The organism is Oceanisphaera pacifica (genome assembly GCF_017498065.1).
Lineage (GTDB): Bacteria > Pseudomonadota > Gammaproteobacteria > Enterobacterales > Aeromonadaceae > Oceanimonas > Oceanimonas pacifica.
This window is the reverse complement of the sequence record NZ_JAGDFX010000005.1, coordinates 1-57671: the sequence shown is the minus strand read 5'-3', so window position 1 is coordinate 57671 and position 57671 is coordinate 1. Positions and strand designations below refer to the sequence as shown.

The following is a 57671-nucleotide window of genomic DNA, read 5'->3' as shown; positions in this document are numbered from 1 at the left end:
TGTCTGGGCTTCGAGGGAATTGAAACTGCTACTTGTTTAGCTTAGCGGCAATTTGCGCCACATGAGCACCTTGGTGACGAGCAATAGTCAACTCTCGAGCATCGGGTTGGCGAGAGCCATCACCGCCGGCAATGGTTGATGCGCCATAAGGGGTGCCACCACTCACTTGAGAAATATCAAACAGCTCTGGTGTGGTATAACCAATTGGCACTATGACCATGCCGTGATGGGCCAGCGTGGTCCAAGTGGAAGTAATGGTCATTTCTTGGCCACCGCCAGTGCCGGTTGAAGTGAATACGCTAGCCACTTTTCCAGCCAGTGCACCTTTGGCCCATAGGCCACCGGTTTGGTCGAAAAAGTTACGCATCTGAGCCGACATATTACCAAAGCGTGTTGGCGTGCCCACGATAATGGCATCGTATTCCGCTAACTCTGCCGGGGTGGCCACAGGGGCGGCTTGTTCAGTTTTACCGCCGGCATTTTTGAATACGTCCGTATCCATGGTTTCAGGAACTCGCTTAACGGTCACTTCTACTCCAGCAACGCTACCTGCCCCCTCGGCAACGGCATTGGCCATGGTTTCGATATGCCCGTACATTGAGTGATATAGCACTAATACGTTTGCCATGTTTGTATCCTTCTTAGATAGGTTTTGCTGGTTGGATTCATTTATCCTACTGTAAGTCGCGTGGTTTATGCCACCTCTACCAGTACAATTTCGCTGTCTTGTTGTGCAATAACGTGCAATAACGGCTCGTCATGAATGGCAACGCCATCGCCGGCAGTGACGAGTACGCCGTTAATTTCAATCTGACCACTGGCCGGAACAAGATATGCTTTGCGCCCTTTAGCAAGCGAGTAGCGAGTACTTTGTCCCGTTTTTAGGGTTGCTGCTACCAAGCGGGCGTCGGCACGAATGGGTAGCGCCTCGGTATCAATAGCGAAACCACTGGCAAGGGTAACAAAGTCACCACTTAGCTCCCCTTTGGGAAAAGGCTTGGTGCCCCATTTGGGTGGCAAGCCTTTTTCGTTGGGCATAATCCATATTTGAAAGATCTGCGAGGTCTCATTTTCGGTATTCATCTCACTATGAGCAATGCCGGTGCCAGCACTCATCACCTGCACATTACCAGCGGCAGTGCGGCCGCTATTGCCCAAGTTGTCTTGATGCGTGATAGCCCCCTTGCGCACGTAAGTGATAATTTCCATATCGCGATGAGGGTGCGGCGGAAAACCTGAATGTGCAGCAATAGTGTCATCGTTCCACACTCTTAGCTGCCCCCAACCCATACGCTGGGGGTGGTAATAATCGGCAAATGAAAAATGGTGGCGAGTATCTAGCCAGCCATGCTGCGCGCCGCCCAATTCGCGATAGGGTCTTAATTCAATCATGCAAAACCTCCTGCTATATGTTGGTGGTGGCGGTCAGTGAGTTATGGGATCAGTACTATCTTCTGTGAACTGCCTTGGCTGATTTGCTGATAGGCATCCACCGCCTCAGACAGTGGACGTTCGATAAAATCGTTAATCAGAGGGACGCCATCGGGAAAAGCAGCGCCTATTTTTGTAAGCATGGCCGCGCAATCTTCTAGGCTATAAAGCAGAGAGTTAATGCCAATAATAGAGCCTCCACGGCGGTATAAATTTAAAGGGGATAACATGATCTGGTCATCTGTTGGGGCGGCAATAACTGCAATGCGGCCAAATACGTCTAGGCTAGTTACGGCTGCTGTTAGCCAGTAGCCTGTGGTGTCAACGATCACTTGTGGTGCTTGCTGGTGAAAGTGCTCCCTTGCTTGGTCGGCTAGCTGTGCTGCTTCCGTTAACTTAAACGCCTTGATATTTTGAGCTTGTAGGGTGTGCACCACATCACTACGACGTGCAGCCATTACTACCTCGGCGCCTCTGGCTCGGGCGAGGTGTTGTGCTGCGCGTGCCACCGCACCTGCTCCAATAATCAGCAAACGTGTTTTTTCCTGAACTTGGCTACGCTCAAGAGCATCCCAAGCAGTGATTAATGGCACGCCACAGCTGGCCGCTTGAGCAAAGCTTAGAGAGGCGGGTAAAGGGGCGACGGCATCGGCTGGCAACACAACATATTGCGCATGACAGCCATCCCGATAAAAGCCAAAGCCTTTGCCAGTTCCACCCCACACCGCCTTGCCTTTTAGCTCTGCAGGCCCACTGATCACCACACCGGCAAAATCTCGGCCGGGAATACGTGGCGTGCTAGTGTAAGGAAACAGTCCCAGTAGGTTTTTGATGTCGCTTGGGTTGATGCCCGTTGCCCGTATCTCGACCAATACTTCACCGTCTTTAGGTTGGGGAGTGGGCAACTCACGCAACTGTAATGCGTCTACCGTACCGGTTGTTGAAAACTGTAATGCTTGCATCATGTACCTCAATCACTGAATGGGAACTGAAGCTGAGCAATAAACTAAGACATCGCTCAGCTCGCTTAGCTGTTAATGGCGCAGTGTTTATCCGCGCCCGTGGGGTGCATCGAGATTTAGCTCAGGGCCAATAGGTACCACGCCTGTGGGGTTAATGGTGTTATGGCTGCGGTAATAATGTGCTTTGATATGTTTCATATTGACCGTGTCGGCCACACCAGGCCATTGATAGAGCTCGCGTAAATAACTGCTTAAATGCGGGTAGTCGGCAATTTGCTTGATATTGCACTTAAAGTGACAGTGGTACACAGCATCAAAACGCACCAGCGTGGTGAATAAGCGCCAATCTGCTTCGGTAATGGTGTCGCCTAGTAAATAGCGATGTGTTGATAGTCGCTGCTCTAACTCATCTAAAGTAGCGAACAAAGGGGCCACCGCCTCTTCATAGGCGTGTTGCGTGGTGGCAAATCCCGCTTTATAGACACCGTTGTTCACCCTGTTGTAGATTTGTTCATTCAGGCTATCAATATCTGCGCGCAGCGCTTCTGGATAGTAATCACTAGGCTTGGCCCCAACCTCGTCAAAAGCCGAGTTAAACATGCGAATAATCTCAGATGACTCGTTGCTCACCATGACATTTTGCTGTTTATCCCACAGGACAGGGATGGTCACCCGACCGCTGTATTTAGGATCTGCCTGGGTATAAATCTGGTGCATATACTTGGCTTGAAACAGCGGATCAGCGACGACGCCTGTATCTTCGATAAAGGTCCAGTCATGTTCACGCATATAGGGGTTGACCACTGACACTGAAATCATCGACTCCAGTCCTTTGAGTTTACGGAAGATCAGCGTGCGATGTGCCCACGGGCAGGCTAAAGACACGTATAAATGATAACGCCCCGCCTCAGCTTTAAAGCCTGCTTCGCCGCTCGGGCCAACACTACCGTCAGCCGTCACCCAGTTGCGAAACTGTGACTCACTGCGCTCGAATTTACCGCCAGTGGAGTCAGTGTCGTACCATTGGTCATGCCATTGACCGTCTACTAATAAGCCCATAATGGAGCCTCCATTTGTTTTCTTGATACATTGAGGAAACTAGATTTTCTCAATGACTTTTCTATGTGTGTTGTCGTTATCCACTTAATTTATAAAGAAACAGAGTATTCTTAACGTATAAGGTGACTCAGCTGACGATCCAGTGAAAATTTACCACCTCCACTAAAGAGTAAGGCGATAGAAATTGCGAGTAACGCAAGGCCAAACTCGTAGCCGTTATTGCTTATAAATAGTCCATTAGGTAAATGCACTGTGATAATGGCAACCAGCATGGCCACTGTTAACGCCAAGGCCGCAGGGCGGGTAAGCAAACCGAGTAGTAAGGCGATGCCGCCAAAAAACTCTGCACTGCCTGCAGCTAGTGCCATTAGATAGCCAGGCTCAAGTCCAATGGATGCCATCCACTGCCCTGTCCCTGCTAAGCCACCCCCTCCGAAGCTACCAAAGAGCTTTTGTGCTCCATGGGCGATAAAAATAATGCCACCCGCAATACGTAACACTAGGCTGCTTATACTATTGTTTGTGGCCAGCATGCGCTGAATAACTGCTTTGTTCATCATCACTCCCCTAGTAATATCAATTTTATTGTTCTATATAGATACAGTAACAATGGAGCTAACTTATAAAAAACGGAAAGATTTGATGTTAATGGTCAGTTTATTTGAACTATAGGCTTACTTATTACGTTAGCATCGCTCCAGACGTTGGACGCCATCGAGCGTCGTCAGAGTTTTGCCGCCTAAGAGTTGCACCGCGTTCCCTCAGCCATTTCTTACACTATTAACAAACTCGAAGAGGATTTAGGTGTAGAGCTGTTTGAGCGCAGCCGTCATAAAGCTGAACTCACCGCTATTGGTCATTTAGTTCTAGAGCAAGGTCGGAAAATCCTAACGGCGGCAGAAGAGCTGACCACCCAGGCTCGCCAAGCCGCAGATGGGTGGGAAGTACAGCTGCGTATTTGTATTGAGAGCATACTTAGCTGCGATGCAATTTATGACTTAATAGAAGAGTTTCAGAAAATTCAGCCCAAGACTGAAATACGCCTTAGTGAAAAATGATAGTGCAGCTTTCAACTTTATACACTTATCTTAACAAGCCTTTTATTATCAGTACTTTGTGCAAAGCTCGATGTTTTCGCCGGAAGTACCATCCTTTAGGTGACGCGAAAGTAAAGCCTCGGAGCCAGTGTTGGTACCTTTTGTCCGCCACTCTAAAGCCTCTCCAACATAACGCGAGCCACTGCCAGAAACCGCAATTTGCATTTTGTAGGCGTTATTCTGATATTGAATCATAGCAACGTCGCTAGCGGGGTAGTTTACAATGATTTGCTCGCCGCTTACGCACTGATAGTTATGTGTAAGTGAGGATGTATTTGTCTGCTCAGCTAGGTTATTTGACGAAACGCTTTCACAGGCAGAAAGAAAAAAGATAGAAGAAATAATCAAAGGTGCAACTGTTTTCATGTCAGACTCAAATTTAATAGTGTGTTATGTGAGGTTACTTGATTGCCCAAGCTTTCAGCCAAATTTAATTACTTCATCGGCATCGTTGTCAAGGTAAAGGCCTTCTTTTGGGAGCAGCTCTACAAAAAGACTCATCGACACGGCGTCTCGCTGCCGTAACCTATTAAAAACTGAGCCAAGCTGACACCTTTTTAAACTTTTCATCACAGTCGTGCTTACTTAGTAGCCACTACTTTTAATGTAGTGGCTTAAGTCAAGCTGAACATCATAAGTGGTCAAGTAAGCTTATCTTGCTGGCTTTATAAAAAACGAAAGGACTAACCCGCTAGCTGCCAGTCCAATCCCCAGAATAAAAGCCGTTTGTACGCCTGCAGTTAATGAAGTACTTGCGATAGAGGGGGCTGATGGATCTGTAATATTCTCCAAGTAGGTAGCTTGAGACGCAGACATTATTGTGATCGCCAAGGCTGTTCCTACAGAGCCTGATACTTGCATTAAAGTATTGATCAAGGCTGTTCCATCTGGGTAAAGACTTCTGGGTAACTGGTTTAACCCATTAGTCTGTGCCGGCATCATGACCAAAGACACACCAATCATGAGGCCTGAATGCAAAAAGATCACCATCAGGCTAGATGTTTCAGTTGTGACATTCGATAAGTTCCACAACATAACCAACATCATGATAAATCCAGGCGTAATAAGCCATTTGGGACCATATGCATCAAAGGCACGTCCTACGAAGAGAGATAAAGCGCCATTTAATGCGCCCCCAGGCATGAGTACCAAGCCCGCAGCAAGAGCAGATATTCCGATCCCAATTTGTAAGTATAAAGGCAAAAGAATCATGGTTGATAGAATAATCATAAACGTGGCGACCACACAAAGTATACCTAAGGTAAACATGGGGTATTTAAAGACACGTAAGTCTAACATTGGGCTATCAAGCTTTAGCTGTCTGAATGAAAATATAACGAGAGAGCTTAAAGAAATTAAAATGGCACTAATAACAAAGATATTTCCCCAGCCTTTATCACCTGCAATACTAAAACCGTACACTAGCCCACCAAAACCTAAAGTTGATAGAAAAATGGAAAGAAAGTCTATTTTAGGCTTAGTCAGTACCGAAACATTCTGCATAAAAACTAAGCCGTAGATTAATGAGAAAACGAGAAACGGAACGATCAGCCAAAGAATCCAGTTCCAGCTCAACATTTCAATGATAAGCCCTGATGTGGCTGGGCCAACAGCGGGTGCTGACATCATAACAAGGCCAATCAGTCCCATTACAGTACCTCGTCTATAGATAGGGAAAATGATTAGTGCAGTGTTAAACATCAATGGTATTAATAAACCGGTTCCCACGGCCTGAATGACACGACCTAAAAGCAGCACACCAAAGGAAGGTGCCACACCTGAAACTATCGCGCCAGCAATGGAAAAGAGTAACGAGGCGACAAATAATTGCCGAGTACTAAACCATTGTATTAACAGTGCGGAAACAGGGATGAGTATCCCCATCGTCAGTAAATAACCGGTGGTTATCCATTGTACTGTTGAAGATGTGACGTCTAATTCAATCATTAAACGACCAAGGGCCATGTTTAAGGCTGTTTCACTAAATAGTCCGATAAACCCTGCTATTAAAAAGGAGATTAATATTGGGTACGGTTTTATAGCACTTTGATCATGCTCACTTATAGCTGTAGACATTAAAAATCTCTTTGTTAGTAAACTGAATTGTTTTGTATCTAGATAACCTTCTACTTACTTTTTTATAAGTAAAAATGGGATCTGTTCGGCTATTACTTCAAGTGGCTTACCGCTTTTCGTCGTTAAAGCTAAAAGAATCCCGCCTTCGGTAAGCGCATGAAAAACGACGGCTAAGCTTGCAGATTGCTGCTCGCTGTAGCCTGCCTCAATGAACTTATCTACATAAATGGATTGCCAGTCCTTAAACGTCGCTTCACATGCCAGTCGTATTGGTTCGCTCGTAGAGTGCTTTTCTCCAGCAATGGTTCCAATAGGAGAGCCTATGGGATCGCCACCTTCCCCGAATACTCTAGATAATTCATATACATAAGCTTGAAAAGCATCCATTGGATTGGCGGTGCTAGCAAAAACGCCCTTAATGTCCTCCATGACAAGTTCTTTTGTATTATTAATCGCTGCAGTTGCGAGCTGCTCTTTACCTTTTGGAAAGTAATGATACAAGGAGCCTTTAGGGATCCCACTTGCCTCAATGATGTCATTCAAGCCCACCGCACAGTATCCTCGAGCTTTAAAAAGGCGTGATGCCGTGGCAATTAGCACGTCTTTTGGCTTTGTTTTTTCGCTCACTATTAATCCCTCGCATCAGAATTATATCAACTGGTCTATTATTATGGTGTGGGATAGTTTACTCTCTGTCAATGCTAACTTCCTTACAATCACTTTTTTGCAGCTCGAGAGTATTCACTTGTCAGTGATTAATAGGCCCTTATTTTGTAGAAAGGCAATTAATTTGGAGATGCACAATGAGTAATGTTGAAACCATAAAAGCTGAACATGCCTCGTCTACAACAATGAATCCTGAGTCTATTGTTACGACGAATTGGCTTGCGGTGACTATGGTGGTTGCCGCTTTTATACTGATTTTAAATAGATCAATTATTTAGTGTGTTTGGTATTAGTACTACCTAAAGTACTACCGTGCATAATGTGCAATAAAAAGCCCCAGCACATGGGCTGAGGCTTTGTATTTATGTCGCTACTAATACGCCTTATATTACTGAGGCTTTGTTAGCGGTGCTTGCTTGTCTTCTGCGGGGCGGCGTCGGCGTTGTAGCCAAACCACCAGTGCGAGTACTAAGAAGCCTGGGATCCACATTAGTTCTTTTAGCCAGCGCTCTGTAGGAGCCTTAACCAAGAGTATTTCTTGATCAAAGTCTAACCCTAAGTCGGCAGCAGGGCTATTAAAGGCCACGCTATCGACCAATACCTTGCCATCATCTTCATACAGCATTAAGCCCAGCTTTTGCATGCGCTCTTCACCGGTTTCACCTGCTGGCACGGGGAGTAGCATACTAAACTCTTGGTACTCGCCCACTGCATCTAAGCCGCCTACGCGCAGGCGAAGCTGACTTTCAGCATCTACGCTGCCCATCACCTGCTCAAGCTGAGTGGGCGCAATATCACGATAAGGGTCGTGTAGCATATCGGTCCAAAAGCCTGGGCGGAACAAGGTAAAGGCAACCAGTAGTAAGAGCACGCCTTCATACCAGCGGCTGCGTACTAAAAAGAAGCCTTGGGTACCGGCGGCAAATATCAGCATGGCGGCGGTTGAAATAATAAAGATCAATACCCCGTGCCAAAAGCTCACATCAATTAATAGTAGGTCAGTATTAAAGATGAATAAAAAGGGCAGGGCAGCGGTACGCAGGCTGTAATAGAATGCCGTTAGGCCAGTTTTGATGGGAGCCCCTTTAGACACGGCAGCAGCAGCAAAAGATGCCAAGCCCACTGGCGGTGTCACATCCGCCATAATGCCAAAGTAGAATACAAACAAATGCACGGCCACCAGTGGCACAATTAAGCCGTTTTGCTGGCCTAAAGTCACGACCACAGGCGCCAGCAGGCTAGAAACCACAATATAGTTGGCGGTGGTGGGTAAGCCCATGCCTAAGATCAGGCTAAATACCGCAATTAGCATCAGCATCAGCAGCAGGTTACCCATAGATAGCAGCTCAACTAAATCTGCTAATACTAAGCCCACCCCTGTTTGTGATACTGCACCAACAATAAGGCCCGCAGCCGCAGTGGCAATACCAATGCCAATCATATTACGGGCGCCGGCCAGTAAGCCTTCGCGCAAATCAATAAGGCCATCTACAAAGTTGCCATGATCGTGCAGGCCATCGGTGCGCATCCAGCTAAGCAGCGGGCGCTGGGTCAGCAGAATAAACACCAACATCATGCTGCCCCAAAAAGCCGATAAACCTGGCGATAACCGCTCCACCATCAAGCACCATACTAATACCACCACCGGCAGTAAGAAGTGTAAGCCCGATAGTAGTACAGCACGGGTTTGTGGGAGTGAGTCTAGGGGCGCATTGGGATCTTCTGGGGCCAGCGGAGCGACACTGGCAGCAATTTTTAATAAGCCCAAGTAGGCAATGGCCAGTAATACCCCCACGCCTTCGAGTAAATAGTTACCTAATACCGGCTTTAACCAGCCAAGGCCATAATAAACCGCCAGCGATAATCCGCTGATTAAAGCAGCACCAAAGGCAAAGCCCGTTAAACGGCGTAACCAAGGCTTAGGCTGATAGCCTTCAATGGGTTGCAGCCCCAGTTTTAACGACTCTAGATGCACAATATAGAGCAGTGCAATATAAGAAATCGCCGCGGGTAAAAAAGCATGCTTGATGATTTCAACATAAGGCATGCCAATGTATTCCACCATCAAAAACGCGGCAGCCCCCATTACGGGTGGCATTATTTGCCCATTCACCGAAGACGCCACCTCAACTGCCCCGGCTTTTTCAGCAGAAAAGCCAGTGCGCTTCATCATGGGAATGGTAAAGGTGCCCGTGGTTACCACGTTAGCAATGGATGAGCCTGAGATCATGCCGGTTAAGCCTGATGCTACCACGGCGGCTTTTGCTGGGCCGCCACGCAAATGGCCTAACAAACTAAAGGCTAATTGGATAAAGTAGTTACCTGCCCCTGCGCGCTCTAATAATGCACCAAAGAGCACAAACAAAAATACAAAACTGGTGGACACCCCAAGCGCAATGCCAAATACCCCCTCTGTGGTGATCCATTGGTGGTTGGCTAGGGCATGAAAGCTAACACCACGGTGGGCTAATAAGCTCGGCATATAAGGGCCGGCTAAGCTATAAGCTAAAAAGACCAGTGCAATAATCGCCAAAGGTGGCCCTAATGCGCGGCGCGTCGCTTCTAGCAATAATACGATGCCCACACAGGCGGTAACCAGATCTGGTGTGGTTAAATTGCCGGGGCGTTGTGATAAATCCTGATAAAAAATAAATAAATACGCGGCACTGGCAGCAGCTACCAAGCCAATGGCGAGATCAATAATAGGCACGCGATTTCGCGGGGAAGATTTAAACGCAGGAAACACTAAAAAGGTCAGTAACAACGCAAAAGCGAGGTGAATGGAGCGTGTTTCTGTGCTGTTAAAGACGCCAAAACCCACCATGAACGGCAGTGGCGAGGCGATCCAGAGCTGAAATAAAGACCAGAACAATGCCAAGCTGGCAATTACTTTAGCCATGATCCCACCGGGATTACGGGCGCCCACATCTTGGGCTATCAGCTCCTCTACGGAGAGTTTTTTATCTGACATAGGGTGGTTACCTATTAAGGTGTTGCAATAGAGAGTAACAAACCTCTTCTGATAGCACAGAAGAGGTTTGGTTTATGATAAGAATACATCAGTTAGGCATAAAGCCTGAAAAAATTATCTTATGGTCTCTATTGTTAATAAGAGACTTATAGCCAGCCTTTTTCTTGGTAGTAACGCTTGGCACCTTCATGCAGTGGTGCGGTAATACCGGCACTGATCATATCTTCTGCTTTTAAATCAGCAAAAGCGGGGTGTAAGCGCTTGAAACGGTCTAGGTTATCAAACACGGACTTAACCAATTCATACACGACATCAGCATCGGCTTCGGCTGTGGTGGCCAGTATGGCTTTACCACCAATAGAGGGAATAGGCTCGTCTACGCCTGGGTATAAACCGGCAGGAATATCCGCTTGAGTAAAGTAGCTGGCGGTATCCAATAGTTTATCAACTCCTTCCCCCGTTACTGGCAGTAACTTAGCATCCGCCGTGGTTAATGCTTCTTGAATAGCACCACTTGGGTGGCCAACAACATAGGTAATGGCGTCTAGGTTGTTATCCCCTAATGCGGCGGCCATTTCGGCAGGCTTAAGCTCTGCGGCTAATGAGAAGGTATCTTTATCCCAGCCATTAGACTGCATTAGCTCATCAAAGGTATCGCGGCTACCAGAGCCTGGTACACCAATGTTAACGCGCTTGCCTTCTAAGTCACTTAGATTATTGATATTACTATCGTTACGTACCACTACTGTTAAAATTTCACTTTGCAGTGAGAACACAGCGCGTAGGTTATCAACTGGCTTCTTGTCAAAAGGAGCTTGGCCTTCAATCGCTTTGTACTGGTGATCAGACTGAATAAAGCCAAAGTCATAATCGCTATTTTGCAACGCAACAATGTTGCTCACACTGCCCGCCGATGAAGGCGCATTACACTTAATATCGTGCTCATCTGCACCACGGTTAAGAAAGCGGCATACTGATTGCCCTGCGGTATAATACACGCCGGTTTGTCCGCCTGTGCCTATGGTGACATATTGAGGTGCAGCATAGACTTGCGTGCTAAGCAAAAGGGCAGTCATGGTACCTGTAGCTATCTTCATCATATTGTGACTCTCCGTTCTCGTTGTCTTAAACGATGTTCCCAATGACATCTGCATTTCCTGTACGATCAATACATTAGTCTATGTATTGTCGTGTAAGTTAGCTACGTTAATGTAATCTTTATCTATTTGCTAATAAAATGTTGTTAAGCGAGAAGATACGCATAAAAATAATCAGAAAATATTGATTTTTTAATGATAAGGGGCAGATAAATGCCCCAGCTTGGCTTTAAAGCGCTACCTTTGTAACCCTGTTAAGGCGATAGCGGTGGGCTCATTATCAATCAGCTGTGCTAAGCAATCGGCACTGCCACAGGCAAGGGTAAAGCCTAAGCTGCCGTGACCTAAGTTTAGCCACAGGTTGTTGACGCCACTACGACCGAGCAAAGGAGTGCCTTGTGGGGTAGCAGGGCGCAATCCGGCCCAAGCGGTAGCCTCTTGATAATCGCCGGCATGGGGGAAGCTCAGCTTGGCTTGCTGGCGCAGTGAGGCAATTCGCCCTGCATCTAGCGCTGTGGTGGTCTGGCCAATGTCCACCATGGCCGCCACCCGTAATTGATCTTTTAACCGTGCATAAACAATTTTGCGGTCATAATCGGTGACATTGGTGTGGGGCACTGTGCTGTTATCGGTGACGGGCAAAGTTAAGCTGTAGCCCTTAAGGGGATATAAAGGCACCTTTATTCCTACAGAATTGAGTATCTCTTTACTGCCCATACCAGCCGCAACTACAAGGTGCTCAACGTCAACCTGATGCGTCTGTGAGTCTTGTGTATGAGTGACCTTAAGCCCACGAACTTTTCCTTGCTCTAGCATTAGCTTATCCACTGTGTGTGAGCTATGGAGGGTGAAATTAGGGTGAGCATTCAGTTGTTGTAATAACTGCTGACAAAATAAGTAGCAATCACCCACTTCGTCTCCCGGAGAGAAAATCCCCCCTTGTAACTGTGGCGCTAAGTGAGCCAGCGAGGGTTCGGCAGCCACACATTCTTGTGCACTCAGCACTTGCTGAGGGGATGAGGCCGTTATCTTACTGGCGGCGTGTTTAAAAGCTTGCTGTTGGCGATAGATCACCATTTTGCCATTAGCACGCCAGCCAAAATCATTTAGCCCACCTTGGGCTTGCCAGTGGTGTAGTACCGATTGACTGTGTAGTGCAAGGCGCAATAAATGAGCGGTATTGGCTTGATTGACAGCAGTACGACAGGCTTGTAAAAACTGCCAACACCAGTGCCATTGTTCTAGGCTCATGCGTGGGCGAAAACGCAAGGGGGAGTCTTTTTTCATCATCCAGCCAAGTGCTTGCCACGGTACCCCAGCGTCTGCCAGCGGGGTAACATAGCGATAACTGAGCTGCCCGCCATTGGCAAAGCTGGTGGCCATGCCGACGTCGTCGTTTTGTTCATATACATCGACCTGATGGCCTTTATTAATTAAGGCATAGGCAGTGGTTAGGCCAATCACTCCCCCGCCAATAATGGCTACGCGCATGCCGGTTTCCTCTTTAATCAATTAGATTTTTGGTGAATGCTTAATCCCTAATCCCTAATCCCTAATCCCTAATCCCTAATCCCTAATCCCTAATCCCTAATCCTTAATCCCTAATCCCTAATCCCTAATCCCTAATCCCTAATCCCTAATTTATTTATCACGCTGCGTTAACCACAACAGCAATTCTTGTTCTGGCATAGGGCGAGCGCGTAAGAATCCCTGATAAGAGGGGCACTTGAGCTCGTTAAGGGTGGCCAGTTGTTGTTCTGTTTCAATGCCTTCGGCGACCACGTCCATATTGAGTGTGCGCGCTAAATCGAGCAAGCAGGCAATAATGGCTTTGTCTTGTGGTCGTTTATCGATATATTGCACAAAGGAGCGATCAAGCTTGAGCTCATCTGCAGGTAGTTCGCGCAAATACGCAAAAGAGGAATAGCCGGTGCCAAAGTCATCAATCGAGATCTTGACGCCTAAAGCTTTAATCTGTGCCATGCGGCTGCGACTATCGGTCAGGTTTTCAAGAAATACTCCCTCTGTGACCTCGAGCATTAAACGGTGACGGCAGCTTGGGTACTGGTGCAACAGTTGTGATAATTGAGTAAGAAACTGCGGGCTGTGAAACTGTCGTGCACTAATATTGACCGATAAGCAATCAACCGCGACCGATGCTTCTTGCCAACGCTGAAAATGAGCACATGCGGTGTGCAACACCCAAGCGCCAATATCACAAATTAATGAGGTTTCCTCCGCTATCGGGATAAATATGCCCGGCGAAATAGGGCTTTTCCCTTCGGGTTGCCAGCGCAGTAGGGCTTCCACTCCCACAGTTTGGTTATCACTGACCCTTTGTTGAGGCTGAAAATGCAGGGAGAACTCTTGATTGGTGAGCGCTTGTTGTAAGTCATTAGAAATGCGCAGTCTGTCTTGTATTTCATCCGCCATTTCTTGACTAAAAAATACATGACTACCCGGTGCCACTTGTTTGGCAATATGGTTAGCGGTATCGGCTTGGCGTAGGTATTCATCATGCTCAAGTTGAGCATTAGGAAATAAGCTAATGCCGATGCTGGCACTTAAATGCAGGCGTAATTTATCGTGCTCAAAGGGCAATGAAAATTGCTCTAACAAGCCATGGGCGATTTGTTCGGCGCGGGTTTTAGCATGGGTATAGCCATGGCCTAACTCTGATACTATGAGCACAAACTCGTCACTGGCAATGCGCGCTAAGCTTGCCCCCTCAATATGGGCAATAAAAAGACGTAACCGCTCGGCCACCTGAATGAGCAATTGATCGCCAATGGCATAACCAAGCGAGTCATTAATATTTTTAAAATCATCCAAATCCAGTAATAGCAGGGCACCTCGGGTGGCGTCACTTTCAGCTTGCGCCACCGTTAGGTTGATATGATCCACCATATACCGACGGTTATGTAATCCGGTTAATTCATCAAAATAGGCCATGGTTTCAATGCGCAAATGCGCCGCTTTATGCGCTGACAGATCTTCTAGGGCACAAATATGATGGATCACACCTAACTTATCTTTGACTTGCGAAATGCGTAAGTTTACTGGCAAAGACTCACCGTTATAACGTAATAAGGTTTGCTCTCCTTGCCAACGTTGGTGCTGCGCCAAGCTATGGGTAATGGCTTCTCTGCTGGCATGCTCGGGATTATCTATGCGTAAACTGAGGGCAGAGCGACCGAGCAGGGTATCAGAAAAGTAGCCACTCATTTGCATAAAGGCGTGATTAGCCTGCTGAATGCGCATTTGATGATCAGTGATAAATAAACTTTCTTGGGTTTCAAAGGCGACGGCGGCCACTTTTAACGCTTCTTGATCTTGGCGGCGTAATAACTCGGCACTCATTCTGTGCTCGAGTTGTTCAAGTAACAGCTGTATTTGACTGGCATCTTGTAAAGGTTGCTTAAACAGCAAGGCAAGAATACCAATCGGCTCTTTATTTTGATCGGTAATGGTTAAGCCAATATAGCCTTGCATGCCATGTTCTGTCAGCATCCGATCACAAGGAAATGACTCAGCAACGCTATGATGATAAATCAGAATGCTTTGTGCTTGGTGCAAACAGCGATAACAAGGAGTACCACTTAGGTGATAGCTAAAGGGGGGTTGTAACTCGCCCTCCATTGCACAAGCAACTACGTGTACCTCTTGCTGCTGGCGCGAAAGCAAGCCCACTAAGACGCCTTCTGCCTGACACAAGGTAGCCAGCTGCATGCATAGCTGATTAAAAAAGTCTTGGCCGGTGTGGCGCAGTAATAAAGGGGTGAACTGCGCAATATCTATCGCTAGGCTGTGTTGTGGATTATCTGGTTTAGTTTGTGTAATCAGCTCGGCTAAGCGTTCTGCAATGGCGGCCACAAATTGCATATCTGAGGGGGTAACGGGCGTTCGTGCTTGAACATACTCTAGGCTTATCACGCCCTCTAGTTGTTGCTCAATCAATAAGGGAATATCTAGGCGGTGCACAATGCCGTCTGTGGCCAGATAAGTAAAAGCACTCAGCAGTGGTTGATGAGCACAATGGCTATAACTTAAGCCGCCTCTTTGTTGCAGGGTGCGTAAATAGCGCCGCTGTGCTTTTACGGGCTCAAGATCAAAGGTCAGGCCTTGGCTATATAGCGGACGTAATATTTCCTCGGCGCCATAATGGCGCCACAATACGACCCGATTGGCCTTTTGCTCTGTCATTAGCAGATCCATCAAGGCAGGTAAGCAGGCGGCTAATGAAGGAGAGCTTGCTTGCGCCCATGCTTGTTGTAGCTGCCACTCGCTGATCCCCAATGTATCTTGTACTTGATGCTGCGCGATATCAGCGCTCACCAGCCAGTGATTATTTTCAACAGGCGCAAGGTGGCATTGCCAGCGACGCCCTTGAATAGAGAGTGCAATACTTGCGGGAGCCTGCTCGGCACAAAGTTGCGCTAGTTGCTGCCGATCTGTCTCATTTAATTGACTTAATAACGACAGTTGTGCATCTGGCAGTAAAATGTTGTCAGCGGGAAGCGTGGTTAACAGCGTAAGATGAAACTGGGAATCTAGCCTAAAAAAGCATAAATGATGTTGCGGACGGTGTAATGCAGGTAACTGCATATTAATGCTATTCCTTTATTGAGCAAACGCTTAAGTCTCTATAGTGAATGCTTAGCGCTAAATTGTAAATAATGGCCATACAATTGTGAGCTGTCAGTCGCATTTAAAATAAGAGCTTGCTAATGTAGTGCTGGCTTGTATCATTAGGTAATACTAATATAAGAGAGCATAATCATGACCATTATTAATTTTACTCCGTGGACGGCCTTAATCGGGGGCGCATGCATTGGCGCTGGGGCCTTATTATTAATGCTAGTCGCCGGCAAAACAGCCGGTATTAGCGGCATTGTATCGGGCATTGCCACTCAAGCCGATAAAAGCTGGCGCCTCGCCTTTGTTGTGGGGCTCGTCTTGGTGCCCGCTGTGCTGTTTGCCACAGATCAGGTGGCGGTACCGGAGTTGGCATCACAGTCTGTGGTTAAGTTAGTGCTAGCCGGCTTATTGGTGGGCATAGGCACACGTTTAGGGAATGGCTGTACCAGCGGGCATGGTATTTGTGGCATTGGGCGTTTTTCTTGGCGCTCTTTGGTGGCCACTGGGATCTTTATGGCAGCCGGCATTGCCACTGTGAGTGCATTAGGATGGGGGGCATAAAATGTTGGGTATTATTTCATTATTATCGGGGGCGTTATTTGGCTTAGGCATTGCGGTGTCGGGCATGATTAACCCAGTAAAAGTACAAGGTTTTTTGAATGTTTTTGGTGAGTGGGATCCCAGCTTAGCGCTAGTGATGGGGGCGGCATTATTGGTATTTACGCCCGGTTATTGGTTATGGCGTCGAGCAGGGCGCACGCAATCTGTGTTGGGGAGTGCTCTGCCTAAGGTGCCGGCGCCTGTGATTGATAAACGCTTAGTGTTCGGAGCGCTTATTTTTGGCATCGGCTGGGGGTTAGTGGGGATCTGCCCCGGCCCGGCATTAGGGTTGTTAGGTAGTTTACAGTGGCAAGCGGGTGCCTTTGTGCTGGCCATGCTTGGCGGTTTTTGGTTGGTAGGAAAAATACAACGCTAAGCTAATAAAGCGCTAACCCTATTTTTGCCACGGAACACACGGAAAAGTGCATCAAAAACGTTATTCGTCAGTGCTTTTCTGTGTATTCCGTGGCGAGTAGGTCTGTAATCTTACTTTTAGCTGAGTGCTAGGCGCTTGGTGTTTGTGCTTCAGTTAAATAATCGATGACGACTTGGTGATGATCTTTGGTTTTAAACTTGTCGAACACATGGGCGACTGTGCCTGTTTCATCAATTAAAAAGCTGATGCGGTGAATACCATCGTATTCTTTCCCCATAAACTTCTTCAATCCCCATACGCCAAATGCGTCGGCAATGGCGTGATCTTCATCAGATAGCAGTGTGAAGTTAAGTTCGTCTTTTTCTTCAAACTTCTTTAAGCGGGCAACGGGGTCTGGGCTAATGCCTAACACCACCACATTGTGGGCGGCCAACTCAGCTTGGCTGTCACGCAAACTACAGGCTTGTACTTTACAGCCTGGCGTCATGGCCTTGGGGTAAAAATATACCAAGACTTTTTTGCCACTAAAATCATGCAAACTAACGGAGTTACCGTTTTGGTCAAGCAGCGTAAAAGCCGGGGCAGGGCTACCAGCAGGTAAATATGTCATTGTGAGTCTGTCCAAATAAAAAGTGGAAGAAGACTGTGATGTTAGCACAAATTGTATTGGCCTCCAGTGGCTCTCTTGTATTCAGTATCCGCCCCCACTACCATAAGCCGTCGTTTTTCAGTAGTCGCCACCTTGTGTGTGAGCGGCTTTTTCGTAGATAATGTAAAACACTCGGTTGCGGATGGAACTTATATTTATGATGGACCTCCAACACACCATTCAATCTTCTGAGCTACTCAGACGTATATATATCTAAAGGCCGCGTTTACCTGTGTTTGTAATTATCAAGATAGACAAGGTAGGGGAAGCATTTATTAAAGCGGAGTTAAAGGCGTGGATAAATCGTTGAACACACAAAAAATGATCATGGGTGTGCTGGCATTAAGTGTGCTTGCAGGCTGTAGTAACCCTGAAACCCGTGCCCAAGCCAATCGTGGTTTTGAGTATCAGGATGCGACATTAAGAACAACGCCCTTGTTGATCCCGGCAGGTCTTGAAGCACCGCGTTTTAATAATGAATTTGTGATCCCTCCCGCTACCAGTACAAACGCTAACGCTGTGGTTGGAAAAGAGGTAGATGTACGCCCACCAACTCAGGTGTTGCCCTTGATCCGCGGTACTGAAGTGTTAGATAACGGCAGTGGCTTATGGTTTTACCAGCAACGCTTAGAGCAGCCATTAGAGCAGGAGCTAAACCAAGCGTTATCAGACTTCTTTAGTGAGCAAAAAGCGCAATATAGCCAAACCGAACAAGGTTGGCAGAGCGACGGCCAAGCGATTGGCAGCCCCGAGCAAGAGTTTAGCTGGAAGTTAGCCCCCAACAGCGTGCGTCGTGCTGTATCGGTAGAAGTGATGATGAATAATGACGATGCCACCCTAGCACAAAATGCTCAGCGGGCAGAAGCGGCGATGTTGAATGCTTTTTCCTTATCTTATCAGCGCACACTTACTCAACAGCAAAACTTACTAGACAGCAGCCCCATCAAGTTAACGCTAGACTCAGCCCAAGGACGTTTATTAGTGGCGCAAGGCTATGACAGAAGCTGGAAGCGTTTAATTACGGTATTACCTAAGCTTGGCTTTGATCTTACTAACCGTCAGCAAGCCTTGGGTTATGTGGATGTAGAGTTTGATGGCTTAAGCAATAGTCAGTGGCGTGATTTGGCGATAACCAAACTGGATATTCCTGAGCAAAAGTACCGTATTCAGTTAGGTGATTTAGGGGAGCAAAGTAGTATCACCTTAAGTGATAAAGATAAAACGCCAGTCTCTGCTGAGCTATTAAGCAAGGTCGCCACCACTTTTGCTGAAGCTTTTCAACGCCCCGACTTATTGCGCTAAGCTACAACAGTTTATAAGTTTAGACATGGTGATAAAAGCTCCGTTTATCGGAGCTTTTTTATGTGTGCTTTTCAACCACTGATAACAAAACCCTAGTTAGACCGTGGTGCTGATATAATGACATCATGAAACATATCGAGCAGGGGTTTATTTTAACCCGTCATAGTCGCGACCGGCAGGGTCGTTGTGAAATCGTCTACTGGCTGATAACCGAGCAAGGGCCGGTACGCTTGGTGCTAAATGGCGAGCGGCCTTTATTTATGGTGCCTCACGCTCAGTATCTTAAAGCACAAACATTACTGTCACAGGCCAATATAGCGGCGCAGTGGAGTATGCCAGGGCTACAAACCTTAGAGCACCAAAGCGTAGGGGTTTGGTACTTTACCAGCATAGCCGCGCATAAAATGGCGGCAGATATTTTGCGCCGTGAGGGCATTTCAGTCTTTGAAGATGATATTCGCCTGCATGAGCGGTTTTTATTTAGCCGCTTTATTCGCGCAGGTGTGACCTTTATGGTGGAAGGGGTAGGCTCATCGAGTATGCAAAGCCCCCGCTTTCGTCAATTTACGCAAGCGCGATTAAAAGCTGCGGATTACAGCCCTAAATTTAAGGTGCTATCGCTTGATATTGAATGCTCGGGCCAAGGTGAGCTGTACTCCATCGGGCTTTATGGTGATGGGCTGGCGCGAGTATTAATGATAGGTAAACCAGAGCCTGCAGATATCGATATTCAGTGGCAGGCCAATGAGTCGGCATTATTAAAAGCATTAATAGATGTTTTTAACGACTATGATCCCGATATTATTATTGGCTGGAATGTGGTGGGTTTTGACTTTCGCTTATTGTTAAAGCGAGCAGCCTTATATGGCATTAAACTGCGCTTAGGTCGAGCAGGAGAAACGGCTTATCTACGGGAGTCAGCCTATACCGGACAGGCATTTATCACCTTGCCCGGCAGAGTCGTCATAGACGGTATTGCCGCCCTTAAAACCGCTTGTTATCAGTTTGATAGCTTTAGCTTAGAGTCAGTAGCTCAGCAGTTATTAGGTCGGGGTAAGCAAACCGAAGATGTAGCCAACCGACTAGCGGCCATTACCCGCGATTTTTATCAAAACAAGCCCAAGCTTGCCACCTATAACTTAGCAGACTGCCGTTTGGTGTGGGATATTTTTACGCACACCCGTTTGCTGGACTTTTTACGACTACGCAGCCAACTAACGGGGCTAGAGTTAGAGCGCATTGGTGGCTCGGTGGCCGCCTTTACTCAAGTGTATTTACCCCACTTACATCGCGCAGGTTTTGTGGCCCCTAACTTGCCCGCAAACGGTGGCTTAGCAAGCCCAGGTGGTTATGTGATGGACTCACGCCCAGGTTTATATCGCCATGTTTTGGTATTAGATTTTAAAAGTTTGTATCCCGCCATTATTCGCACTTTTAACATAGATCCACTGGGGCTAGCGGTGGGGTTAAAAGAAGAAGATGCGATTGCGGGATTTCGCGGCGCACGCTTTTCTCGCCACCAGCACTTTTTACCCGCTATTATTGCCCATTTATGGCAGGCGCGAGATCAAGCCAAACACGAGCAAGACGCGCCTCGCTCTCAAGCCATTAAAATATTAATGAATTCTTTTTATGGCGTATTAGGCTCTGGTGGCTGTCGTTTTTATGATACGCGACTGGCCTCATCCATTACGCTGCGCGGTCACGATATCATGCAGCAAACGGCGCGCTGGATAGCAGATCAACACCATGAGGTGATTTACGGTGATACTGACTCTGTATTTGTATTGCTCAGTGGCGAGCATAATGAACACAGTGCCAGTACAGAAGGGCGGCGACTCGCGCAATTAGTCACGCAGCAATGGAAGTTTCATTTAAGGCAAACGCTGCAATTAGACAGTCAGCTAGAGCTGCAATTTGAGTGTTATTATGCCCGCTTTTTAATGCCCACCATTCGTGGTCAAGAACAAGGCTCTAAAAAACGTTATGCCGGTTTAAGCTTAACCAAAGGAGAGCAGCAATTAGTCTTTAAGGGGTTAGAAACCGTGCGCTCCGACTGGACGCCTCTGGCCAAGCAGTTTCAAACGCAGTTATATCGTTTAGTGTTTGATGATCTCGACCCCAGCGCCTTGATACGCGATACCTTAGCACAAACCTTAGCAGGCGAGCGCGATGCCGACTTAGTCTATCGCAAACGCTTACGCCGACCTTTAGCGCAATACACTAAATCGCAGCCGCCTCAGGTGCGAGCCGCTCGGCTAGCCGATGAGCATAATGCACGGCTTGGCTTAGCGTTGCGCTATCAGCAACAAGGTACGGTGGATTATGTGATCACCGTTAATGGCCCAGAGCCGGTGGAGTATATGCAATCGATTATTGACTATCAGCATTATGTGGATCGTCAAATTAAGCCGGTAGCCGATGCCATATTACCCTTTATCGGCCTCAGCTTTGACGCCATTTGTGGCCAACAACTGGGACTATTCTAAACCCTATAAGAAGAAATTAGGCTCTGCCATGATGTTCGTTTAAATCTGTATATATATACGGATCAGACAAACTCTCTGATTTATTAGCTGAATAAAGAATTAATAGTTACTATATGTTTAACGTGCCTCTATATCGTACTTTATGCGAGCTTAGTTCTCTGTATAAAAGAGTGGGTGGCACGCAACTTACCTTTTTTATCAAAAAGAAATGATTACAAGCTTTGTATACTGATATTTGAAGAGCAGAAATAGACTACTCTTATCTAGATCTAGAGCTACAATTAGACGCACTACATGATTAGAGTTAGCGCTACCATCGTTTTTGATGAGATTGCGTATACCGCTAACCAGTGTCATGCATAGAATGGTGAACCTATTGAGTCACGCTGTAAAAAATACCATTATGCTGCTACACAACATAATAGTAATTACTGATTGTACTTATGGCTCATAATGTGTAAAAACAAGACTAACGCATATAATGCGTAGTGCTAACAATAAGGATATTGGGAAATCAAGATGGATAAAAACGTAGAATTAGTAGAAAGATTAGTGACTAAGAGCTTGATGGATACATTAATTCGGTTTGCCTTTATAGGTACACTGGTGTGGCTATGTTTTCAAATCTTTAATCCATTCGCCAGCTTGATAATTTGGGCTCTGGTATTAGCGGTAACTTTATATCCGCTTCATCAAGCCATTGCAGCTCGTTTAGGTGGAAATCAGGGCCGAGCTTCAACAATAATAGTGGTGGTAGGTTTATTGTTACTGGGCGTACCTATCTTTTTTCTTTCGTTATCTTTTGTCGATCATATCACCAATATCTATGCTTCTTGGCAGGCAGGCTCTCTTATGTTGCCGTCACCTAATCCAGCGGTTGCAAACTGGCCCATTGTTGGTGAGCGGATCCATTCATTATGGGCTGATGCTGCTAATAATATGGACGCTTTTTTGGCGACTTATAAAGAGTCTATTGAACACTTCGCACGCAGTACGTTGGCTTATTTAGGTAAAACGGTAGTTGCAGTATTATTTTTTCTTGCGGCCTATGTTATTGCTGGCGTTATGATGGCTTATGGTGCCGATGGTCATGCAAGCATATCGCGAATTGTAGGCCGCATCGCAGGGCCAGAAGCAGGGCCAGAATTACATTCATTGAGTATACGTACAACCCGTTCGGTGGCCGTCGGTGTATTAGGTGTTGCTCTTATTCAAGCGGTAATACTTGGAGTCGGCTTTTTGTTTGCAGGCCTTCCTGCTGCAGGTGTACTGGCGTTGCTGGTTTTATTTTTAGGGATTTTACAGCTACCAACGTTATTGGTTTCTCTCCCTGCTATTGGTTACTTATGGTGGGTTGGAGATGCGTCAACAGTCAGCAATGTTATTTGGACCCTCTATCTATTAGCAGGTGGGCTTGCTGATAATGTTCTTAAGCCTATTTTGTTGGGGCGTGGCGCTGTTAATACGCCGATGCTGGTCATACTATTAGGTGCCATGGGCGGTATGATTTTTGCCGGTATTATAGGGCTATTTTTAGGTGCAGTATTGCTTGCAGTCGGCTACCAAGTCTTTATTAAGTGGGTAAATGAATATGCCGAGCCCAATGTCACCACCGTGAATGAAAATGTAACGGATTCTAACGTTTGAAAACAGTGACCTATCGGATAATGCTATTGTTTGCAGTCACCATGGTGACTGCATGCACTACTTTGGGGCCTGACTATAGTGAACCTAAGGTTGACTGGTTAGCGGACTGGGAGTCTAGTTTATATGGGCAAATACATCCCCCCGTTTCTGGCATGTCTGAACGTAATCAAGAGCTAGAGTTTTGGTGGTTATCCTTTGCCGATCCGGTATTAAATGAGTTGCTAAAAACCGCTCGCGCTGAAAATTCCAGTTTGCGCATCGCCGGCTTACGTATTTTGGAAAGTCGTGCAGTGCTCGGCATCGCTCAAGGTAATCGTTATCCGCAAGCACAACGAGCAACAGGCGCAGTGATGCACTCTGACAGCTGGAGTACTGGCAGCAATGCCAGTCACTCTAATCTAACAAGCTACGATGTAGGCGTTAATCTTGGTTGGGAGTTAGACTTTTGGGGGCGCTTTCAACGTGGTATTGAATCTGCTGATGCAGCATTTTTTTCATCCATCAGCAATGAAAAAAATGCCCAAGTCTTGTTAAATGCTTTAGTCGCGCAAACTTACTTTTCTTATCGAACTACCGCGCGGCAGATATATATAGCCAAACAGAATGCTGCCTTACAAAAACGCAGCCTTGAAATTACTGAAAAACTGTATACCAGTGGTCAATCTGGCGAGCTTGATGTGCAACAAGCCAAAAACCAGTATCTGGTCACCTTATCCACCATTCCTAAACTGGAAATAGGCCAACAACAATTAAGTAATGCTTTGGGCGTGTTATTAGGTCGGCCACCGGGCAATATGCCGGAGCTGTCAGCATTACCCAACACCTTACCTGCACTCAGTAAAACCATGATCCAAGACCTACCAGCACGGTTATTGATGCGCCGACCGGATGTTCGCACCTCTGCTTGGCAAGTAGCAGCACAGTCTGCGCAAATAGGGCTTGCTGAAGCACAGCTGTATCCCTCTATATCACTGCTTGGCAATATAGGCTGGTCGGGAAGCTCATTGGGAGGCAACACAAATACTTTAAGCACTGCGGTTGGCCCCAGCTTTACTTGGAATCTTTTTAATTATGGACGTATCAAAAATAACATCCGTGTACAGGATGTGCGACTACAGCAAGCAATTGAGAGTTACCAAAATACGGTATTACAAGCAGCCCGTGAGATTGATGATGCTGCCATTGTGGTCGTTAAAACATTAGAGCAAGACGCTATTTTGCAGCAATCATTGGCGGCAGCTGAGCGTTCTCTAACCTTGTCTACTTCGCGCTATCAAGAAGGCTACTCTGATTTTCAGCGGGTTTTAGATGCGCAGCGATCGTTGGCGACTCAGTCCAATAAGTTAGTGGTAAACCAAGGTGAACATATTAATGCAGTGATTGCGCTGTACAAAGCGCTGGGTGGAGGTTGGCAGCCAACGTCGGTTGAGCAAATCGTACCAAAGAAACTGCGCCAGCAGATGGAGCAACGGACTGACTGGGGTGATCAGCTAGAGCAACCATTACCCACGTTGCAAGAATAGATAAGAGGCTGAAAGTCATGAGTCATACCGAAAAAAAACATAACCATTCTGCTCCAACAGAGCAGGCTAATCACTCGGCACTAAAAGTGGTCAAAAAAAGCGGCCTACTGCTCATAGGGCTAATTGTGCTCAGTTTAGCCTTGTATATATTGGCAGATCGCTACACTCCTTATACTGACCAAGCTCGAGTTCAAGGTTATGTTATAGGGGTCGCTCCCCAAGTATCTGGGGTGGTGCTTGAAGTTTGGGTAGAGAACAACCAAACCGTAGAAAAAGGCGATCGATTGTTTCGTATCGACCCTAGCCAATACGAAATAGCACTTGCTAAGGCCCGTTCTGATCTCGATAACACCTTGCGCCAAGTACAAGCTGGAGATGCCGCCGTTATTTCCGCTCGAGCCAACCTGCGTGCCGCTCAAGCCAACTTATTAAAATCTGAACAAGACACCCATAGACTAGAACGTTTACGAGCCAATGATCCTGGCACAATCTCAATGCGGCGATTAGAAATTTCTCGCGCAACATTAGATCAAGCTAAGGCTGGAGTGGCGGCTGCAAAAGCCGATATTCAACGTGCAATTGAACAAAAAGGCGGCGATAACGGAGCGCAGAATACTTTAGTACAAATTGCTGAAAAAGCAGTAGAAAAGGCAGAACTCGATCTAGAACGCACCACAGTAACAGCCTCATCACGGGGGGTGATAACCGATTTGCATACCGATATTGGCTTGTTCGCTGGAGCAGGAACGCCCATGATGACGCTGGTGGCAGTGCGAGATGTATGGGTGCGGGCAGAATATACAGAGAACAATTTAAGTTTGATGCGTGCAGGCACGCCGGTAGAGCTGGCTTTCGACATATTGCCTGGACAGATATTTCAGGGCAAAGTGAGTAGTATTGGTTTAGGGGTTAGCGCAGGAAAAGCGTCCAGCCCAGGCACGTTACCCACTATTGATAATAGTCGTGATTGGTTACGTCAATCGCAACGTTTTCCTGTTAATGTGACTTTTGATGTAACTCAAGATCCTGAGCTACAGAAAAGTTTACGCATTGGCGGCCAAGCCGCCGTTATCGCCTACAATGAACAAGGTGGCTTGTTAGCTTGGTTAGGTAAAGCATATATTCGCTTTAAGAGCCTAATATCCTATGCGTATTAGGGCTGTTCACAGCAATATTATGCCATTAAAAGCGCGGCGAGTTTTTCGACTGGCTCTGACCATTGCTCTGTCTTTAATGCTGGCTTATGCACTAGGGGTAGATATGCCATTTTTGGCACCCTTATTTGTGTTTATACTGGGTGCAGCCCCCAAGCCGCCGATAGCGCTAAAAGGGTTGTTAGGCCTATTATTAGTGTTCAGCCTTATACTGAGTATTGGGCTGCTGCTCTTGCCATTTTTAATGCATTACCCCATAACGGGATTACTGTTAGTATTTGTTGGCCTTTTTGTTAGCAACTTTATTAGTATTAACTTGGGTAAGGCTGCTGCTGCAACACTATTGACGGTTGGTATTACTATGATTAGTGCAGCGGGAACGGTGAGCTTTGAAGCTGCAAGAGCCGTTATTGATGCTCTTCTTGTTGGTGTGGCCGTGGGAGTCGTGTGCCAGTGGTTAGTGTATCCGCTGTTTCCTGAGGATGAGCAACAAGCTTCGGGTATGCCAGAAAAAAAGGCGGACGTCGTGCAATCCAATTGGCTTGCTCTACGTGCAACGCTTATTGTCTTTCCCTGTTATTTGGTGCTGTTAATTAACCCCGCAGCTTTTATGCCCATAATAATGAAAGCTGTTATGTTAGGTCAGCAAACTTCTATTATGAATGCGCGCCATGCCGGTAGAGAGTTGTTAGGGTCTACATTAATGGCGGGATTATTTGCGCTATTAATTTGGTTTGGCTTGAGTATTGCTCCTAATCTATGGATGTATTTTTTGTGGATGCTTTTGGCTGCTTTATTTATTAGCGGCAAATTTTATACCGTTATCTTAAGCCAGTACTCGCCATCGTTTTGGCAAAATGTACTGATCACCATGCTGATACTGTTGGGGCCTGCGGTTGAAGATAGCGCCAACGGAAAAGACGTTTATCAAGCATTTGCCGTGCGTATGGGGTTATTCATTGTTATTACACTCTATGCTTGGCTGGCTTTGTGGGGGCTGGAGTGGTTGCGGTGTCGTACTAGCTCCAGTAGCGCAGAGTCGATTGCACTGAGAGCACCTTAATGCTCTAAGTTTGATAATGGGGTTATACGCTAGGTTTTTGTAGTAAAGCGCTGATAAGTGAATTTACCCAAGCGACATAATAAAAGAACATAAAATTGCTTGCCCAAAGATAACCTCTGTCACTTTAACCTTAACTGCTCAGCTTATACCAACCTAGAAAGCTCACTAAGCGATTTTTATTTGTATAACAGCTGAGTAAAAAGTCGCTCCATTTATCCGTTCCTAGACTGCAACATCGCCTGCCTAGAAACTGACTCTGTTGTCTCTCGTGTCCAATTTTAAGCTAGGCCACATTTTTATTTAGATGGGTATTATCCATCAAACAACATCAAGATGGCGCCAAGATCTGGCTGCCATTGATGCTTAGTCATAGCAACGCAGGCACCAGTAATGGCATTCCCTTTAAAGGTTACCCCTTCACTGATTAAGCGCTGTCGTTGTTCGTTTAAGGCGGGGCTGCCTTTAGGTAAGCTTAATCGACCATTAGCCGCCACAACTCTGTGCCAAGGCAGCTGTTCGGTATTATGCACGCGCAACGTGCGCCCCACTAATCGGGCGCGCCCCGGTAGGCCTGCTAAATCAGCCAGTTGACCATAACTGACCACGCAGCCGTAAGGCACCAAGGAAACGAGGTGCAAAATTTTGTGTGAGTGATCAGTTCGCAAGCGCTTCATAAATGACTAATATTTAAGAAAAAGTCCGAGTTAAGTCGTTTAGCCCCTGAGATTGCTCCAGTAGTTGTTTACTTGAGCTTTCTACCTGCTCAATTTTAGTTAAGTTAGCAGAGGAGGTTTCAGAAATATGATGCACATTATGACTAATTTCCTCGGCCACTAATTGCTGCTGTTCGGCAGCAGACGATATTTGTACCGTAATCCCTGCAATATGATCAATTTCACTCACAACCTGCTGTAAGCTATCGCTGCCTGCTTGAGTTGCCTGTACGCAGTCTTGGCTGTGCTCCATATTGGTATCCATCATGGTGCGCCATTGTGCCAAAGTTTGCTGAATATTATTAATACTGCCTTGAATATGCTCAGTTGCCCCGTGGGTGCGAGTCGATAATGCGCGAACTTCCTCGGCTACCACAGCAAAACCGCGACCATGCTCACCTGCCCGAGCCGCTTCAATAGCGGCGTTTAATGCCAGTAGGTTGGTTTGATCGGCAATTCCTTGGATCTCCCCCATAAGCGTGCCAATACGATCAGACTCTTCAGTAAGAGCCAGTGTAGCGGCAGCAGCTTGTTGAGCATCCTCCGCAAGACTGACAATTTTAATACGGGTTTGCTCAAGTTGTTGTTGGCTAATATGACATTGCTGCTGTGCTTGTTCGGCATTAGTAGCGGCTTGCTGAGTATTGCGCGTTATCTCATTGGCGGTGGCCGACATTTCATTAATGGCTGCGGCAATTTGATGGGTTTCACTGTCTTGTTGGCTTAGCTCGACCCGTGCCCCTGTCATGGCTTGCCCCATAGATTTAGACAGCTCTTTAAGCGAGTCGGTGGCGTCATCCACACGACCTAAAATAGTGCGGGTACGGGCTTGCCACATTTTAAGGTGATAGTCGGCAATAGCATGTGTGGCGTCCCCCGAGTAAACCAGTCGCGAAATACTGTCATATTCTTGACCAAGGCCGCGCAAGTAGCGCCGAGTGCCTAATAAAGGCTTTTGATAACACAGGGCTAACCAAACTAAAGGCAACAAGCTCCACAGTAGTTGGCTGGCGCCACCAGTGAAAAAGGCTGCAACCAATAACGCAAATAGCCCAGCTAGGGGGAGGGCGGTAATCATTGGCTTGAGCCAAGTGTTTGGGTGGCGCTTTTGTTGTTCTTGTTTTAGCAGTTGTTGATAAGCTTTGCTGGCAATATCGCGTGTTTTATCATCTAACTTAGTGCGTACCGACTGGTAGCCAATTATTTTACTGTCTTGATAAATAGGCGTGACATAGGCATCAACCCAGTAGTAACGGCCATCTTTACAGCGGTTTTTAACGGCACCACGCCAAGGGCGACCGGCTTTGGCGTGTGTCCAAAGATCTTTAAATGCCGCTTTGGGCATATCGGGATGGCGAATGATATTATGACTTTTTCCATCTAATTCCCCGGGCTCATAGCCTGCAACCCGACAAAAAATATCGTTAGTATAAGTAATAACGCCACGTAAATCTGTGGTTGAAACCAATTGTTCATGGCGCCCGTAGGTGACTTCCTCGTCAATAATATGCTGGTTTCTTCTATTCATTGATTGTGATGCCCGACATTAAAAGACAATTATTGTCGTAATTATATCTGTATTAACAACAAGAAACTTCTCAGCACCGCATTATTTTTTAAATATCTTAATCAGCCGCCAGTGCTACGCCTTCGCGTCTAGGGTCAGCCGCACCAGTAATGCCTTCATCGGTTAGCATAATGGCGTGTAGCCCAGAATTAAGCTCGGTAAATTTAACAGTAAATCCGAGTGCCGACATCGCGGATTGTAAGGCAATATTTCTCCCACTTGCTTCCATTTCTAATACCTTACCTCTGTGTATGATATGCGGTTGATGAAGAGCTTGTGCGGGCGTCATTCCCCAGTCAAGAATATTAATGATGCTATGTAATACATAGCCAATAATGCTACTGCCACCCGGTGAGCCTACAATTAATAATGGCTGATTGTCTTGCATAACAATAGTGGGCGCCATAGAGGAACGTGGGCGTTTGCCAGGCTCAAGCCGATTAGCCACAGGCTCACCTTCAATCACGGGGCTAAATGCAAAATCCGTTAGCTCATTATTGAGTAAAAAACCCTGTACCATGAGTCGTGAGCCAAAGCCGTTTTCTATGGTGCTGGTCATAGAGAGGGCATTACCCTTGTTATCAACAATGCTTAAGTGGGTGGTGGAGGGAAACTCTGGTGAACTATCAGAACCTTGACGGTTGAGATTAGCTAAAGGTTGACCAGGGCTCACACTGAGCAAGGCTTGATTCGATTGATTTAGTAAGGCTGCGCGCTTAGCAAGATAGGCGGGGGCTAATAATGCTTCAGTGGGAACCTGAACAAAGTCGTTGTCGGCCACATAGCGATTACGATCGGCAAAGGCGAGGCGAGAGGCATCCGCAATTAAACGCCAGCTTTGAGGCGAATTAGGGCCAAGCGCGGCCAAGTTAGAGTGAGCCAACATACCTAAAATTTGCCCTAATGCGAGCGTGCCCGAGCTGGGTGGCCCCATACCGCAAATCTGATATTGGCGATAGGGTGCGCACAAAGCTGGGCGCTCTTTTACTTGATACTCACTGAGATCTGATAAGCGTAAATATCCTGGATGCTCCGCCTGAGCGACCTTGTTCACTATCTTCTCTGCCAAGGCTCCTTGATAAAAAGCATCGGGCCCATGTTGGCTAATTTGGCGCAACACCTTGGCCAGTTGAGGGTTTGTTTTATGGCTGCCTGCGGCCAGAGGGTTACCTTGTGAGTCAAAAAAGTAATCTCTACTGTCGGGATCTTTTACTAAATGATGTTTATCTTTTGCAATAAGCCGAGCGAGGCGGGGTGAGACAGTAAAACCTTCCGTGGCGAGGCGAATAGCAGGGGTAAAAAGCACAGACCAGTCAAGCTCACCAAAGCGTTGGTGAGCGTGCCACATTAATCTAACTGTGCCGGGCGTTCCCACAGAGCGCCCACCTACCACGGCATCATAAAAGGCGAGCGGCGCTTGGTTATCATCTAAAAACAAGTCACTGGGTGCCGCCATAGGAGCGGTTTCTCGCCCATCTAAGGTGGTTAACATGGCGTTTTCTTGTTGCCAATACACCATAAAACCACCGCCACCTAAACCTGAGGATTGAGGCTCTACCAAGGTGAGAACGGCTTGTGCGGCTATCATGGCATCTACCGCGCTGCCGCCAAGTTGCAACATTTGTTGCGCGGCTTTGCTTGCATAAGGGTTGGCCGTGACCACCATAGCATGGTGTGCGTCCACCAGTGGTTTCTCATTCCAGCCAGTTGCGGCTTCAGGAGCAGGTAAACGAGAGTCTGCAAGCGTAGAAAAGCTGAATAGGGCCCAAGTTAATAGCAATAAATGAAAGCGCATGCCTTTGCTCCTAAATGAAAACGAATAATGAGTTTAGCCTCTTGTTGTTAAGGGCAACACTGTTATTTTTATCTATCATAAAACAATGAATACACTCGCTTAATGTAGTAAGTATGTATTAAAAAACAACAAGTTGATTAAAATAAAGCCACTTAGCAGTAATGTTTATTAAAGTACTTGTATTGCGCAACGCTATGTTTATAATGCGCAACCATTGAAAGGCGAGATAGCGCCGAGCTCAATAGTATTGAACAAGGTCGCCGCGACCTAAAAGCGGATATAATTTATTATGCGGGAATAGCTCAGCTGGTAGAGCACAACCTTGCCAAGGTTGGGGTCGCGAGTTCGAATCTCGTTTCCCGCTCCAAATTTAGTAATATATTGTTAGGCGCGTTAGCAAAGCGGCTATGCAGCGGATTGCAAATCCGTTTAGTCCGGTTCGACTCCGGAACGCGCCTCCAGTGTAAAAAGTTGTCTGCCCGGATGGTGAAATCGGTAGACACAAGGGATTTAAAATCCCTCGCTCGCAAGGGCGTGCCGGTTCAATTCCGGCTCCGGGCACCATAAGTAAAACAAAAAAGCCACTCTTATGAGTGGCTTTTTTGTATCTAAATTTCATTCCCCATTCCTTATCCTTTAGCCATGTTTAACCAGTCTTGATCGACTTGCACATACCAATTGCCGCATGCGTCTCTATAACTTTGTTTTTTCTCCCGGGTTTTACTATCGCGTCCGCCTGTTAGCCAGCCTAGTTTTTGTTGTGCTACAAACGCAGTCGAAGGGGACTCAACTCCCCAAGTACCTCTTTCTCCCTGTGCATCCAAAAAGCACTGGCAGCCATTGGGATAATATAAACGCCCTTTTAAAATCAAGCGTGTGTGTTGAGGGAGTAAGCCTTGCGCTAATAGTTTTAAATGCACCTTGGGTTGTTGACTCAGCATTAGCTGGTGATTGAGCATGTGCTCATGCTTGCGACGTAACTTGTCGCGCGTGTTAATGCCTAAGGCACTATCAAACGGCTGCTCTGGTCGGCTAATCAGATAAAACTTAGCGGCTAACTCCCAATGTTCTATGCGCTTTAGTCTTTGATCCCAAACAATAAAATCAAATGCGCCTAGCGTGGTACCATCAATTACTTGCTGCCAGTTATGCGCCAGCACTTGAAAACGAGCGTGATCGAGCAAAAAGAAGTGCCAAAGCGATTCAAAATAGAAACCAAGGTGGCGTTGTGACTGGCAGTGGTGATGTAATAATGTGGGATTATCGTCAAGTTCCAGCAAGCGATCTTGATATTCGCCGACAAGCCGTTCATACCATGTATTCTCTGGTGCTAAAGAAGACGCTCGCAACAGGTTTGGGCTCGCAATTGCCCATGCCAAATCGCGTACGATAGGATCGGTAAGTTGCGATAATAGCGCAGTAAGAGTTTGACTCATTCAAGTCACCTTTATCAATGACAGCATGCGATGTACAAAGATCGCCTTATGCCAAATACATATGGAGTTAGCATGAATAATTTAGAACTTGAGCAGCGATTGAATGCGCAGCTTAATGTGGCTGCCATTAAAGATTACTGCCCCAATGGCCTGCAAGTTGAAGGCAAGCCTGAGATTAACAAAATCATTACCGGTGTAACAGCCAGCCAAGCCCTGATTGACCAAGCGATTTTGGCAAATGCCGATGCTGTACTGGTGCACCATGGCTATTTCTGGAAAGGCGAAAACGAGCAAGTGCGCGGTATGAAACGCCAGCGTTTAAAGGCGCTATTGGCTCATGATATTAATCTATATGCCTATCATCTGCCGCTGGATATTGCTCCTGAACTTGGCAATAACGCGCAGTTAGCCGCCTTGCTTAATATTGTGAATACGGGACCATTAGAGCCAGGTAATGCTTTATCGGTAGCACGATATGGTGAGCTGAGTACGCCTGTGAGTGGTGAGCAGTTGAGTGAACGACTACAGTCAGTGCTTGGACGACCTATATTACATGTTGGCGATAATGCCCCCGTGCAGATCCGTCGAGTGGGTTTTTGTACCGGTGGTGGCCAAGGTTTTATTGATTTAGCTGCCGAACAAGGCATGGATGCCTTTATTACGGGGGAGGTTTCTGAAAAAACAGTCCATGTAGCACGAGAGTGTGGTGTCCACTTTTTTGCCGCCGGCCATCATGCAACCGAGCGCTATGGGGTAAAAGCATTGGGTGAGTGGTTAGCTACAGAGCATGACTTACAAGTGTGCTTTATTGATGTTGATAACCCAGCCTAGTGCATCTGAATATCAGCAATAAATAAAAAAGACCAAGGTATATCAATACCTTGGTTTCGCAGCAGCCACAGGGCTAAAATGGAAGTTGCAACAAGAGCGAAAAGACTCAATATAAAAAGGTAAATGCACATCGCAGTGAACAACAAATGGGTCATTTTGAGTGCTCAATGAATGTTTACATAAAGTTAATTTACTGTAAAGGCTTTTTACACTAGCGTGTTAAAGTGCTGTATGCGAAAACCAACCTAATGGTTAAGGGTGAGATAAATACATGAGTGATGAGAGACTAAATGTCTTATTGGTAGAAGATACTGCTTCTTTGGCAGCCCTCTACCAGGCTTATCTTCAAGATGAACCATTGTTATTAACAGTAGTGAGTAATGGCCAAGAAGCGCTTGAACATATTCGACAACAACCGCCAGATATTTTACTACTCGACTTAATGCTACCAGATATGCCAGGCATGGACATTCTGCAGTGGCTACATGATGAGCATCCTAATATCACCACCATAGTGATCACCGCCCATGGCTCTATAGATGTAGCCGTAGATGCAATGCGCTTGGGAGCACACGATTTTATTAACAAGCCGATAGAAGTTGAGCGCTTAAAAGTTACGTTACACAATACCATGAAATTTCGACGTCTAAATCAGCTGGTTGATCGTTATCGACATGATATTGAAAAGGAACCGTTTCAAGGCTTTATTGGCACCAGCTTGCCGATGCAAAAAGTATATCGACTGATTGAAAATGCGGCACCAAGTAGTGCAACAGTATTGATTACCGGCGAAAGTGGTACCGGTAAAGAAGTGTGCGCCGAAGCCATACATCAGCTCAGTGGGGTGAATGATGGCCCTTTTATTGCTCTTAATTGTGCAGCCATTCCAAAAGAGCTAATGGAAAGTGAGCTGTTCGGCCATATTAAAGGCGCTTTTACCGGTGCATTACAAGATCGAGAAGGCGCCGTGACACGCGCTAATGGCGGCACGCTCTTTATGGATGAGATCTGCGAAATGGATCTTGAGCTGCAAAGTAAGCTACTGCGCTTTTTACAAAGTGGGCAAATACAGCCTGTGGGCAGCTCTCAACAAGTAACAGTCAATGTGCGCATTGTGTGTGCGACTAACCGCGATCCCTTACTAGAAGTAGAGCAAGGGCGGTTTCGTGAAGACTTGTATTACCGCCTGCATGTGATCCCTATTAACCTCCCCCCATTACGCGAGCGTGGTGGAGATGTCATTAGCATTGCCACCGCCTTGGTTCGCCAAGCATCGCGCGAAGAAGGTAAATCTTTTGTTGGTTTATCTGAGGCCACTAAAGATCGTTTGCAAGCCTATCACTGGCCGGGCAATGTGCGACAACTGCAAAACGTGATCCGCAATGCCGTAGTATTGCATCAAGGTGAGTGGATTGAACTCGATATGTTACCTGCACCACTGGATCAACCATTAAGCGGAGCTGCATCTTATGAAGTGGTCGCTGATGCCTTGCCAACGCCCATAGTGCCACTTGCTGTATTAGAGCGCCAAGCGATAGAAAGGGCCATTGGGCATTGCCAAGGTAACGTCTCGCGAGCGGCAGCTTTACTGGAAGTGAGTCCTTCTACTATTTATAGAAAATTACAAAGCTGGGAACTCTCTCATGATTAACTGGCAGGTATTGCAAGCGCAGTTACCTGTGTTAGATGAGTATCAGTTACAGCGTATGGATCAAACATTAGGAACGGTAGTGATAGAGCGGTTGCTTCGTTTGTTTATTGAAGACAGTCAGCAGTTGGATGATCGTTTACAACAGGCTTATCAACAGAGTGACTTTATGGGTATGGCGGCACACTGCCATAGCTTAAAGTCAGCGTGTGGCAGTTATGGAGCCTTACGCTGTCAGTATGTGAGTGAAAAACTAGAAGAGTCTTGCCAGTTACAAGATGAGGAAGTGATAACTTTGCAGATTAGTGTATGGCAAACAGCCTTAGCTGCTACGTTAGAGGCAGTTAAAGAAAGACTTACTAAGTAGCCCAATATCTAATCGTGATTTTATAGCAACTTGGTTGCCTGTTGGTCAGCAAAGAGGGGCAAGCAGGCATTATTAGTACCAGTAAACTCAAAAAAGTAAAAAAATGGCCAACCCAAATGGGTTGGCCGAACTTCAGCAAAAAGCTGAAGAGAGCACGGGATAAAAACAACTGCTTTTTTGTATGAAATAATCGTGCCAACTTAGCAAAGCCAGTATAGACGGCAGGGCGTTCAAAAAGCAGTCATAAAAAGTGCAGTCATATTGCGAATTGCTCGCTTTTTGCTAAGGGTTATTGTTGCAATATGGATGAGGCATTGTGTTGTCTTCATTCGGTCTGTACAGTGCACATTAAGTAGGTTTCTCTACTTAAAACTATATCTATTTAGGCAAATTGCTATTAAGCTTAAATCTGAATAGAACAATATCATTGGTTAAAAACTCCGAGTCGGGTAAGCCTAAGTTGTTATGTTAGTAGAACAATAAGGTTGTCAGACCGTTCAGCCTAGCGCTGTAAGGGTTGCGAGAGAAATGTCGTAGCCTCCCGCATTGGAAAGGTGTTTTATGTTTGAATTACAAGACGCTTTCGCGCGTAAGTTCCAATATCTGCGACTGTCAGTCACAGATGTATGCAACTTTAAATGTCAATACTGCCTGCCTGATGGCTATATGCCCGATGGTCGAAAAACATTTCTTACTCTCGATGAAATTCGTCGTATCACTCATGCCTTTGCCGCTATGGGTACCAGCAAGGTGCGTATTACCGGTGGCGAGCCCTCTTTACGCAAAGACTTTACGCAAATTATTGAAACTGTGGCTGATACGCCCGGTATCGAAAAAGTCGCCATGACCACCAACGGCTATCGCATGGCAAAGTTTGCCCATGAATGGCGACAAGCCGGGTTAACCGCCATTAATGTGAGCGTGGACAGCCTAGACCCTCGCATGTTTCATCAAATTACTGGTCAAAACCGGTTTCACGAAGTGATGGCGGGAATTGATGCAGCGTTTGTGGCGGGTTTTGAGCAGGTAAAAGTGAATGCGGTATTAATGCGTGGCTTAAATGATGGCGATTTAGACCGTTTCTTGGCTTGGATCAAAGACAACCCCATTCAATTACGCTTTATTGAGCTAATGCAAACCGGCGAAATGGATACCTTATTTGAACGCCATCATGTGCGCGGCGCATTAATTAAAGATATTTTGCTGCAACAAGGTTGGTCACAAAAAGTAAAAGCCCATAATGATGGTCCTGCTGAAGTGTTTTTTCATCCTGATTATCAAGGTGAAATTGGCTTGATCATGCCTTATTCCAAAGACTTTTGTGCCAGTTGTAACCGCTTGCGCGTGTCGTCCTTAGGCAAACTACATTTGTGTTTATTTGGCGATTATGGCGTGGATTTACGAGACTTACTCAGCGACGATCAAGATCAAGCGGCACTACAGCGACGCCTAAGAGAAGCGCTGGCTGATAAAAAAGCCACCCACTTTTTACATCAAGGTCACGCAGGTATGACGCCAAATTTAGCATCCATTGGTGGCTAATATGATACCAGGCTAACTGCTTCATGTTGACTTTTGGGTAAAAGCCGGTTGCTTTGTAAGCCCTTATTGGCGCTGATGGCCACTCGTGTGTAGTCAGCGCCAAATAATAATCAAGATAACGAATAAGTGAGGATATGATGAGTCATGCCGCCGTTGCGTTTATTCCCCTTAATATTGCTGTATTAACCGTCTCAGATACCCGCAATGAAGAAACCGATAGCTCGGGTAAATACCTGGTTAATGCCATCAAGGACGCTGGTCATCAGTTGGCAGAAAAAGTCATTCTTAAAGATGATAAATATCAAATGCGTGCGCTCGTGTCCCGTTGGATAGCTAGCCCAGAGGTACAAGTAGTACTGATCACCGGCGGTACCGGCTTTACGGGTCGCGATACCACCCCTGAAGCCATTATGCCGTTATTAGATACGCAAATTGATGGCTTTGGTGAGCTGTTTCGCCATATCACCTATCAAGAATTAGGCACCTCTACCGTACAAAGTCGCGCCTTGGGTGGACTGGCCAATCACACCGCCATCTTTTGTCTGCCCGGTTCAACGGGCGCTTGCCGTACCGGATGGACGGGAATTTTGGCGGAGCAACTGGACGCAGGTCATAAACCTTGTAACTTTGTGCAACATTTGGTGAGTCAATGAGCGAATTAACCCATATTAATGCCTCGGGTGAAGCCAATATGGTGGATGTAAGCAGCAAGGCCATGACAGTGCGCGAAGCCCGTGCTGAGGCGTGGGTCTTGATGGCTGAGTCGACGTTAGCGCTAATTGTAAATGGCCAACATCACAAAGGCGATGTGTTTGCCACTGCGCGTATTGCCGGCATTATGGCTGCGAAAAAAACCGCCGACTTGATCCCACTATGCCACCCTTTAGCCCTTTCTAAAGTAGAAGTTCAGTTAACGCCCAACACAGAGCAAGGTGGTGTGCATATTCAAAGTTATTGCAAACTCTCGGGGCAAACTGGCGTAGAAATGGAAGCGCTAACGGCAGCTTCGGTGGCGGCATTAACTATTTATGATATGTGCAAGGCGGTGCAAAAAGACATGCGCATTGAAGGACTTCGCTTGTTAGAAAAGCGAGGTGGTAAATCGGGAGACTTTACAGTATGACAATTACAGTGATGTTTTTTGCCAATATTCGTGAGCAAGTCGGTCAAGACAGCCTAACCTTAACCGGAGAGTTTGCCAGCGTTAGTGCTTTGCGCCAGCATTTAGTAGCCAAAGGGGAGCCTTGGGCCAGCGCCTTGGGCCAGCCGACGCTGTTAGCCGCCGTTAACCACGAAATAGTGCCACTGAGTACGGCCGTATCGAGCCAAGATGAAGTGGCGTTCTTTCCGCCGGTAACGGGAGGCTAAGATGATCCGAGTACAAACAGAAGACTTTGATCTTGCCAGTGAATATGCAGAATTAAGTGAATCTCATCAAACCGGTGCCGTGGTGACTTTTGTTGGTAAAGTGCGTGATATGAACCAAGGGGATACGGTTACGCGCTTGACACTTGAGCACTACCCGCAAATGACTGAAAAAGCACTTGAGCGTATCGTCGAGCAGGCCAATGCGCGCTGGCCGCTACTTGCTTGCACCCTGATTCACAGAGTGGGGCAGCTAGAGCTGAGTGATCAAATTGTATTGGTGGGGGTGGCCAGTCAGCACCGAGAAGCCGCATTTAGTGCCTGCCAATTTATTATGGACTACTTAAAAACTCAGGCCCCGTTTTGGAAAAAAGAACAAACCCCAGCGGGCACGCGTTGGGTCGATGCAAAAGACAGCGATACCCAAGCCGCTCACCGGTGGGAGTCATAGCACATGACGGTGGTATGTAAGCAGTGGGATTTTACTTATCATAATCGAAAGCTCGCGGTAATGGAGTGGGGGCCTGAGCAGGGAGTACCTGTAATTGCTTTGCATGGTTGGTTAGATAATGCAGCCAGTTTTACCTTGTTGGCCAAGTTGCTGCCCCATGTTCGCCTGATCGCCCTCGATTTGGCCGGCCACGGTTTATCGGATCATCGTCCCTTTGGTCAGCCTTATTATATTTGGGATAATGTGGCCGATGTACAGGCATTGGTCACCCACTTAGGCCTAAATAAAGTGACTTTATTGGGGCATTCTTTAGGGGCGGGTGTTGCCACCTTGTTTGCTGGCGCCTTTCCTGAGCAAGTCAGCCGTATGATGTTACTCGATGGCCTAATACCGCTGGACTATCCCGCCGAGCAGCTACCTGAGTTAATGGGTAAAGCCTTGCGCCGAGGGTCAAGGTTAGCGCGTCGCTCACTTAAACCTTATGCAAGCTTCGAGCAAGCCTTGGCTACCCGCATCAACAGTCGCTGGCCGGTAAGCCGCGAAGCCGGCACTTGGTTATTAGAACGTGGCATGAAACAAACGGCACAAGGCTGGGTATGGCGCAGCGATATGGCGCTGACGCAGCCTTCTATTGTGCGTTTGTGCGAGTCACAAATTGCCGCTTTTGTGCGCCGCTTAACCATGCCAGTGCAGTTAGTCATGGCAGAGCGCGGGGAGGAGTTATCTTTAATTGAGTCTATGTTGCCACTCATCCCTGATCTGGAGTTTAAAACTTTGGTCGGCAGTCATCACTTTCACCTTGAGCCAGCCCCAGCACAGCAAGTGGCGGACTGGTTTTGGCACGGGTTACAACAAGCAAATACCCAACAGAAAAAGTAACGCAGTGGCAGGTTGGCCCCGACGAAAAGCCACTCCCTTTGGTCATTGCGAGGAGTGCAACGACGCGGCAATCCATCTAACAGACAGTAATAAGCTTGAAGCTAGAAGCCGGAAGTAAAACCAAAAATAAAAATGCCTCAGTGTTTTTGTTTAGCTTACCGCTTCTAGCTCTGAGCTTCAGGCTTTCTATACGCTGTACGCTTTATTTAGGTAAAGAACACTCGACCGAATTGGTTGGGGCTTTTTCTTTAGCTTGGTGCCGGGCGCTAGGCACTATTCTTTTGAATCTAACTTCAGGGTGTTTTGTGGCTCTGGCGCGGGTTCTAATAACAGCTCTCTTTGCTTTTTGCGCGCCGCGGCCAGTACACGGCGTTTTCTGTCTTGGCACAAGCGAATAACCTCACGCTGTTGCGCTGGGCTAAGTTGTAGCCAGTTAAAACGCTCGTCACGTCGACGAAAGCAGCCTTTGCAATACCCTTTATTATTGACCTGACAGACCCCAATACAGGGGCTGAGTAAATCAAAAAATTCGAGTTGCTCCATGCTGCTGCCTCCATCTGTGCCTGATTATCAGCAGTTACTTATCTTTACTCTCTTTATCACTCTCTTTATCTGGATGGTAGCTGCCGCGAGGGGCGGGCGGAACCCCCCAATTATCTTCTCGTTCTTTATTTTTTCTTTCTTCTTGATCCCAGTCTTTTAGCTGCATTTTATCGCGATTTCGCTTAACCGAGCGCTCGACTCGCTTAGTGTCTTTAAGGGCGCTAACAAATAACCCCACAATAAACAGTAGGGGAAGCGCAATCCACAGTAATGTGCTCATTATTTAATCCTCTTTAATATAGTGGACAAAAATACGGTCCAATTGATTAAGAATATGCGTTTTTCCATCAATTTGCTGCTCTTTTAGTACTTGCGCTATTAATTGGGGGCTAAGTTGAGCCGCGCACGGCGCAGACAAAGGCCGATAACTCAGGTGCCATGGCTCAACCGCAACGCCGCCATTTGGCTGTGCAAAAGGCAGATAAAAATCAAACCGGGCCATATTGTTTGCAAGCCATTGGCTGAGGGGATAAAAATAGCCTTCTTTTTCATATTCCCAAGGCTCCAGTTTTAGGTTGGCGCCTGGGGGTAATAAGCTGGGGTCATAAATATCAATATCTGTGCCCCAATGATGACGGCTGGTACCGGGCAGTGCACTCCAACGTAAAATAGCGTTAACGCGCTCAGCTTCACTTAACTCTTGGCTGTTTAATGGCAGGCTATGGGCATCGAGTAATGGGCGGGTGCCATCAAACTTACCATTCCAAATGGCCAGCTGGCGCTCAAAGCTGCGAAAACTAGACGCCGGCATCAGCTGAAAGCCATCAAGTGCCGCTGCCGCTTGCATGGCCATAAACGCCTGCTTAGCCTCGGCTTGCAGGCGGTGCCCAGGCTCTGCTAACGGCACGAGATGATTATCTTTTAAGCCCACTAAACACAAAGGATCCATGGCTGACTCCTTATTATCGATAATTGAACCCTGATGCCCATCAGCCAAATGAAGGTATTAGGTTTGTTTTAATGAAGCAGCGTACTACTGCTTGAATAAGGCCGCATATTGCTCGGCTTTAAAGCCCACAGACAGCTCGCCTTGGTTATCTAGCAAGGGACGCTTAATTAAGGTGGGGTTCGCTTTTAGTAAAGCATAGGCGGTGTTTGGGCCTAAGTTAGCTTTCTCTGACTCTGATAAAGCTCTATAGGTGGTACTGCGTTTATTGACCAGCTGCTCCCAACCTAATTCCTCAAGCCAGTGGTGAAGAGAGTCTGGGTCTAGCCCATCGGCTCTGTGGTCCACAAACACATAATTAACCTGATGTTGATCTAACCATTTGCGCGCTTTTTTAACCGTATCGCAGTTTTTAATGCCATAAAGTGTAATAGACAAGGTATTTTCCTATCAATAAAAGAGAAGCGGGTATTGATGCTTAAGCACATCACATTGCAGTGAGAAATTCTGTCACTTAAGCTGCTCGCCTGCAACATAAGCGAGCCGCCATAAATAACAGCCTGATCCAGCATTATTTTTAATGAGTGCCATTATACACTGGCGCCCATTATAGACTTTAGTTATTGTTAGCCTTTTGTCGTGCAGTCAAGCCAAGGTAGCGATTGAATAACCTAATAAGGGGAGTGAGATGGGGTTAAAAGAATACTGGAGTGATCGATCTCATTCTCAGGACTTTAAGCTAATTCGTATCGGCTTTGTGGCAGTGCGTTTTCGTTGGTTAGTGAGTTTGTTATTAATCGGCATTGCCGGCTGGATTGCCGTTGATTGGTGGGTATTAGACAGTGCGCATTTTCACCTGTTATGGAAAGTGCGCCTAATGGCAGGTGTGATGCTTACCCCACTGTTGCCGCTCAGTTATTTATGCAAATTAAACCGCCGCTGGATGGTGCTCTCGCTGTTTGCCTTGTTAGTGATATTACTGTTATTTAATGCAGTGAGCTTATGGAGCTTTAGAGACGTGGCTGCCATGCCTACCGGTTATATGGCGTTTCCTTATTTTTTACTGGCGTTACTTGCCGTGTTACCACTGCCGATTCGCTCGGGGGTAAGAGTCGCGGTTACCATTATTGCGGCCGTGTTAGCGACCGATTATTGGTTAGACTCGCACACATTAAGCAATGGCAAGTTGATTGAGCGAGTTTGGTTATTATTGTGCTTTAGTTTGGCCATGTTATGGGTGCAAACAGGACAGTTGCGCATGTTATTGGATTTATACCGAGAGTCGACCCGTGACCCCCTAACGCGGTTAATGAATCGCCGCTTATTTATGGAGCAATTTAAAGCCGTGCGCCATAACAGCAAACTGGGCGAAATGTGCAGCGTGATCTTGTTTGATTTGGATAAGTTTAAACGCATTAATGATGAGCACGGCCACTTAATTGGTGACGAAGTGCTGGTGAATGTGAGCACGACTTTGGTCGATATTTTTGGACAAGATGCCACAGTGGCGCGTTACGGCGGCGAAGAGTTTGTGGTGTTACTCCCCAACACTGAGCTTGAGCAAGGCGTTCGCCAAGCAGAAACCCTACGCCTAGCGGTAGAGTCACAACCCATAGAAAGCCCATTAGATGAAAGCGAAATCTCAGTTACAGTAAGTGCCGGTGTGGCTGCCGGTGATAACACCCATACCATTAGTGAGCTGTTACAGCGGGCAGATGAAGCACTTTATCAAGCAAAAAGCCGTGGTCGTAACTGCGTTATTGCTTATGAATAGCAGAACAAATGCATAAGGGCTCAGCTGGCGGTGGTTTGATGAGGTGGCTTGGCTTATACTAGCGTCGAGCCCCCACATATTCGAAATCAGCTCCCCTGCGGGACTATAACTTAAGCGAGATGTTTTATGCCCAAAGAGCATCATGATAAACGTGCCCTCTATGTACCTTATGCTGGCCCAGCCCTACTTGAAACGCCGCTGCTAAACAAAGGCGGTGCTTTTTCTAAAGACGAGCGTATTGCTTTTAACCTAGATGGTTTAGTACCACACTGTATTGAAACCATTGATGAGCAAGCCGCCCGCGCTTACCAGCAATATACCTCTTTTCAAAACGATCTTGATAAGCATATTTATCTGCGCAACATTCAAGATACTAACGAAACGCTGTTTTATCGTTTGGTGCACGATAATTTAAGCACAATGATGCCCATTATTTATACTCCGACCGTGGGCAAGGCATGTGAAGAGTTCTCTAATATTTACCGCCGTGCTCGTGGTTTATTTATTTCTTACCCCGATCGTGATCGCATCGATGATATTTTACAAAACGCCACTAAGCGTAATGTAAAAGTGATAGTGGTTACCGATGGTGAGCGTATCTTAGGCCTGGGTGATCAAGGGATTGGTGGCATGGGGATCCCTATTGGTAAGCTGTCTTTGTATACTGCCTGTGGTGGTATTTCCCCCGCTTATACTTTGCCTGTGGTACTGGATGCTGGTACTAACAATCAGCAGTTGCTTAACGATCCTGTATATATGGGCTGGCGTAACCCTCGCATTACTGGCGAAGAGTACGAAGAGTTTGTTGATGCCTTTATTCAGGCAGTGAAGCGCCGCTGGCCAAACGTGCTGTTGCAATTTGAAGATTTTGCACAAAAAAATGCCATGCCAGTCCTTAACCGTTACAAAGACGAACTGTGCTGCTTTAATGATGACATTCAAGGGACCGCAGCGGTTACCTTGGGCTCGTTAATTGCGGCCTGCCAAGCCAGTGGCAGCAAGTTGTCTGAGAAGCGTGTTGCGTTCTTAGGTTCAGGCTCTGCCGGTTGTGGTATTGCTGAGCAAATTATTGCCCAAATGAAAGCCGAAGGCTTAAGCGATGAAAAAGCCCGCCAGCGCGTGTTTATGGTGGATCGCTTTGGGTTAATCACCGACAACATGCCTAATTTGGTTGATTTCCAGCGCCCTCTAGCCCAGTCACCGGCTGATTTAGCTGATTGGCAGACCTCGGGCGATAATATTTCGCTGTTAGAAGTGATGCAAAATGGCAAGCCCGATATTCTGATTGGGGTATCAGGCCAGCCTGGTTTGTTCACCAAAGAAGTGATCCAAACCATGCATTCTCACTGTGAGCGCCCAATTGTGTTCCCGTTGTCGAACCCAACCTCACGTGTAGAAGCCACGCCAGAAGATATTTTAAACTGGACCAATGGCCAAGCTCTGGTTGCGACTGGTAGCCCGTTTTCTCCGGTGGACTATAAAGGCAAGCGCTTTGAAATTGTCCAGTGCAACAACTCTTATATCTTCCCTGGTATTGGGTTGGGTGTATTAGCTTGTGGCGCTAAGCGTGTGACCGATGCCATGTTGATGTCGGCCAGCCGTGCATTAGCAGCTTGCTCTCCTATGGTGGATGATGCAGATGGTGCATTACTGCCGCCATTGGAAGACATTCAGCATGTAAGCCGCCAAATTGCGAAAGCCGTTGCTAAAACGGCGCAGCTACAAGGTCAAGCACTGCAAATTTCAGATGCCGCTCTTGATGCTGCCATTGAGGCAAACTTCTGGGAACCTGAATACCGCCAATACCGTCGCGTTTCTTTCTAAACGTTAGGCGAGTGATAAAAAGGGCATGCTGAGCATGCCCTTTTTATTAAAATGCATTTTATATTGGTTTTTTGGTTGAAAAACACAAATTTAGCCTCATATAGCTTAACCTGAGCCTTAGTGATGCTCGACGCTGCCCACATGCCTCGCTATAATGCGGCGTCTAATTTGCCAATAGGGCACTTGATGGTTAGCCCTTTGCTGCTATTAAGTTTGTCTCTATCAATATTCAAGAAAGCAGCCCAGGCTGTTTTATATTAACCACAAGGTCAGCACCATAGTGCTGAATAACATTGAGGTAAAAGAATGCAAGTTTCAGTTGAAACGACCCAAGGCCTGGAGCGCCGCCTGACCATCACAGTACCTGCCGAGCAGGTTGATAGCGAAATGACGAATCGTCTTCGTCAGCTGGCTAAAACACGTCGCATCGACGGTTTTCGTCCTGGTAAAGCACCTATGTCTGTTATTAAAAAGATGTTTGGTGCCTCAGTAGAAGAAGACGTAGCAGGCGACTTGATGCAACGTAACTTCTTTGAAGCTGTGATCAGCGAAAAGTTGAACCCAGCAGGCATGCCTACCATGGCACCAGAAGCCATTAAAGCCGGTGAAGACTTTACCTTTGCCGCAACTTTTGAAGTTTATCCTGAAGTCGAAGTTAAAGGCTTAGAAGACGTCACTATTGAAAAGCCACAGGCTGAAGTGCAAGACGCCGATCTGGATAAAATGATTGAAACCTTGCAAAAGCAGCATGCTGATTGGGTAGCCGTTGAGCGCGAAGCGGGCACAGATGATCGTGTAACCATGAACTTTGTGGGCTCCATCGACGGTGAAGAGTTTGAAGGCGGTGCCGCTGAAGACTTCGCACTGGTATTAGGTTCTGGCCGTATGATCCCAGGCTTTGAAGAAGGCTTAATGGGTAAGAAAGCCGGTGATGACTTTACACTAGACATCACTTTCCCTGACGATTACCAAGCAGAAAACTTAAAAGGTAAACAAGCTCAGTTTGCTGTTAAGGTAACCAAAGTTGAAGCACAAGAGTTGCCAGAACTAACCGAAGAGTTTGTTAAGCGCTTTGGTATTGCTGACGGCGCGTTAGATGGCTTAAAAGCAGAAGTGCGTAAAAATATGGATCGCGAACTCGCCCAAGCCCTAAAAGCCTCGGTAAAAGAGCAAGTGATTGACGGCTTGCTAGAGCAAAACCCGGTTGAAGTACCACAATCTTTAGTTGATAACGAGATTGAAACATTGCGCAAGCAAGCACTACAGCGCTTTGGTGGTGCCGATCAAGCGAACATGCCACAACTGCCAGCTGAATTGTTCCAAGAGCAAGCTGAGCGTCGTGTACGTGTCGGTCTTTTGTTGGGTGAAGTGATCAAGAAGAACGACATTAAAGCCGATGATGCTAAAGTACAAAGCATTATTGCAGATATGTCTTCTGCCTACGAAGATCCCTCTGAAGTGGTGGCTTATTACAACGAAAACCAAGAAATGTTGGAAAACGTGCGTAATCTGGCCATTGAAGATCAAGCGATTGAACTGGTACTAAGCCAAGCCAAAGTGACTGATAAACAAGTTAGCTTTGACGAACTAATGAACAAGTCTGCTGCTAACGCTTAATAAGCGGTTGACTTAGTCGTTAAGCTCTTGCGTATAATGGCCCCAGTGTAAGTACACTCGGGCCATTTTGTTTTAAGGACACTATTTTATGTCAAATATACATGATTCAATGACGGACGGGCCCCTAGCCGCGCTAATTCCCATGGTAGTGGAGCAAACGGCCAAGGGTGAACGTTCTTACGATATCTACTCTCGCTTATTAAAAGAGCGAGTGATTTTTCTGACTGGCCAAGTAGAAGATCACATGGCTAACCTGATTTGTGCGCAATTATTGTACTTAGAATCAGAAAACCCAGAAAAAGACATTTATTTGTATATTAACTCTCCCGGTGGCTCAGTAACCGCAGGTATGTCAATTTATGACACCATGCAGTTTATTAAGCCCAACGTGAGTACAGTGTGCATGGGTCAAGCCGCGTCTATGGGTGCTTTCTTATTAGCCGGTGGCGAAAAGGGCAAGCGCTTTGCTCTGCCTAATAGCCGAGTGATGATCCACCAACCATTAGGTGGGTTTCAGGGGCAGGCATCAGATATACAAATACACGCCAAAGAAATTCTCTATATTAAAGAAAAGCTCAACCGCCTATTAGCCGAACACACTGGCCAAGAGTTGGCGATTGTTGAGCGCGATACCGACCGCGACAATTTTATGTCTGCAGAAACAGCCAAAGAATATGGCTTGGTCGATGAAGTATTATTCAAACGCGATTGAGTAAAACGGCATGGGGTGCGGTACACTCTTAATCGAGTGCACTAAGCACATCCTGCGCCGTACGCATACGAGGTGACTGAATGACAGATAAACGCAAGGGCGAAGAGGACGGCGGCAAGCTGCTGTACTGTTCTTTTTGTGGTAAAAGCCAACACGAAGTGCGCAAGCTCATTGCCGGCCCTTCCGTCTATATTTGTGACGAATGTGTCGAGCTGTGCGAAGACATCATTCAAGAAGAAATTAAAGACATTTCGCCCCAGCCCGAAAATAACGAGCTGCCTACGCCCCATAAAATTCGTGCCAGCCTAGATGATTACGTCATTGGTCAAGAGCATGCGAAAAAAGTGTTGGCCGTGGCGGTGTACAACCACTACAAACGCTTACGTAATGCCGGCAGCACTGAGGGTGTTGAGTTAGGTAAGTCTAATATTTTGCTGATTGGTCCTACCGGTTGCGGTAAAACCTTGCTAGCAGAAACCTTAGCGCGCTTACTTGATGTGCCTTTTACCATGGCCGACGCAACCACATTAACCGAAGCCGGTTATGTTGGGGAAGACGTTGAAAACATCATTCAAAAGCTGCTGCAAAAGTGTGATTACGATGTAGAAAAAGCCCAGCGTGGCATTGTTTACATCGATGAAATCGATAAGATTTCTCGTAAATCTGATAACCCTTCTATCACCCGTGATGTGTCGGGTGAAGGGGTGCAGCAAGCCTTATTGAAGCTTATTGAAGGCACAGTGGCTTCTATTCCGCCTCAAGGCGGTCGTAAGCACCCACAACAAGAGTTTTTACAGGTAGACACCTCTAAAATTCTCTTTATCTGTGGTGGCGCCTTTGCTGGCTTAAATGGCGTGATTGAGCAGCGTCTAGACAAAGGCACCGGCATTGGTTTTGGTGCCGATGTGAAGTCGAAAGATGACAGCTCATCATTAAGTGAAGTTATTACTCAGGTAGAACCAGAAGACTTAGTTAAATATGGGTTAATTCCTGAGTTTATCGGTCGTTTGCCCGTGGTAGCTACCTTAACTGAGTTAGATGAAGCAGCCTTAGTACAGATCTTATCTGAACCTAAGAACGCGCTCACTAAACAATATGGTGCGCTGTTTGAGCTAGAAGATGTAGAGCTTGAGTTTCGTGAAGATGCGCTGCGTGCCATTGCACACAAAGCCATGGAGCGCAAAACCGGTGCGCGTGGCTTGCGCTCTATTGTAGAAGCGGTACTGCTCGATACCATGTATGACTTACCCGCCCAAAATGGTGTGGCTAAGGTTGTGGTTGATGAAACCGTGATCAAAGGCGAGTCAGCTCCTTTACTGATTTATCAGAAAGAGGACACTCAGGCAGTGTCGGGTGACTAAAAACAAAAATAATGCATTACTGGGGAAGGCATCACTGATAGCTTTTGTGAGCCCACACACTAAAGTGCGCTATTTTTGAGCAATAAAAGGGGCCTTATGCCCCTTTTTTCGTTTTTATGGACTCAATGATTGAATCTTTGAATCCTGCCCCCATATACTTCTCAATCGCTATACATTGCACTCAAGCCGAGAGGACACTATGACCCTAGAGCGTTGTGAACGCATCGATACCCCCGTTCTGCCTCTCCGTGACGTGGTGGTATACCCTCACATGGTGATACCCCTATTTGTGGGACGGGAGAAGTCCATCCGCTGTTTAGAAGCAGCCATGGACCAAGATAAAAAAATCTTTCTGGTGGCACAGAAAGAAGCATCAACGGATGAGCCCCTTACTGATGATCTTTATCAGATAGGAACCGTGGCCAATATATTGCAGTTGCTGAAGCTCCCCGACGGCACCGTTAAGGTGTTAGTTGAGGGTGGCCAGCGCGCGCGTATGGAAGAGCTACGTGAGCAAGACGGTTACTTTGTGGCTCAAACACAATACTTAGAAACTGAAGCGCTAGATGAGCGAGAGCAAGAAGTGTTAATTCGCTCATCTATTACGCAGTTTGAAAACTACATTAAGCTCAATAAAAAGATCCCGCCCGAAGTACTGACTTCGTTGTCGGCGATTGAAGATGCAGCTCGCTTAGCCGATACCATGGCTGCCCACATGCCCTTAAAGCTGGAAGATAAGCAAAAAGTGCTAGAGGTGGTGCAGGTAGGGGAACGTCTAGAATATCTGATGGCCATGATGGAATCAGAAATGGATGTACTGCAAGTGGAGCGCCGTATTCGCGCCCGCGTGAAAAAGCAGATGGAAAAAAGCCAGCGTGAGTACTATCTCAATGAGCAAATGAAAGCGATTCAAAAAGAATTGGGTGACATGGACGATGTGCCTGATGAGCTGGAAGCGCTACAGCAAAAAATTGAAGATGCGGGGATGAGCGAAGAAGCTCGAACCAAAACTGATGCGGAAATGGCTAAGCTGAAAATGATGTCCGCCATGTCGGCAGAAGCCACAGTCGTGCGCGGTTATATCGACTGGATGGTAGCAGTACCTTGGAAGAAAAAATCCAAGGTGAAAAAAGACCTCGCTAAAGCCGAAGAAACGCTTGATGCAGATCACTATGGCTTAGAGAAAGTTAAAGAGCGCATCATTGAGTACTTAGCGGTGCAAAGTCGTACCAAAAAGCTAAAAGGGCCTATCTTGTGCTTAGTTGGGCCGCCTGGGGTGGGTAAAACCTCCCTTGGGCAATCCATTGCTAAAGCCACAGGCCGTAAATATGTGCGTATGGCGCTGGGTGGCGTGCGCGACGAAGCGGAAATTCGTGGTCATCGTCGTACCTATATTGGCTCTTTGCCCGGTAAGTTGATTCAAAAAATGGCGAAAGTAGGGGTGCGTAACCCATTATTCTTGCTTGATGAAATCGACAAAATGGCATCAGATATGCGTGGTGATCCCGCGTCTGCGTTACTAGAGGTGTTGGACCCTGAGCAAAACCACAGCTTTAACGATCACTACCTAGAAGTTGACTACGACTTATCAGATGTGATGTTTGTGGCTACTTCTAACACCATGCATATTCCTGGCCCCTTGCTAGACCGTATGGAAGTGATCCGTCTTGCGGGTTACACCGAAGATGAAAAGCTCAATATTGCCAAAAATCACTTGCTGGCTAAGCAAGTGGATCGCAATGGCCTAAAAGCCAGTGAAGTGACCATTGAAGACTCCGCCATTATTGGCATTATTCGTTATTACACCCGTGAAGCGGGGGTGCGAAGCCTTGAGCGAGAGATTTCTAAACTATGCCGTAAGGTGGTTAAAGAAATCTTGCTGAACAAAGACATTAAGCAAGTGACCATTAACCAAGACAACCTTAAAGACTACTTGGGTGTGCAGCGCTTTGACTACGGTAAAGCCGAAGAGCATAACCAAGTAGGTCAGGTAACGGGCTTGGCATGGACTGAAGTGGGCGGCGAATTGCTGACCATTGAAGTGGCTAATGTGATGGGTAAGGGCAAGCTGGCTTACACAGGCTCCTTGGGCGATGTGATGAAAGAGTCGGTACAAGCGGCCATGACAGTGGTGCGCTCTCGCGCCGACAAATGGCGCATTAATAGTGACTTTCACGAAAAACGTGATATTCATGTACATGTGCCAGAAGGAGCAACGCCCAAAGATGGCCCAAGTGCCGGGGTGGCTATGTGTACCGCACTGGTGTCGAGTTTAACCGGTAACCCGGTTTGTGCCGATGTGGCCATGACAGGTGAAATTACCTTACGGGGCGAAGTACTCCCTATTGGTGGCTTAAAAGAGAAGTTGCTTGCTGCCCGTCGTGGTGGTATTAAACGCGTTATGATCCCGAAAGAAAATGAGCGCGATCTTGAAGATATTCCAGAGAACGTAAAACAAGATCTAACCATTTATCCGGTGCGTTGGATAGAAGAAGTGCTAGAACTCGCACTTGAACAGCCACCAGAGGGCTTTTCTGGCGTATCAGTGTAAGCTTTTTCGCCATACTTGGGGTTTCTGACTTGTCAGCAGCCCCAAGTCGCAGTAGCCTTAAACACAATAATTTGGTTACGCCTTTAATGGGTAGTCATTTACGTGAGTCACCGGCATGGATCCCCGTTTGGGAGCAAGCCATTCATTTACTGTATTAATAACAAAATCGACGGGTTGCTGCTAGGCAGTAACGTATCAACGACAAGGGGAATGACTTTGAATAAATCTCAACTGATCGACAAGATTGCCGATGGCGCCGACATTAGTAAAGCAGCAGCTGGCCGAGCCTTGGATGCCTTTGTTGACTCTATTACCGAGACACTAAAAGAAGGCGATACCGTTTCTTTAGTGGGCTTTGGTACCTTCTCTGTGCGCGAACGTGCAGCGCGTACCGGTCGTAATCCACAAACCGGTGCCGCTATTGAAATTGCCGCTGCTAAAACACCTGGCTTTAAAGCGGGTAAAGGCTTAAAAGACGCAGTGAACTAAAACGTGTGTGCAGGACCTTGAGTCCGCTAGCGAGCATGTTAGAAGGCGCATCACATTGGTGCGCTTTTTTTGATTATCATCCCATATCCCATCTGCGGGAGTAAAAACACATTATGTTTTTTGACAAATTAAGAGCGGGCGCTCAAGGCACAGTGTCTAAAGTCATCCTAGTATTAATTATTTTATCTTTTGCCCTAGCTGGGGTTGGCAGTTATGTCACTCAGCCTAAAGAAGAAGTGGCGGCCGTAGTTAATGGCGAAGATATTACGGCCCAGATGCTTGAAAATGCCTATCGTAATGAGCGCACTCGGTTAGAGGGACAGCTGGGCCCACAATTTAGTGAATTATTGGGCGATCCTTTATATGTAGAGCAGCTACGTCGTTCGGTACTTGAGCAGTTAATAGAGCAGCGCTTAATTGATCAAAAAGTGCAAGAGCTTAATTTATATGCCAGTGACAACCAAGTGCGTAATGCCATTCGCGCATTACCTGAATTTCAGCAAGGTAATCAATTTAATAACGATCGTTATCAACAGTTATTAGCGCGCAGTGGCATTAGCGCTGAGCAGCTGCGTGATAATGTGCGCCAAGACTTAAGCCGTCAGATGTTATTAAATGCTGTTATTGGCTCAAGCTTTACCTTAGAAGCCGAAGCCGGCCTGCTTGATAGACTCAGCCGCCAGCAGCGTGATGCAGAGCTGGTACGTTTACCGCTTACAAACTTTAGTGACGACCTAACTTTAACTGATGCACAGGCCAAAGCATATTACGAGCAAAATGCCAGCCAGTTTCAGCGCCCAGAGCAGGTAAAAATTAACTACGTATTGCTTGATGCAAGTACACAGGCTGATATCGCTGTGGATGAAGCAGATATAGCAGCAGAATACCAAGCCAACTTATCAGCCTATACCCAGCCAGAGCAGCGTCAAGTAGCTCATATCATGTTAAACAAAAGTGATGACGCACAAGAAAAGCTAGCAGCGATTCGTGCGCGTTTAATGGCCGGCGAATCATTTAGCGAGCTGGCGCAAGCCGAGTCAGACGATGTGTTCTCGGGATCAAAGGGCGGTGAGTTAGAGTGGATGGAGCAGGGCACGTTAGACCCCGCTTTTGATGAGGCCGCCTTTGCATTAACGGATATTAATGAGGTGTCTGAGGTAGTAGAAAGTGAATTTGGCTTTCACCTGATCACTTTATTAGATAAGCGAGACGCAAAAACCAAACCACTGGCTGAAGTACGTGATGCCATTCGTAGCCATTTAGCACAAGAACAAGCTGCGAATGCGTTTTATGAACAAGAGCAGCGTTTAGCTGAGCTGGCGTTTGAGTTTCCTGACTCGCTAGACATGGTTTCAGATGAGCTAGGTTTGCCCATTGTCAGTACTGAGTTTTTCTCGGCACAAACAGCACCTGAGGTAATTAACGATACGCGCGTACTCACCCAAGCTTTTTCTGAAGATTTTCGTCAGCAAGCCATGAACTCAGATATTATTGAGTTAGGTGATAATAAAGCCGTGGTTATTCACTTAGTTGAACACAGAAGCGCGGCAGTACGTGACTTTGCAGAGGTGAGTGAACAGGTGCGTGAGCTGGCATTGGCAGAAAAAGCACGTCAATTAGCAACAACGGCGGCCACTGAGTTACAACAAGCTTGGATTAACGGTGAGCAAGCTGCTTGGTTAGCTGAGCACAACCTAACCGTGAGCGAGCTCAATAAGGTTACGCGCGAAAGCGAACAAGATGGCGCAGTATTAAGTGCATTATTTGCCATGCCTGCACCCACAGAGCAAACGCCTAGTGTGCGTACCTTAGGCCTAACGGATGGCAGCCAAGCGGTACTAAAACTGAATGCGGTAACAACGCCGGCCGAGCCTTCCGATTCATTAGCTCAAATTCAAGAAGGCCAAACTGGCATTCAAGGGCAACGTGAATACGAAAGCCTGCTTGCAGCGCTTAAAGCCTCGGCGAGTATTAAATATCGCCAGCTGACGGCAACAGATGATAACTTTTAATTATCATTAACGAATAAAAGGCGCTACGGCGCCTTTTTTAATGACCATATAAAACCTAAAGGAGACGAGCCGTTATTGCGAGGAGCGCAGCGACGTTTTTAGGTTGAGAGCCCCATGCTTGTTACTGGTTTATCTCAGCCCGTTCATCTTCTTTTTTGTAACTGAGCGTTTACAGCTCTGGGCTTACGACTTTCAGTCCCCAGTGTTTCCTTTTCGCTGTTATCTTCGCTATGATGCCAGCATAGGTCTTGTAATATAACGAGTTAATTAATACAGTCGGAGAGCATCTTTTGATTAACGTATTCCTGGTTGATGACCATGAGTTAGTGCGCACAGGGATCCGACGCATACTAGAAGACGTCAAGGGAATGAAAGTACAGGGCGAGGCCAGTAGCGGTGAAGAAGCCGTACAATGGTGTCGTGAACAACATCCAGACGTGGTGTTAATGGACATGAATATGCCCGGAATTGGTGGGCTAGAGGCAACTCGAAAAATACTGCGTTTTAACCCCGAAATAAAAATAATTGTATTGACCATTAATACTGAAAACCCTTTTCCTACTAAAGTGATGCAAGCAGGTGCTTGTGGCTACTTAACCAAAGGAGCAGGGCCAGAAGAAATGATTAATGCAATTCGTTTGGTACACAGTGGCCAGCGTTATATTTCACCCGATATTGCCCAGCGTATGGCTTTGAGTCAGTTCTCTAATGACGAAAACCCTTTTAAGCATTTATCAGAGCGAGAGCTACAAATAATGCTAATGATCACCAAAGGTCAGCGGGTTACCGATATTTCTGAGCAGTTAAGTTTAAGTCCTAAAACCGTGAACAGTTACCGCTATCGTTTATTCAGCAAGCTGGATATTAACGGGGATGTTGAGCTCACACACCTTGCCATCCGTTATGGAATCTTGGATGCAGATAAAATATAGCCGTATTGATGAATGACTCTTTTGATGCTGCCGCTTTTTTAAAGGTGGTCACCGAGCAGCCTGGCGTCTACCTGATGTATGACGACGCTGGGGCGATTATTTATGTTGGTAAAGCCAAAAACTTAAAAAAGCGCCTCGCTTCTTATTTTCGTACTCACGTCAGTAGTGAGAAAACGCGGGCGTTAGTGCGTCATATTCGCGATGTGCAAGTAACGGTGACTCACACCGAAACCGAAGCATTAATCCTTGAGCACAATCTGATCAAGCAGCATCTGCCACGCTATAACGTCTTGCTGCGTGATGATAAATCCTACCCCTATATTATTATTACCGAGCATCAACATCCGCGTATTGGGCTACACAGAGGTGCGCGTAAAAAAAAGGGCGAATACTTTGGCCCTTACCCCAATGGGGTAGCAGTGCGCGAAAGTCTGCATTTAATGCAAAAGCTGTTTCCGGTGCGCCAATGTGAAGACAGTGTCTATGCCAATCGTTCTCGGCCTTGCTTGCTCTATCAAATTAAGCGTTGCTCTGGCCCCTGTGTGTCAGGTTTAGTCAGTGATGAAGAGTATAATCATCAATTACAATTAGCGCGCTTGTTTTTGCAAGGTAAAAACCAACAGGTGGTGCAAGATGTGGCCAATAGCATGGAGCTTGCCAGCCAGGAGTTGCGCTTTGAAGATGCCGCTAAATATCGTGATCAGCTTCATGCGCTACGCCGGGTACAAGAGCAGCAGTTTGTAAGCGGTAATGTGCTTGATGAGCTAGATGTGATTGGTTTGGCGCAATCTAACCATCAAGCTTGTGTGCAGGTGCTGTTTATTCGCCAAGGTAATGTGCTAGGAAGTCGCAGTTACTTTCCGAAAATGCCCGCCGGTACCGAGGCCGAAGAGATATTAGAAAGTTTTGTGCTGCAGTTTTATTTAGCCGGCATTGGCGGGCGAGAAGCCCCGTCAGAAATTTTATTAGATCATACCTTGGCCGACGAAGACGCCTTAAGTGAGGCATTAAGCGAGCACTTTAATCGGCGTATTAAGTTGCGCAGCCGCACGCGTGCCGAACGAGCGCGTTTTATTAAGTTGGCCCATACTAATGCCGAAACGGCACTGGCCAGTCATTTGGCGCATAAAAGTACCCAGCGTCAGCGCTTACTTCAGCTAGAAGAGGTACTGGCTTGCCCGCCGATTTCTCGTATGGAGTGCTTTGATATCTCCCATACCATGGGAGAAAAAACCGTGGCCTCGTGTGTGGTCTTTAATCAAGAAGGCCCGCAAAAAAGTGAATATCGGCGTTTTAATATTACCGGCATTACTGGTGGCGATGATTACGCCGCCATGGAGCAAGCCCTTAGCCGACGTTTTCATCAGGCGGAGCTGGATAAACTGCCCGATATTTTATTTATTGATGGTGGGCTTGGCCAATTGGCGAGAGCCGAAGAAGTGGTGGCCCGTGAGTTAGCCGATAGCCCACGCCAACCACTGCTTATTGGTATTGCTAAAGGGGTGACCCGTAAAGCGGGGCTAGAAACCTTAATTATGGGCGGCAGCCATGAAGAACGTCATTTGCCCGCCGATTTACCGGCATTACACCTTATTCAGCATATACGTGACGAGTCGCACCGTTTTGCTATTACTGGCCACAGAGCCCAAAGAGGCAAAGCACGTACCACCAGTACCTTAGAAAGCATTGCCGGAGTGGGCAGCAAACGGCGCCAAGCTCTGTTAAAATACTTGGGTGGCATTCAAGAAGTAAAACGTGCCAGCGTTGATGAGCTAGCTAAAGTGCCGGGTATCAGCCAAGCACTGGCAGAAAAAATTCACGATGCACTGCATCACTAAACGCCGCCATACAGCTGTGCATCTTTATGTGCATTACTGTGGCTTTGACTAATGGTCTTAAAATAATGATAAATATACCTAATTCTCTTACTTTGTTTCGGTTACTGTTAGTCCCCATTTTTATTGTATTGTTTTATATACCAATAGAAGGGGCCTATATGTGGGCGGCGGTTGTGTTTACCTTTGCGGCTGCTACCGATTGGTTGGATGGTTTTTTAGCGCGCACCTTAAAGCAGAGCACGCCGTTTGGGGCTTTTCTTGACCCCGTAGCTGATAAGGTGATGGTGGCCGCTGCGCTGATTATTATTGTTGAAGAGTACAGTAACCCCTTGGTTACCCTGCCAGCCATGATTATGATCAGTCGAGAAATTGTTATTTCTGCCTTGCGTGAGTGGATGGCTGAAATAGGCCAACGTGCTCAAGTGGCGGTAAGTTGGATTGGCAAGTGGAAAACCACCATTCAAATGGTGGCGTTAATCGCATTAATTTGGCAAGACAACCTATACATGATCTGGACAGGGTACGGGTTACTTTACATTGCAACCGGCTTAACCCTCTATTCTGCGTATGATTATTTAAAAGCGGCCTGGGGCGATCTTACGGGAACAGCTTAAGCTTGCCCATTGATAAAAGAAGATAGCCACTGCTGTCTCAGGCAGTGAAAGATGGTTTAATAGTCAAAAATAAGCGTTAGTGAATAAAAAATGTTCGAATGAACCAGAAAGAACAAATTAGTGTTGCAGTCTGTGCGGTAATCATTAAAATGCCTAGCAAGTCAGTGAGGCAGCTCATTAAGGCGCGTTAGCAAAGCGGCTATGCAGCGGATTGCAAATCCGTTTAGTCCGGTTCGACTCCGGAACGCGCCTCCAAGCCTACACTAACAGTCTGCCCGGATGGTGAAATCGGTAGACACAAGGGATTTAAAATCCCTCGCTCGCAAGGGCGTGCCGGTTCAATTCCGGCTCCGGGCACCATAAGTACAACAAAAAAGCCACTCGCAAGAGTGGCTTTTTTGTGCCTAAAATTTAACAATACTAAAAAAAGGCAGCACCAAGCGCCTAGCTAAGAAAAAAACAACCAATTAGTACGAGGCTTTTTTCGTAGGGGCGAATTTATTCGCACAAAAAGGGTAGCGCCTAGCACCAAGCGCCTAGCCAGGAAAATACCAACCAATTAGTACGGGGCTTTTTTCGTAGATACTCTGTTGGGCGTCAAGGTTTTGCACTACATTGTTATGCGCCCTTATTTCGTCTTTGCGAGCGTAGCGCGGCAATCCATTTCGGAAGAAAGCGCTACATCCAACGCTGACCACTTTATGTTAAAGAAAAACTACGATTTTGTTTTTTTCGTCAGGCGCTCAGCGTAAAGCGTATAGAAAGCCGGAAGCTCAGAGCTGGAAGCAGTAAGCTAAACAAAAACACTGAGGCATTTTTATTTTTGGTTTTACTTCCGGCTTCTAGCTTCAAGCTTATTACTGTCTGTTAGATGGATTGCCGCGTCGCTGCGCTCCTCGCAATGACCAAAGGACGTCGCTCTGGCTTTTCGTAGGGGCGGTGATTTTCAACCCAGTTGTCCAAATAAGACTGTCTAAGCAGCCATTTTATTTCGCTCCATTTCCTCGAGTTTACAGGGATTGAGCGAGACAGCTCCCGTCACTTCCCAGTTTCGGGTATTACCC

Annotated in this window: 52 protein-coding genes, 5 tRNA genes and 1 riboswitch; of the genes, 36 read left to right on the top strand and 21 right to left on the bottom strand. The window is 46.7% G+C overall.

Annotation, left to right across the window (positions count from 1 at the left end; translation table 11 throughout):
* Positions 1–28: 28 nt before the first annotated feature.
* The 5 genes from wrbA to J3U76_RS05345 form a co-directional block, all read right to left on the bottom strand.
* A complete protein-coding gene (gene wrbA / locus J3U76_RS05365) occupies positions 29–628 on the bottom strand; it encodes an NAD(P)H:quinone oxidoreductase (RefSeq protein ID WP_208004866.1) in 600 nt (199 codons plus the stop codon).
* Positions 629–693: 65 nt separating this feature from the next.
* Positions 694–1392, bottom strand: a complete 699-nt coding sequence (locus tag J3U76_RS05360; protein WP_208004862.1) for a pirin family protein — start codon at positions 1390–1392, stop codon at positions 694–696.
* A 41-nt stretch (positions 1393–1433) separates the two neighbouring features.
* Positions 1434–2396: a quinone oxidoreductase family protein gene (locus J3U76_RS05355; protein ID WP_208004860.1), complete on the bottom strand. Its 963-nt coding sequence runs from the start codon at positions 2394–2396 to the stop codon at positions 1434–1436.
* 84 nt (positions 2397–2480) lie between these two features.
* The gene (locus J3U76_RS05350; RefSeq protein ID WP_208004859.1) at positions 2481–3452 is read right to left on the bottom strand and encodes a glutathione S-transferase family protein; all 972 of its coding nucleotides are present in this window, start codon (positions 3450–3452) and stop codon (positions 2481–2483) included.
* 110 nt (positions 3453–3562) lie between these two features.
* A complete protein-coding gene (locus tag J3U76_RS05345) occupies positions 3563–4009 on the bottom strand; it encodes a DoxX family protein (protein ID WP_208004857.1) in 447 nt (148 codons plus the stop codon).
* Between the two features lie 189 nt (positions 4010–4198).
* Between J3U76_RS05345 and J3U76_RS05340 the strand changes: the two genes are divergently transcribed.
* Positions 4199–4510: a LysR family transcriptional regulator gene (locus J3U76_RS05340; protein WP_208004850.1), complete on the top strand. Its 312-nt coding sequence runs from the start codon at positions 4199–4201 to the stop codon at positions 4508–4510.
* A gap of 48 nt (positions 4511–4558) precedes the next feature.
* Here J3U76_RS05340 and J3U76_RS05335 read toward each other — a convergent pair whose 3' ends face one another.
* The 3 genes from J3U76_RS05335 to J3U76_RS05325 all read right to left on the bottom strand — a co-directional run bounded on the left by J3U76_RS05335 (position 4559) and on the right by J3U76_RS05325 (position 7252).
* Positions 4559–4915 carry an MliC family protein gene (locus J3U76_RS05335; RefSeq protein WP_208004849.1) on the bottom strand — a complete coding sequence of 119 codons (357 nt, stop codon included), beginning with the start codon at positions 4913–4915 and terminating at the stop codon, positions 4559–4561.
* Positions 4916–5200: 285 nt separating this feature from the next.
* Positions 5201–6625: an MDR family MFS transporter gene (locus tag J3U76_RS05330; protein ID WP_208004847.1), complete on the bottom strand. Its 1425-nt coding sequence runs from the start codon at positions 6623–6625 to the stop codon at positions 5201–5203.
* 54 nt (positions 6626–6679) lie between these two features.
* Positions 6680–7252: an LmrA/YxaF family transcription factor gene (locus tag J3U76_RS05325; protein WP_208004845.1), complete on the bottom strand. Its 573-nt coding sequence runs from the start codon at positions 7250–7252 to the stop codon at positions 6680–6682.
* 176 nt (positions 7253–7428) lie between these two features.
* On the opposite strand from J3U76_RS05325, the gene J3U76_RS05320 reads away from it, so the two are divergent.
* Positions 7429–7569 carry a hypothetical protein gene (locus J3U76_RS05320; protein ID WP_208004843.1) on the top strand — a complete coding sequence of 47 codons (141 nt, stop codon included), beginning with the start codon at positions 7429–7431 and terminating at the stop codon, positions 7567–7569.
* A 110-nt stretch (positions 7570–7679) separates the two neighbouring features.
* Here the strand turns inward: J3U76_RS05320 and J3U76_RS05315 are convergent, their stop codons facing one another.
* The 4 genes from J3U76_RS05315 to J3U76_RS05300 all read right to left on the bottom strand — a co-directional run bounded on the left by J3U76_RS05315 (position 7680) and on the right by J3U76_RS05300 (position 15964).
* A complete protein-coding gene (locus J3U76_RS05315) occupies positions 7680–10262 on the bottom strand; it encodes a TRAP transporter permease (protein ID WP_208004836.1) in 2583 nt (860 codons plus the stop codon).
* A 146-nt stretch (positions 10263–10408) separates the two neighbouring features.
* The gene (locus J3U76_RS05310; RefSeq protein WP_208004835.1) at positions 10409–11362 is read right to left on the bottom strand and encodes a TAXI family TRAP transporter solute-binding subunit; all 954 of its coding nucleotides are present in this window, start codon (positions 11360–11362) and stop codon (positions 10409–10411) included.
* A 234-nt stretch (positions 11363–11596) separates the two neighbouring features.
* Entirely contained in the window at positions 11597–12850 is a 1254-nt protein-coding gene (locus tag J3U76_RS05305) for a D-amino acid dehydrogenase (protein ID WP_208004834.1), read from the bottom strand.
* Positions 12851–13000: 150 nt separating this feature from the next.
* On the bottom strand, positions 13001–15964 hold the full coding sequence (locus J3U76_RS05300) for a putative bifunctional diguanylate cyclase/phosphodiesterase (protein ID WP_208004832.1): 2964 nt from the start codon (positions 15962–15964) through the stop codon (positions 13001–13003).
* A 174-nt stretch (positions 15965–16138) separates the two neighbouring features.
* Here J3U76_RS05300 and J3U76_RS05295 point away from each other — a divergent pair, with 174 nt between their 5' ends.
* Both J3U76_RS05295 and J3U76_RS05290 read left to right on the top strand, forming a co-directional pair.
* The gene (locus J3U76_RS05295) at positions 16139–16558 is read left to right on the top strand and encodes a YeeE/YedE family protein (RefSeq protein WP_208004829.1); all 420 of its coding nucleotides are present in this window, start codon (positions 16139–16141) and stop codon (positions 16556–16558) included.
* A gap of 1 nt (position 16559) precedes the next feature.
* Positions 16560–16973, top strand: a complete 414-nt coding sequence (locus tag J3U76_RS05290; RefSeq protein ID WP_208004826.1) for a DUF6691 family protein — start codon at positions 16560–16562, stop codon at positions 16971–16973.
* A gap of 127 nt (positions 16974–17100) precedes the next feature.
* Here J3U76_RS05290 and bcp read toward each other — a convergent pair whose 3' ends face one another.
* A complete protein-coding gene (gene bcp, locus J3U76_RS05285) occupies positions 17101–17583 on the bottom strand; it encodes a thioredoxin-dependent thiol peroxidase (protein WP_208004824.1) in 483 nt (160 codons plus the stop codon).
* 333 nt (positions 17584–17916) lie between these two features.
* Between bcp and bamC the strand changes: the two genes are divergently transcribed.
* From bamC to J3U76_RS05255, 6 genes are all read left to right on the top strand, one after another.
* On the top strand, positions 17917–18924 hold the full coding sequence (bamC, locus tag J3U76_RS05280) for an outer membrane protein assembly factor BamC (RefSeq protein WP_341534307.1): 1008 nt from the start codon (positions 17917–17919) through the stop codon (positions 18922–18924).
* Positions 18925–19049: 125 nt separating this feature from the next.
* Positions 19050–21413, top strand: a complete 2364-nt coding sequence (locus J3U76_RS05275; protein ID WP_208004822.1) for a DNA polymerase II — start codon at positions 19050–19052, stop codon at positions 21411–21413.
* Between the two features lie 519 nt (positions 21414–21932).
* Complete coding sequence (locus J3U76_RS05270; RefSeq protein ID WP_208004820.1) at positions 21933–23060, top strand: AI-2E family transporter; 1128 nt, start codon at positions 21933–21935, stop codon at positions 23058–23060.
* Between the two features lie 5 nt (positions 23061–23065).
* On the top strand, positions 23066–24583 hold the full coding sequence (locus J3U76_RS05265; RefSeq protein ID WP_341534309.1) for an efflux transporter outer membrane subunit: 1518 nt from the start codon (positions 23066–23068) through the stop codon (positions 24581–24583).
* 17 nt (positions 24584–24600) lie between these two features.
* Complete coding sequence (locus tag J3U76_RS05260) at positions 24601–25740, top strand: HlyD family secretion protein (protein WP_208004816.1); 1140 nt, start codon at positions 24601–24603, stop codon at positions 25738–25740.
* Entirely contained in the window at positions 25730–26800 is a 1071-nt protein-coding gene (locus J3U76_RS05255; protein WP_208004815.1) for a DUF2955 domain-containing protein, read from the top strand. The genes J3U76_RS05260 and J3U76_RS05255 overlap by 11 nt, the downstream gene beginning before the upstream one ends.
* 311 nt (positions 26801–27111) lie before the next feature.
* Here the strand turns inward: J3U76_RS05255 and J3U76_RS05250 are convergent, their stop codons facing one another.
* From J3U76_RS05250 to ggt, 3 genes are all read right to left on the bottom strand, one after another.
* A complete protein-coding gene (locus J3U76_RS05250; RefSeq protein ID WP_243454087.1) occupies positions 27112–27465 on the bottom strand; it encodes an MGMT family protein in 354 nt (117 codons plus the stop codon).
* A 22-nt stretch (positions 27466–27487) separates the two neighbouring features.
* Positions 27488–29041: a methyl-accepting chemotaxis protein gene (locus J3U76_RS05245; protein ID WP_208004812.1), complete on the bottom strand. Its 1554-nt coding sequence runs from the start codon at positions 29039–29041 to the stop codon at positions 27488–27490.
* 97 nt (positions 29042–29138) lie between these two features.
* Entirely contained in the window at positions 29139–30875 is a 1737-nt protein-coding gene (gene ggt, locus J3U76_RS05240) for a gamma-glutamyltransferase (protein ID WP_208004811.1), read from the bottom strand.
* Between the two features lie 291 nt (positions 30876–31166).
* Here ggt and J3U76_RS05235 point away from each other — a divergent pair.
* The 3 genes from J3U76_RS05235 (at position 31167) to J3U76_RS05225 (ending at position 31439) form a co-directional block, all read left to right on the top strand.
* Positions 31167–31242: transfer RNA gene (locus J3U76_RS05235), tRNA-Gly, on the top strand.
* A gap of 20 nt (positions 31243–31262) precedes the next feature.
* Positions 31263–31336: transfer RNA gene (locus J3U76_RS05230), tRNA-Cys, on the top strand.
* Between the two features lie 16 nt (positions 31337–31352).
* A tRNA-Leu gene (locus tag J3U76_RS05225) sits at positions 31353–31439 on the top strand.
* A gap of 65 nt (positions 31440–31504) precedes the next feature.
* On the opposite strand, the gene J3U76_RS05220 is transcribed toward J3U76_RS05225, so the two are convergent.
* A complete protein-coding gene (locus J3U76_RS05220) occupies positions 31505–32311 on the bottom strand; it encodes a DUF1853 family protein (protein ID WP_208004810.1) in 807 nt (268 codons plus the stop codon).
* A gap of 72 nt (positions 32312–32383) precedes the next feature.
* Here J3U76_RS05220 and J3U76_RS05215 point away from each other — a divergent pair, with 72 nt between their 5' ends.
* The 9 genes from J3U76_RS05215 (at position 32384) to J3U76_RS05175 (ending at position 39394) form a co-directional block, all read left to right on the top strand.
* A complete protein-coding gene (locus J3U76_RS05215) occupies positions 32384–33142 on the top strand; it encodes a Nif3-like dinuclear metal center hexameric protein (RefSeq protein WP_208004808.1) in 759 nt (252 codons plus the stop codon).
* A gap of 271 nt (positions 33143–33413) precedes the next feature.
* Entirely contained in the window at positions 33414–34793 is a 1380-nt protein-coding gene (locus J3U76_RS05210; protein WP_208004805.1) for a sigma-54-dependent transcriptional regulator, read from the top strand.
* Entirely contained in the window at positions 34786–35157 is a 372-nt protein-coding gene (locus tag J3U76_RS05205; protein ID WP_208004803.1) for an Hpt domain-containing protein, read from the top strand. Before J3U76_RS05210 ends, J3U76_RS05205 begins: the two co-directional genes overlap by 8 nt.
* Before the next feature lie 426 nt (positions 35158–35583).
* A riboswitch (molybdenum cofactor riboswitch) is annotated at positions 35584–35730 on the top strand.
* Positions 35719–36699 carry a GTP 3',8-cyclase MoaA gene (gene moaA / locus J3U76_RS05200; RefSeq protein ID WP_208004801.1) on the top strand — a complete coding sequence of 327 codons (981 nt, stop codon included), beginning with the start codon at positions 35719–35721 and terminating at the stop codon, positions 36697–36699. (Overlaps the previous riboswitch by 12 nt.)
* A 137-nt stretch (positions 36700–36836) precedes the next feature.
* The gene (gene moaB / locus J3U76_RS05195; RefSeq protein WP_208005016.1) at positions 36837–37352 is read left to right on the top strand and encodes a molybdenum cofactor biosynthesis protein B; all 516 of its coding nucleotides are present in this window, start codon (positions 36837–36839) and stop codon (positions 37350–37352) included.
* On the top strand, positions 37349–37822 hold the full coding sequence (gene moaC / locus J3U76_RS05190; protein WP_208004799.1) for a cyclic pyranopterin monophosphate synthase MoaC: 474 nt from the start codon (positions 37349–37351) through the stop codon (positions 37820–37822). Before moaB ends, moaC begins: the two co-directional genes overlap by 4 nt.
* On the top strand, positions 37819–38067 hold the full coding sequence (moaD, locus tag J3U76_RS05185) for a molybdopterin synthase sulfur carrier subunit (protein ID WP_208004796.1): 249 nt from the start codon (positions 37819–37821) through the stop codon (positions 38065–38067). The genes moaC and moaD overlap by 4 nt, the downstream gene beginning before the upstream one ends.
* Position 38068: 1 nt before the next feature.
* Complete coding sequence (moaE, locus tag J3U76_RS05180; protein ID WP_208004794.1) at positions 38069–38515, top strand: molybdopterin synthase catalytic subunit MoaE; 447 nt, start codon at positions 38069–38071, stop codon at positions 38513–38515.
* A 3-nt stretch (positions 38516–38518) separates the two neighbouring features.
* Positions 38519–39394, top strand: a complete 876-nt coding sequence (locus tag J3U76_RS05175) for an alpha/beta fold hydrolase (protein ID WP_208004793.1) — start codon at positions 38519–38521, stop codon at positions 39392–39394.
* Between the two features lie 273 nt (positions 39395–39667).
* Here J3U76_RS05175 and J3U76_RS05170 read toward each other — a convergent pair whose 3' ends face one another.
* From J3U76_RS05170 to J3U76_RS05155, 4 genes are all read right to left on the bottom strand, one after another.
* Positions 39668–39937 (bottom strand): DUF1289 domain-containing protein, encoded by a 270-nt coding sequence (locus J3U76_RS05170; RefSeq protein ID WP_208004791.1) that lies wholly within the window; start codon positions 39935–39937, stop codon positions 39668–39670.
* A gap of 34 nt (positions 39938–39971) precedes the next feature.
* Entirely contained in the window at positions 39972–40217 is a 246-nt protein-coding gene (locus J3U76_RS05165; RefSeq protein ID WP_208004790.1) for a hypothetical protein, read from the bottom strand.
* Between the two features lie 3 nt (positions 40218–40220).
* Entirely contained in the window at positions 40221–40886 is a 666-nt protein-coding gene (locus J3U76_RS05160; protein WP_208004789.1) for a M15 family metallopeptidase, read from the bottom strand.
* Between the two features lie 84 nt (positions 40887–40970).
* The gene (locus tag J3U76_RS05155; protein ID WP_208004788.1) at positions 40971–41321 is read right to left on the bottom strand and encodes an ArsC family reductase; all 351 of its coding nucleotides are present in this window, start codon (positions 41319–41321) and stop codon (positions 40971–40973) included.
* Positions 41322–41571: 250 nt separating this feature from the next.
* Here J3U76_RS05155 and J3U76_RS05150 point away from each other — a divergent pair, with 250 nt between their 5' ends.
* From J3U76_RS05150 to J3U76_RS05090, 14 genes are all read left to right on the top strand, one after another.
* Entirely contained in the window at positions 41572–42657 is a 1086-nt protein-coding gene (locus tag J3U76_RS05150) for a GGDEF domain-containing protein (RefSeq protein ID WP_208004787.1), read from the top strand.
* Positions 42658–42783: 126 nt separating this feature from the next.
* Entirely contained in the window at positions 42784–44481 is a 1698-nt protein-coding gene (locus J3U76_RS05145) for an NAD-dependent malic enzyme (protein WP_208004785.1), read from the top strand.
* Between the two features lie 306 nt (positions 44482–44787).
* On the top strand, positions 44788–46098 hold the full coding sequence (gene tig, locus J3U76_RS05140) for a trigger factor (protein ID WP_208004783.1): 1311 nt from the start codon (positions 44788–44790) through the stop codon (positions 46096–46098).
* 88 nt (positions 46099–46186) lie between these two features.
* Positions 46187–46810, top strand: a complete 624-nt coding sequence (gene clpP, locus J3U76_RS05135) for an ATP-dependent Clp endopeptidase proteolytic subunit ClpP (protein ID WP_208004781.1) — start codon at positions 46187–46189, stop codon at positions 46808–46810.
* A gap of 80 nt (positions 46811–46890) precedes the next feature.
* On the top strand, positions 46891–48171 hold the full coding sequence (gene clpX / locus J3U76_RS05130) for an ATP-dependent protease ATP-binding subunit ClpX (protein WP_208004780.1): 1281 nt from the start codon (positions 46891–46893) through the stop codon (positions 48169–48171).
* A gap of 199 nt (positions 48172–48370) precedes the next feature.
* Positions 48371–50722, top strand: coding sequence for an endopeptidase La (lon, locus tag J3U76_RS05125; protein ID WP_208004778.1), 2352 nt, complete (start codon positions 48371–48373; stop codon positions 50720–50722).
* Positions 50723–50751: 29 nt separating this feature from the next.
* Positions 50752–50880 (top strand): hypothetical protein, encoded by a 129-nt coding sequence (locus J3U76_RS14605; protein WP_279382275.1) that lies wholly within the window; start codon positions 50752–50754, stop codon positions 50878–50880.
* A 58-nt stretch (positions 50881–50938) separates the two neighbouring features.
* A complete protein-coding gene (hupB, locus tag J3U76_RS05120; protein ID WP_208004770.1) occupies positions 50939–51211 on the top strand; it encodes a nucleoid-associated protein HU-beta in 273 nt (90 codons plus the stop codon).
* A 113-nt stretch (positions 51212–51324) separates the two neighbouring features.
* Positions 51325–53223, top strand: a complete 1899-nt coding sequence (locus J3U76_RS05115) for a SurA N-terminal domain-containing protein (protein WP_208004769.1) — start codon at positions 51325–51327, stop codon at positions 53221–53223.
* A 290-nt stretch (positions 53224–53513) separates the two neighbouring features.
* On the top strand, positions 53514–54155 hold the full coding sequence (gene uvrY / locus J3U76_RS05110; RefSeq protein ID WP_208004768.1) for a UvrY/SirA/GacA family response regulator transcription factor: 642 nt from the start codon (positions 53514–53516) through the stop codon (positions 54153–54155).
* Between the two features lie 8 nt (positions 54156–54163).
* Entirely contained in the window at positions 54164–55993 is a 1830-nt protein-coding gene (uvrC, locus tag J3U76_RS05105) for an excinuclease ABC subunit UvrC (RefSeq protein WP_208004767.1), read from the top strand.
* A 65-nt stretch (positions 55994–56058) separates the two neighbouring features.
* The gene (gene pgsA, locus J3U76_RS05100; protein ID WP_208004766.1) at positions 56059–56607 is read left to right on the top strand and encodes a CDP-diacylglycerol--glycerol-3-phosphate 3-phosphatidyltransferase; all 549 of its coding nucleotides are present in this window, start codon (positions 56059–56061) and stop codon (positions 56605–56607) included.
* A gap of 181 nt (positions 56608–56788) precedes the next feature.
* A tRNA-Cys gene (locus J3U76_RS05095) sits at positions 56789–56862 on the top strand.
* An 18-nt stretch (positions 56863–56880) separates the two neighbouring features.
* Positions 56881–56967, top strand: a tRNA-Leu gene (locus J3U76_RS05090).
* Positions 56968–57671: the final 704 nt, after the last annotated feature.

Excerpts from the sequence above, each read along its gene's own strand:
- wrbA (WP_208004866.1), bottom strand. The coding sequence starts at position 628 with ATGGCAAACGTATTAGTGCTATATCACTCAATGTACGGGCATATCGAA.
- J3U76_RS05360 (WP_208004862.1), bottom strand. The coding sequence starts at position 1,392 with ATGATTGAATTAAGACCCTATCGCGAATTGGGCGGCGCGCAGCATGGC.
- J3U76_RS05355 (WP_208004860.1), bottom strand. The coding sequence starts at position 2,396 with ATGATGCAAGCATTACAGTTTTCAACAACCGGTACGGTAGACGCATTA.
- J3U76_RS05350 (WP_208004859.1), bottom strand. The coding sequence starts at position 3,452 with ATGGGCTTATTAGTAGACGGTCAATGGCATGACCAATGGTACGACACT.
- J3U76_RS05345 (WP_208004857.1), bottom strand. The coding sequence starts at position 4,009 with ATGAACAAAGCAGTTATTCAGCGCATGCTGGCCACAAACAATAGTATA.
- J3U76_RS05335 (WP_208004849.1), bottom strand. The coding sequence starts at position 4,915 with ATGAAAACAGTTGCACCTTTGATTATTTCTTCTATCTTTTTTCTTTCT.
- J3U76_RS05330 (WP_208004847.1), bottom strand. The coding sequence starts at position 6,625 with ATGTCTACAGCTATAAGTGAGCATGATCAAAGTGCTATAAAACCGTAC.
- J3U76_RS05320 (WP_208004843.1), top strand. The coding sequence starts at position 7,429 with ATGAGTAATGTTGAAACCATAAAAGCTGAACATGCCTCGTCTACAACA.
- J3U76_RS05315 (WP_208004836.1), bottom strand. The coding sequence starts at position 10,262 with ATGTCAGATAAAAAACTCTCCGTAGAGGAGCTGATAGCCCAAGATGTG.
- J3U76_RS05310 (WP_208004835.1), bottom strand. The coding sequence starts at position 11,362 with ATGATGAAGATAGCTACAGGTACCATGACTGCCCTTTTGCTTAGCACG.
- J3U76_RS05305 (WP_208004834.1), bottom strand. The coding sequence starts at position 12,850 with ATGCGCGTAGCCATTATTGGCGGGGGAGTGATTGGCCTAACCACTGCC.
- J3U76_RS05300 (WP_208004832.1), bottom strand. The coding sequence starts at position 15,964 with ATGCAGTTACCTGCATTACACCGTCCGCAACATCATTTATGCTTTTTT.
- J3U76_RS05295 (WP_208004829.1), top strand. The coding sequence starts at position 16,139 with ATGACCATTATTAATTTTACTCCGTGGACGGCCTTAATCGGGGGCGCA.
- J3U76_RS05290 (WP_208004826.1), top strand. The coding sequence starts at position 16,560 with ATGTTGGGTATTATTTCATTATTATCGGGGGCGTTATTTGGCTTAGGC.
- bcp (WP_208004824.1), bottom strand. The coding sequence starts at position 17,583 with ATGACATATTTACCTGCTGGTAGCCCTGCCCCGGCTTTTACGCTGCTT.
- J3U76_RS05275 (WP_208004822.1), top strand. The coding sequence starts at position 19,050 with ATGAAACATATCGAGCAGGGGTTTATTTTAACCCGTCATAGTCGCGAC.
- J3U76_RS05270 (WP_208004820.1), top strand. The coding sequence starts at position 21,933 with ATGGATAAAAACGTAGAATTAGTAGAAAGATTAGTGACTAAGAGCTTG.
- J3U76_RS05260 (WP_208004816.1), top strand. The coding sequence starts at position 24,601 with ATGAGTCATACCGAAAAAAAACATAACCATTCTGCTCCAACAGAGCAG.
- J3U76_RS05255 (WP_208004815.1), top strand. The coding sequence starts at position 25,730 with ATGCGTATTAGGGCTGTTCACAGCAATATTATGCCATTAAAAGCGCGG.
- J3U76_RS05245 (WP_208004812.1), bottom strand. The coding sequence starts at position 29,041 with ATGAATAGAAGAAACCAGCATATTATTGACGAGGAAGTCACCTACGGG.
- ggt (WP_208004811.1), bottom strand. The coding sequence starts at position 30,875 with ATGCGCTTTCATTTATTGCTATTAACTTGGGCCCTATTCAGCTTTTCT.
- J3U76_RS05220 (WP_208004810.1), bottom strand. The coding sequence starts at position 32,311 with ATGAGTCAAACTCTTACTGCGCTATTATCGCAACTTACCGATCCTATC.
- J3U76_RS05215 (WP_208004808.1), top strand. The coding sequence starts at position 32,384 with ATGAATAATTTAGAACTTGAGCAGCGATTGAATGCGCAGCTTAATGTG.
- J3U76_RS05210 (WP_208004805.1), top strand. The coding sequence starts at position 33,414 with ATGAGTGATGAGAGACTAAATGTCTTATTGGTAGAAGATACTGCTTCT.
- J3U76_RS05205 (WP_208004803.1), top strand. The coding sequence starts at position 34,786 with ATGATTAACTGGCAGGTATTGCAAGCGCAGTTACCTGTGTTAGATGAG.
- moaA (WP_208004801.1), top strand. The coding sequence starts at position 35,719 with ATGTTTGAATTACAAGACGCTTTCGCGCGTAAGTTCCAATATCTGCGA.
- moaB (WP_208005016.1), top strand. The coding sequence starts at position 36,837 with ATGAGTCATGCCGCCGTTGCGTTTATTCCCCTTAATATTGCTGTATTA.
- moaC (WP_208004799.1), top strand. The coding sequence starts at position 37,349 with ATGAGCGAATTAACCCATATTAATGCCTCGGGTGAAGCCAATATGGTG.
- moaD (WP_208004796.1), top strand. The coding sequence starts at position 37,819 with ATGACAATTACAGTGATGTTTTTTGCCAATATTCGTGAGCAAGTCGGT.
- moaE (WP_208004794.1), top strand. The coding sequence starts at position 38,069 with ATGATCCGAGTACAAACAGAAGACTTTGATCTTGCCAGTGAATATGCA.
- J3U76_RS05175 (WP_208004793.1), top strand. The coding sequence starts at position 38,519 with ATGACGGTGGTATGTAAGCAGTGGGATTTTACTTATCATAATCGAAAG.
- J3U76_RS05170 (WP_208004791.1), bottom strand. The coding sequence starts at position 39,937 with ATGGAGCAACTCGAATTTTTTGATTTACTCAGCCCCTGTATTGGGGTC.
- J3U76_RS05165 (WP_208004790.1), bottom strand. The coding sequence starts at position 40,217 with ATGAGCACATTACTGTGGATTGCGCTTCCCCTACTGTTTATTGTGGGG.
- J3U76_RS05160 (WP_208004789.1), bottom strand. The coding sequence starts at position 40,886 with ATGGATCCTTTGTGTTTAGTGGGCTTAAAAGATAATCATCTCGTGCCG.
- J3U76_RS05150 (WP_208004787.1), top strand. The coding sequence starts at position 41,572 with ATGGGGTTAAAAGAATACTGGAGTGATCGATCTCATTCTCAGGACTTT.
- J3U76_RS05145 (WP_208004785.1), top strand. The coding sequence starts at position 42,784 with ATGCCCAAAGAGCATCATGATAAACGTGCCCTCTATGTACCTTATGCT.
- tig (WP_208004783.1), top strand. The coding sequence starts at position 44,788 with ATGCAAGTTTCAGTTGAAACGACCCAAGGCCTGGAGCGCCGCCTGACC.
- clpP (WP_208004781.1), top strand. The coding sequence starts at position 46,187 with ATGTCAAATATACATGATTCAATGACGGACGGGCCCCTAGCCGCGCTA.
- clpX (WP_208004780.1), top strand. The coding sequence starts at position 46,891 with ATGACAGATAAACGCAAGGGCGAAGAGGACGGCGGCAAGCTGCTGTAC.
- lon (WP_208004778.1), top strand. The coding sequence starts at position 48,371 with ATGACCCTAGAGCGTTGTGAACGCATCGATACCCCCGTTCTGCCTCTC.
- J3U76_RS05115 (WP_208004769.1), top strand. The coding sequence starts at position 51,325 with ATGTTTTTTGACAAATTAAGAGCGGGCGCTCAAGGCACAGTGTCTAAA.
- uvrC (WP_208004767.1), top strand. The coding sequence starts at position 54,164 with ATGAATGACTCTTTTGATGCTGCCGCTTTTTTAAAGGTGGTCACCGAG.
- pgsA (WP_208004766.1), top strand. The coding sequence starts at position 56,059 with ATGATAAATATACCTAATTCTCTTACTTTGTTTCGGTTACTGTTAGTC.